Source organism: Hyphomicrobium nitrativorans NL23, from assembly GCF_000503895.1.
In the GTDB taxonomy this organism is placed as follows: domain Bacteria; phylum Pseudomonadota; class Alphaproteobacteria; order Rhizobiales; family Hyphomicrobiaceae; genus Hyphomicrobium_C; species Hyphomicrobium_C nitrativorans.
The window spans coordinates 1,674,171-1,730,231 of sequence record NC_022997.1 but is presented as its reverse complement, the minus strand read 5'-3'; the positions used below and the strand labels follow the sequence as shown (position 1 = coordinate 1,730,231).

Annotated in this window: 57 protein-coding genes and 1 tRNA gene (1 of these 58 cut by a window edge); 24 read left to right on the top strand and 34 right to left on the bottom strand. The window is 61.6% G+C overall.

Annotated elements, in window-relative coordinates:
• On the bottom strand, positions 1-680 hold the 5' portion of the coding sequence (locus tag W911_RS08000; protein ID WP_081717680.1) for a toll/interleukin-1 receptor domain-containing protein. 289 nt of this gene lie to the left of the window's left edge; 680 of the gene's 969 nt are visible here — the first part of the coding sequence; its start codon is at positions 678-680; its stop codon lies beyond the left edge, outside the window.
• Between the two features lie 241 nt (positions 681-921).
• Here W911_RS08000 and W911_RS07995 point away from each other — a divergent pair, with 241 nt between their 5' ends.
• Positions 922-1,422: a hypothetical protein gene (locus W911_RS07995; protein ID WP_023787036.1), complete on the top strand. Its 501-nt coding sequence runs from the start codon at positions 922-924 to the stop codon at positions 1,420-1,422.
• Here W911_RS07995 and W911_RS07990 read toward each other — a convergent pair.
• The 4 genes from W911_RS07990 to W911_RS07975 form a co-directional block, all read right to left on the bottom strand.
• On the bottom strand, positions 1,419-1,925 hold the full coding sequence (locus tag W911_RS07990; protein ID WP_023787035.1) for a DUF2165 family protein: 507 nt from the start codon (positions 1,923-1,925) through the stop codon (positions 1,419-1,421). The two genes, W911_RS07995 and W911_RS07990, sit on opposite strands and share 4 nt — an antisense overlap.
• Before the next feature lie 121 nt (positions 1,926-2,046).
• A complete protein-coding gene (locus W911_RS07985; protein WP_158412845.1) occupies positions 2,047-2,796 on the bottom strand; it encodes an SGNH/GDSL hydrolase family protein in 750 nt (249 codons plus the stop codon).
• 32 nt (positions 2,797-2,828) lie between these two features.
• Positions 2,829-3,971 (bottom strand): OpgC family protein, encoded by a 1,143-nt coding sequence (locus W911_RS07980; protein WP_023787033.1) that lies wholly within the window; start codon positions 3,969-3,971, stop codon positions 2,829-2,831.
• A 299-nt stretch (positions 3,972-4,270) separates the two neighbouring features.
• Positions 4,271-5,047 (bottom strand): hypothetical protein, encoded by a 777-nt coding sequence (locus W911_RS07975; RefSeq protein WP_041316420.1) that lies wholly within the window; start codon positions 5,045-5,047, stop codon positions 4,271-4,273.
• 320 nt (positions 5,048-5,367) lie between these two features.
• Here W911_RS07975 and W911_RS07970 point away from each other — a divergent pair, with 320 nt between their 5' ends.
• Entirely contained in the window at positions 5,368-5,583 is a 216-nt protein-coding gene (locus W911_RS07970; protein ID WP_023787031.1) for a cold-shock protein, read from the top strand.
• Between the two features lie 57 nt (positions 5,584-5,640).
• On the opposite strand, the gene W911_RS07965 is transcribed toward W911_RS07970, so the two are convergent.
• Entirely contained in the window at positions 5,641-6,234 is a 594-nt protein-coding gene (locus W911_RS07965) for a class I SAM-dependent DNA methyltransferase (protein ID WP_041316418.1), read from the bottom strand.
• A 458-nt stretch (positions 6,235-6,692) separates the two neighbouring features.
• Between W911_RS07965 and W911_RS07960 the strand changes: the two genes are divergently transcribed.
• Together W911_RS07960 and W911_RS07955 are read left to right on the top strand one after the other, a co-directional pair.
• Complete coding sequence (locus W911_RS07960) at positions 6,693-8,186, top strand: DEAD/DEAH box helicase (protein WP_023787030.1); 1,494 nt, start codon at positions 6,693-6,695, stop codon at positions 8,184-8,186.
• Between the two features lie 92 nt (positions 8,187-8,278).
• The gene (locus tag W911_RS07955) at positions 8,279-8,497 is read left to right on the top strand and encodes a hypothetical protein (protein ID WP_023787029.1); all 219 of its coding nucleotides are present in this window, start codon (positions 8,279-8,281) and stop codon (positions 8,495-8,497) included.
• Between the two features lie 91 nt (positions 8,498-8,588).
• On the opposite strand, the gene W911_RS07950 is transcribed toward W911_RS07955, so the two are convergent.
• The gene (locus tag W911_RS07950; RefSeq protein ID WP_023787028.1) at positions 8,589-9,623 is read right to left on the bottom strand and encodes a fatty acid desaturase; all 1,035 of its coding nucleotides are present in this window, start codon (positions 9,621-9,623) and stop codon (positions 8,589-8,591) included.
• A 111-nt stretch (positions 9,624-9,734) separates the two neighbouring features.
• Positions 9,735-10,382 carry a pyridoxamine 5'-phosphate oxidase gene (pdxH, locus tag W911_RS07945; protein WP_144083561.1) on the bottom strand — a complete coding sequence of 216 codons (648 nt, stop codon included), beginning with the start codon at positions 10,380-10,382 and terminating at the stop codon, positions 9,735-9,737.
• 146 nt (positions 10,383-10,528) lie between these two features.
• Between pdxH and W911_RS17310 the strand changes: the two genes are divergently transcribed.
• The 5 genes from W911_RS17310 (at position 10,529) to W911_RS07920 (ending at position 14,829) form a co-directional block, all read left to right on the top strand.
• Positions 10,529-10,975, top strand: coding sequence for a hypothetical protein (locus W911_RS17310; RefSeq protein ID WP_023787026.1), 447 nt, complete (start codon positions 10,529-10,531; stop codon positions 10,973-10,975).
• Positions 10,976-11,199: 224 nt separating this feature from the next.
• Entirely contained in the window at positions 11,200-12,048 is an 849-nt protein-coding gene (gene fabI / locus W911_RS07935; protein ID WP_023787025.1) for an enoyl-ACP reductase FabI, read from the top strand.
• A gap of 70 nt (positions 12,049-12,118) precedes the next feature.
• Positions 12,119-12,706 (top strand): histidine phosphatase family protein, encoded by a 588-nt coding sequence (locus tag W911_RS07930; RefSeq protein WP_023787024.1) that lies wholly within the window; start codon positions 12,119-12,121, stop codon positions 12,704-12,706.
• A 562-nt stretch (positions 12,707-13,268) separates the two neighbouring features.
• Positions 13,269-14,366: a chorismate synthase gene (gene aroC / locus W911_RS07925; RefSeq protein WP_023787023.1), complete on the top strand. Its 1,098-nt coding sequence runs from the start codon at positions 13,269-13,271 to the stop codon at positions 14,364-14,366.
• 202 nt (positions 14,367-14,568) lie between these two features.
• On the top strand, positions 14,569-14,829 hold the full coding sequence (locus tag W911_RS07920) for a DUF2188 domain-containing protein (protein WP_158412844.1): 261 nt from the start codon (positions 14,569-14,571) through the stop codon (positions 14,827-14,829).
• Positions 14,830-14,835: 6 nt separating this feature from the next.
• Here the strand turns inward: W911_RS07920 and W911_RS07915 are convergent, their stop codons facing one another.
• Both W911_RS07915 and W911_RS18340 read right to left on the bottom strand, forming a co-directional pair.
• Entirely contained in the window at positions 14,836-15,462 is a 627-nt protein-coding gene (locus tag W911_RS07915; protein ID WP_051388740.1) for a DUF938 domain-containing protein, read from the bottom strand.
• 157 nt (positions 15,463-15,619) lie between these two features.
• Positions 15,620-15,793 carry a hypothetical protein gene (locus tag W911_RS18340; RefSeq protein WP_023787020.1) on the bottom strand — a complete coding sequence of 58 codons (174 nt, stop codon included), beginning with the start codon at positions 15,791-15,793 and terminating at the stop codon, positions 15,620-15,622.
• Positions 15,794-16,001: 208 nt separating this feature from the next.
• Between W911_RS18340 and W911_RS07910 the strand changes: the two genes are divergently transcribed.
• Positions 16,002-17,783, top strand: a complete 1,782-nt coding sequence (locus W911_RS07910; protein WP_023787019.1) for an SLC13 family permease — start codon at positions 16,002-16,004, stop codon at positions 17,781-17,783.
• A 19-nt stretch (positions 17,784-17,802) separates the two neighbouring features.
• On the opposite strand, the gene W911_RS07905 is transcribed toward W911_RS07910, so the two are convergent.
• Positions 17,803-18,489, bottom strand: a complete 687-nt coding sequence (locus tag W911_RS07905) for an MOSC domain-containing protein (protein WP_041317974.1) — start codon at positions 18,487-18,489, stop codon at positions 17,803-17,805.
• A gap of 8 nt (positions 18,490-18,497) precedes the next feature.
• On the bottom strand, positions 18,498-19,433 hold the full coding sequence (locus W911_RS07900; RefSeq protein WP_023787017.1) for a ketopantoate reductase family protein: 936 nt from the start codon (positions 19,431-19,433) through the stop codon (positions 18,498-18,500).
• 159 nt (positions 19,434-19,592) lie between these two features.
• Here W911_RS07900 and metB point away from each other — a divergent pair, with 159 nt between their 5' ends.
• Positions 19,593-20,780: a cystathionine gamma-synthase gene (metB, locus tag W911_RS07895; protein ID WP_023787016.1), complete on the top strand. Its 1,188-nt coding sequence runs from the start codon at positions 19,593-19,595 to the stop codon at positions 20,778-20,780.
• 23 nt (positions 20,781-20,803) lie between these two features.
• On the opposite strand, the gene W911_RS07890 is transcribed toward metB, so the two are convergent.
• Genes W911_RS07890 through W911_RS07885 form a run of 3 tightly spaced genes read right to left on the bottom strand, consistent with a single transcriptional unit; the run spans position 20,804 to position 21,685 of the window.
• A complete protein-coding gene (locus tag W911_RS07890; protein WP_023787015.1) occupies positions 20,804-21,262 on the bottom strand; it encodes a group III truncated hemoglobin in 459 nt (152 codons plus the stop codon).
• A 53-nt stretch (positions 21,263-21,315) separates the two neighbouring features.
• On the bottom strand, positions 21,316-21,465 hold the full coding sequence (locus W911_RS18335; protein WP_023787014.1) for a hypothetical protein: 150 nt from the start codon (positions 21,463-21,465) through the stop codon (positions 21,316-21,318).
• A complete protein-coding gene (locus tag W911_RS07885; RefSeq protein ID WP_023787013.1) occupies positions 21,455-21,685 on the bottom strand; it encodes a hypothetical protein in 231 nt (76 codons plus the stop codon). Before W911_RS07885 ends, W911_RS18335 begins: the two co-directional genes overlap by 11 nt.
• 174 nt (positions 21,686-21,859) lie before the next feature.
• Here W911_RS07885 and W911_RS07880 point away from each other — a divergent pair, with 174 nt between their 5' ends.
• On the top strand, positions 21,860-22,318 hold the full coding sequence (locus tag W911_RS07880) for an RrF2 family transcriptional regulator (protein WP_023787012.1): 459 nt from the start codon (positions 21,860-21,862) through the stop codon (positions 22,316-22,318).
• A 41-nt stretch (positions 22,319-22,359) separates the two neighbouring features.
• Here the strand turns inward: W911_RS07880 and W911_RS07875 are convergent, their stop codons facing one another.
• The 11 genes from W911_RS07875 to W911_RS07825 all read right to left on the bottom strand — a co-directional run bounded on the left by W911_RS07875 (position 22,360) and on the right by W911_RS07825 (position 33,132).
• Positions 22,360-22,869: an HPP family protein gene (locus W911_RS07875; protein ID WP_023787011.1), complete on the bottom strand. Its 510-nt coding sequence runs from the start codon at positions 22,867-22,869 to the stop codon at positions 22,360-22,362.
• Between the two features lie 53 nt (positions 22,870-22,922).
• On the bottom strand, positions 22,923-24,122 hold the full coding sequence (locus W911_RS07870) for an NAD-dependent formate dehydrogenase (protein WP_023787010.1): 1,200 nt from the start codon (positions 24,120-24,122) through the stop codon (positions 22,923-22,925).
• Positions 24,123-24,374: 252 nt separating this feature from the next.
• On the bottom strand, positions 24,375-25,295 hold the full coding sequence (locus tag W911_RS07865; protein ID WP_023787009.1) for a LysR family transcriptional regulator: 921 nt from the start codon (positions 25,293-25,295) through the stop codon (positions 24,375-24,377).
• Between the two features lie 215 nt (positions 25,296-25,510).
• A complete protein-coding gene (locus W911_RS07860; RefSeq protein WP_023787008.1) occupies positions 25,511-28,396 on the bottom strand; it encodes an NHLP bacteriocin export ABC transporter permease/ATPase subunit in 2,886 nt (961 codons plus the stop codon).
• 6 nt (positions 28,397-28,402) lie between these two features.
• Positions 28,403-30,574 carry an NHLP family bacteriocin export ABC transporter peptidase/permease/ATPase subunit gene (locus W911_RS07855; RefSeq protein ID WP_023787007.1) on the bottom strand — a complete coding sequence of 724 codons (2,172 nt, stop codon included), beginning with the start codon at positions 30,572-30,574 and terminating at the stop codon, positions 28,403-28,405.
• Entirely contained in the window at positions 30,571-31,824 is a 1,254-nt protein-coding gene (locus W911_RS07850) for an NHLP bacteriocin system secretion protein (protein WP_081717678.1), read from the bottom strand. The genes W911_RS07855 and W911_RS07850 overlap by 4 nt, the downstream gene beginning before the upstream one ends.
• Positions 31,825-31,853: 29 nt before the next feature.
• Entirely contained in the window at positions 31,854-32,045 is a 192-nt protein-coding gene (locus W911_RS07845) for a hypothetical protein (protein ID WP_023787005.1), read from the bottom strand.
• Between the two features lie 98 nt (positions 32,046-32,143).
• Positions 32,144-32,326, bottom strand: coding sequence for a hypothetical protein (locus tag W911_RS07840; protein ID WP_023787004.1), 183 nt, complete (start codon positions 32,324-32,326; stop codon positions 32,144-32,146).
• 49 nt (positions 32,327-32,375) lie between these two features.
• The gene (locus W911_RS07835) at positions 32,376-32,564 is read right to left on the bottom strand and encodes a hypothetical protein (protein ID WP_023787003.1); all 189 of its coding nucleotides are present in this window, start codon (positions 32,562-32,564) and stop codon (positions 32,376-32,378) included.
• Between the two features lie 47 nt (positions 32,565-32,611).
• Entirely contained in the window at positions 32,612-32,926 is a 315-nt protein-coding gene (locus W911_RS07830; protein WP_144083560.1) for a hypothetical protein, read from the bottom strand.
• Between the two features lie 14 nt (positions 32,927-32,940).
• A complete protein-coding gene (locus W911_RS07825; protein ID WP_023787001.1) occupies positions 32,941-33,132 on the bottom strand; it encodes a hypothetical protein in 192 nt (63 codons plus the stop codon).
• 225 nt (positions 33,133-33,357) lie between these two features.
• Here W911_RS07825 and W911_RS07820 point away from each other — a divergent pair, with 225 nt between their 5' ends.
• On the top strand, positions 33,358-34,413 hold the full coding sequence (locus W911_RS07820) for a helix-turn-helix domain-containing protein (RefSeq protein ID WP_023787000.1): 1,056 nt from the start codon (positions 33,358-33,360) through the stop codon (positions 34,411-34,413).
• Between the two features lie 13 nt (positions 34,414-34,426).
• On the opposite strand, the gene W911_RS07815 is transcribed toward W911_RS07820, so the two are convergent.
• From W911_RS07815 to W911_RS07805, 3 genes are all read right to left on the bottom strand, one after another.
• Positions 34,427-35,539 carry an HPP family protein gene (locus W911_RS07815; protein WP_023786999.1) on the bottom strand — a complete coding sequence of 371 codons (1,113 nt, stop codon included), beginning with the start codon at positions 35,537-35,539 and terminating at the stop codon, positions 34,427-34,429.
• Between the two features lie 259 nt (positions 35,540-35,798).
• On the bottom strand, positions 35,799-36,263 hold the full coding sequence (locus W911_RS07810) for a cupin domain-containing protein (protein ID WP_023786998.1): 465 nt from the start codon (positions 36,261-36,263) through the stop codon (positions 35,799-35,801).
• A 29-nt stretch (positions 36,264-36,292) separates the two neighbouring features.
• The gene (locus tag W911_RS07805) at positions 36,293-36,604 is read right to left on the bottom strand and encodes a hypothetical protein (protein WP_023786997.1); all 312 of its coding nucleotides are present in this window, start codon (positions 36,602-36,604) and stop codon (positions 36,293-36,295) included.
• 175 nt (positions 36,605-36,779) lie between these two features.
• On the opposite strand from W911_RS07805, the gene W911_RS07800 reads away from it, so the two are divergent.
• Together W911_RS07800 and W911_RS07795 are read left to right on the top strand one after the other, a co-directional pair.
• Entirely contained in the window at positions 36,780-38,144 is a 1,365-nt protein-coding gene (locus tag W911_RS07800) for a sensor histidine kinase (protein WP_023786996.1), read from the top strand.
• 5 nt (positions 38,145-38,149) lie between these two features.
• Entirely contained in the window at positions 38,150-38,806 is a 657-nt protein-coding gene (locus W911_RS07795) for a response regulator (protein ID WP_023786995.1), read from the top strand.
• A gap of 610 nt (positions 38,807-39,416) precedes the next feature.
• Here the strand turns inward: W911_RS07795 and W911_RS07785 are convergent.
• Positions 39,417-40,295 (bottom strand): ferritin-like domain-containing protein, encoded by an 879-nt coding sequence (locus W911_RS07785; RefSeq protein WP_023786993.1) that lies wholly within the window; start codon positions 40,293-40,295, stop codon positions 39,417-39,419.
• A gap of 131 nt (positions 40,296-40,426) precedes the next feature.
• Between W911_RS07785 and W911_RS07780 the strand changes: the two genes are divergently transcribed.
• From W911_RS07780 to W911_RS07750, 7 genes are read left to right on the top strand one after another with little or no spacing between them, the layout of a single operon-like run.
• Positions 40,427-42,727 carry a NosR/NirI family protein gene (locus tag W911_RS07780; RefSeq protein ID WP_023786992.1) on the top strand — a complete coding sequence of 767 codons (2,301 nt, stop codon included), beginning with the start codon at positions 40,427-40,429 and terminating at the stop codon, positions 42,725-42,727.
• Positions 42,728-42,739: 12 nt separating this feature from the next.
• Positions 42,740-44,680 (top strand): TAT-dependent nitrous-oxide reductase, encoded by a 1,941-nt coding sequence (gene nosZ / locus W911_RS07775; protein ID WP_023786991.1) that lies wholly within the window; start codon positions 42,740-42,742, stop codon positions 44,678-44,680.
• Between the two features lie 47 nt (positions 44,681-44,727).
• Complete coding sequence (locus W911_RS07770) at positions 44,728-46,095, top strand: nitrous oxide reductase family maturation protein NosD (protein WP_023786990.1); 1,368 nt, start codon at positions 44,728-44,730, stop codon at positions 46,093-46,095.
• Positions 46,092-47,006, top strand: a complete 915-nt coding sequence (locus tag W911_RS07765) for an ABC transporter ATP-binding protein (protein WP_023786989.1) — start codon at positions 46,092-46,094, stop codon at positions 47,004-47,006. Before W911_RS07770 ends, W911_RS07765 begins: the two co-directional genes overlap by 4 nt.
• Positions 47,003-47,833: an ABC transporter permease gene (locus W911_RS07760; protein ID WP_023786988.1), complete on the top strand. Its 831-nt coding sequence runs from the start codon at positions 47,003-47,005 to the stop codon at positions 47,831-47,833. Before W911_RS07765 ends, W911_RS07760 begins: the two co-directional genes overlap by 4 nt.
• Entirely contained in the window at positions 47,830-48,393 is a 564-nt protein-coding gene (locus W911_RS07755; protein ID WP_023786987.1) for a nitrous oxide reductase accessory protein NosL, read from the top strand. Before W911_RS07760 ends, W911_RS07755 begins: the two co-directional genes overlap by 4 nt.
• Positions 48,394-48,401: 8 nt before the next feature.
• On the top strand, positions 48,402-49,373 hold the full coding sequence (locus tag W911_RS07750) for an FAD:protein FMN transferase (protein ID WP_023786986.1): 972 nt from the start codon (positions 48,402-48,404) through the stop codon (positions 49,371-49,373).
• 239 nt (positions 49,374-49,612) lie between these two features.
• On the opposite strand, the gene W911_RS07745 is transcribed toward W911_RS07750, so the two are convergent.
• Positions 49,613-51,016 carry a carbohydrate porin gene (locus W911_RS07745; protein ID WP_081717676.1) on the bottom strand — a complete coding sequence of 468 codons (1,404 nt, stop codon included), beginning with the start codon at positions 51,014-51,016 and terminating at the stop codon, positions 49,613-49,615.
• Positions 51,017-51,350: 334 nt separating this feature from the next.
• Between W911_RS07745 and W911_RS07740 the strand changes: the two genes are divergently transcribed.
• A complete protein-coding gene (locus W911_RS07740; RefSeq protein ID WP_081717675.1) occupies positions 51,351-51,842 on the top strand; it encodes a Fur family transcriptional regulator in 492 nt (163 codons plus the stop codon).
• A 53-nt stretch (positions 51,843-51,895) separates the two neighbouring features.
• On the opposite strand, the gene W911_RS07735 is transcribed toward W911_RS07740, so the two are convergent.
• Together W911_RS07735 and W911_RS07730 are read right to left on the bottom strand one after the other, a co-directional pair.
• Positions 51,896-51,969: transfer RNA gene (locus tag W911_RS07735), tRNA-Cys, on the bottom strand.
• 203 nt (positions 51,970-52,172) lie between these two features.
• The gene (locus W911_RS07730; protein WP_023786983.1) at positions 52,173-53,219 is read right to left on the bottom strand and encodes an acyltransferase family protein; all 1,047 of its coding nucleotides are present in this window, start codon (positions 53,217-53,219) and stop codon (positions 52,173-52,175) included.
• Between the two features lie 546 nt (positions 53,220-53,765).
• Here W911_RS07730 and W911_RS18150 point away from each other — a divergent pair.
• A complete protein-coding gene (locus tag W911_RS18150; RefSeq protein ID WP_144083559.1) occupies positions 53,766-54,521 on the top strand; it encodes a hypothetical protein in 756 nt (251 codons plus the stop codon).
• A gap of 27 nt (positions 54,522-54,548) precedes the next feature.
• Here the strand turns inward: W911_RS18150 and W911_RS18145 are convergent, their stop codons facing one another.
• Entirely contained in the window at positions 54,549-55,016 is a 468-nt protein-coding gene (locus tag W911_RS18145; RefSeq protein ID WP_144083558.1) for a hypothetical protein, read from the bottom strand.
• Positions 55,017-56,061: the final 1,045 nt, after the last annotated feature.

Sequence of the window (56,061 nt, the reverse complement as noted above, 5' to 3'; positions counted from 1 at the left end):
GCCTCATTGAATATCACCTCCAGAGCCTTGACAGATTGATCCCGTCCCAAATCAAACGCCGGAGGAACCGTGTGCTTGACGGAAAACACTCCGTCAAAAGTAGCGCGAGGGAATCGAACTCGGCTAAATTTCCTACTATTTATAATGATTTTCTTTCTTTCAGTAACGGTAGCTACATGGCCATAATCGTCATCAAATTGTATGGACGCCATGTCCTCCAAAACAATATACTCCTTGTCGTTCAGAATTGCATCAATCAGCCGTCTCCCCATTTCTTCAAACCCTTCCTGCTCCCAGCGAACGCCTGAGAAGTCGGCTATCACTCGATCCCTTACAGCCCCGACAATGGCAGCATTGGCGTGCTCCCAGTCGCTAAAAACGTAATCGTCTAATGTAATCGGCATTAGAATAGTAGAAGCCCCCTCTCGCGCCTCCCTGGCAAGAGAAAGATCTATCTCGTTAAGAACGCCGGGTCGCCCAAGCGAGGTTTTGGAGCAAACACATACAACCTTATCTGCCTCCTCAATTCCGTTGCGCATGACACGATACAATCGGTCCCCAGGCTGGGCCGATTTAGGAAAAAAGAAGGTATCAATATTATTTCCGCGCAGAAACTCATCAAGAGCCGCAGCAAATTTCTCATCCGGACCGCCATACGATATAAATACTGCGAAGCTCATGATCTAACCCCTAATTGCGTTCAGTATTTCCTGTAAAATCCAACACTCCGCGTATCCTTCGCAAGTATCCTATTTGGCACGCAGCACGGCTAACGCGCACGCCAACGTAGAGCACACCATCACTCCGCACACTCGCCAGAATGTAAACGCACGAGGTCTTGGAAATGGTCCGACCGCTCTGCGGCACAAGTGCGCGCGAAGTCGGTTACTCTCGGACCGTCAAAGCGTCGGAGGCAGTCCCATGAAGACCACGCCTGCACTCGCACTCATCGCCGCACTGCTTACGTGGGCCAGCCCCGCCGCAGCGGAGGAGCGCACGATGTGCCTCGCCGCGTGTGAGGAAACCACCCAGACCTGCCTCGATACCGTCTACGACGCCTACGACGCCTGCGGGCCCGCCGCGAACGAGAGCTGCGACCGCGCGGCCCCCGCCGAAAAAATGAAATGCCTCTCGACCGCGCTGCAGGCGTGCTCGCGAACCCGCGTGTCGGAGACGCAGTCCTGCCGCGCAACGCTGAAAAGCTGCGCCGCCTCCTGCGGCCCGCGCGACGCCGGCCAGTACGAGTTCTGGTGCGAACTCGAAGCGGACATGCCGACCGAAGACGTCCACATCCGTATGAATTCGTTTTGCGTCGGCCCGCCGGGCGTATCGCCCGGTGAGCAGCACGACCACTGCGTGAAACTGTTCACGCCGACGGATCCGGCCATGGGCTACGCGCTCGATTGCAGCCCGCTGCTTTAGGGACGAACTGACGCCGCATCGTCGTCCCGCATCGCGACGAAGATCAGCACGAGCGCGAAGCACGCGGCGAAGCGAAACGCGGCCGCCTGCGCATTCCAGGTCTGGGATTGCCACATCTTGAACCACTCGCCGCCGATGACGAGGAAACCGAGGAAATAAAGCAGAAACCCCAGCGTCAGCCCGGCGATCGCGAGCCCCTTCGCAGCGTCGAACACCTGCGCATCGCCTCCGCGCGCAGAGAACATCCGCCACGCGCCGACAACGCACAAAATGCCCGCGCCGATCTCAGCCGCGATAATCAGCCAATAGGCGAGATGATGCAGCCATGGCGCGGTGATCGCCCGCCAGCGCAACGTCGAATCCGGAAACGTTGTGTCCATCGACAGCACATGCTGCACGAACACGAGGTTCGCCTGGTAGTCGATGATGTTGTCGATGCCGACCAGCAGCGCGAATACGCCAGCGGAAAACGTCAGCAGAGCCTTGGAAAGGCGAAGCGTCATGAGAGGACAAGCTCATCCATCGCGCACGAGAGGGGCGAAGCCCCGCCCCTGTTGCACGCGATTCGGCCCATCCGTGCAAGACGCCAAGGGCGAGGGCCCACAAAGAGCCCGCCCCCGCCGCTCACATCTGCGCTTCGTCCTTGGTGTTCACGGCGTCCTGAAGCTTCGGCGCCGGGACCGCCACCGCCTGAGCTGCCGACCTCAGCGAGCGCGCCAGCAAATGCCCGAGGCATCCGTAGGAGGTATCGTTGAGATGGAACTGATCCGGCGCGAGCAGCGTCGCCGCCGTGAACTGCGCGCTCTCGATCAGGTGCTGCATGATCCGGTAGCGCTGCACGACGGGCACATTCGCTTCTTTCGCAACCTCACGCACGGCCGCGAGATAAGCCGGGCCGTTCTCGATGCGCTGGAAGCGGGGGTAATACTGCTGGTCGATCAAAGCCACATCCGCACCCGCCCCGCGCATCTTCGCGATGCCTTCGCGCAGCTCTGTCTTGAAGCGGTCGAGCGGCACGCCGCGCACGGCGTCGTTCACGCCCGTCTGCCACATCACGAGCTGCGGCCGATGCTTCAGCACGTCATGATCGATGCGCGCCAGCATATGCCGCGCGAGCTGTCCGCCAACGCCCGCGTTGATCACGTGGACATCGTTCTCGGGCCAGACCGCGCGCAGCTCTCTTTCGAGTCGCGCGGGGTACGTCCGGTCGCGGCTGCTCGCGCCCGTGCCCGACGTGCTGGACGATCCCAGCGCGACGATGCGAACCGGCTGCTCGGCGAGAACGGCGCGGGAAAGCTTGGGCAGCGGCGCCTGAAGCTTCAACAGATCGGCGGGAACCGTGCACCCATCCTGCGCAACCACAGGACCGGACAAGCCGAGCCCCGCGGTCGCGGCGACAACGAGCGCTACGAAGCGAGCGCTTGTACGGGAGTGGCCTGCGCGAGTGCGCGGCGGTCTTCCTTGCGTCGTGACAACTGCCATGCGGTCATACTCATGATCGCGATGCCAGCGACATTGATTGCCGCCACCATCAATTGACTGGACCCTAGCTCGGCAAGGGCTATCCAGCCTAAAAATGACAGAAGTGTGCCTAACGAGAATATTTCGAGCGAGTGCTTTCCACAGAGACTCACGGCGTTGGCCCACGATTGTTTCAGCCATGTTGCATTCTTAGGCACAATCGCCGCAACGACGTAAGCGAGCGCGAGAACGTGCAGGAGCCGCCACAGCGACAAATCGCTTTTGCTCATCGCACCCATAAGATCGCGCGGCAGCAAGCGCTCGCTCGGCAGCCAAGATATTGCCACCCATGGCGCTGCCACCAGAAATGCGAAGACGACGAAGGCACCGGCGGGAATGAGGATTTCGGGGCGCGGAGCGGACGGCGCGCGTCGCGCGACCATGGCCGCCGCCGCGCCGACAGTGAACAAGAGCTGCCAGGCAAACGGATTGAAGAACCATCCGGTCGCCATCTGAAAACTCGGCAGGTTGAGGCCCGTCACATTCGTGGCGAGCCAGATGGAGAACGCGACCGTCAGCGCCAACGGAATGCTCCGGCGCAGCATCGCGATGATCGCGGGCAGCCACAGCATAAGCAGGACGTACATCGGCAGGATGTTCATCATGTTGGGCTGGTAATAGAGCCCGAAAGCCGAAAGCAGCGTGGTAACGGGATCCGTCGCAAGATGTCCCACCACGATGTTGTTGACGTAGGATGGCTTGCCGAACGCCCGCGCAGCGAGAAACAGGAGCAACGACGCGATGAGAAACACGCCGATGTGCCAGACATAAATCTCCCGCGCCCGACGCGTCGCACGCTCGGCCACCGCACGGAATCCGCCACGCTCCTCCAGAGAAAGATAGGCGAGCCCCGCAGAGAATCCGGCGAGCAGCACGAACACCTCGCTCGCATCCGCAAAGCCGAAATTCTTCAGCGTCCCCTTTGCCCAGCTGTTATCGGGAACGTGATCGATGAAAATGAAGATGAGCGCGAGCCCACGGAAAAAATCGATCCGCAGATCACGCTCTTTCGGATGGCTTGGACGCATGGCGGAGGACCGTGTTGTTTCCAGGAACTCGGCACAAAAATTCTGATGGCGTACAGGACGGCAGCCCTGCACACCTCATAAACACCTAAGCGGTTGATTGGTTTCAGATCGACGCGGGCATTTACGATACGACGCACGCTCCCTCACCCCTGAGAGTTCGCACGGCGATGGTCCCAAATCCCTCCCGAAACGGCCCCCACGGCACGTGGACATCCATCGCAACGCCGACGCCAAGATAGTAAGAGGTCGCGTCGAAATTGCGGCAGATTCTTTGCTCTATGAAGCCTCAACCTGACGCGTCACTTCCGGGCCGCAATAAACGTGGTGCGGTCGACGCCGGTGTTCCCGGTCGCGGGATCGTAGGCATAGACGAGCACGTCGTAGAAGCCGGGCGCCGCCACGGGTACGGAGCCGGCGAACTGGCTCGTCTCGCCCGCGAACGCAAGCGGGACGCGCGCAACAGTCTTGCCGTCGAGGCTCACGATGGCCTCGACCTCGTACGTGTCCGCATCCCAGATCCCCTTTGGCTCCACCGGACAGCCGCACATCGTGACCACGTTGGCGCGCACATCGACGCTTGTAACATCGCCGACCCGCACATGAGCCGGCGGCGCAAGCACATCGACTGCAAAGCCAGGCAGTTCGAGCACCCAGCCGTCGCCCTTATTGATGTGCCGCCCCGGGATGACCCATTGGCTGGACACGATCCGCTGCGCCGCCTGCCGTTGCGCCAGTGGACCGAACGCCTCCACTTCGATCAGCCGAGGCACATCGAGATCGAGCGTCGCTTGGTACTTGGCAGCGGTTGCATCCGAAAGCTGCGCACGACGCCCGCCCCGCGTGTGCATGAGAAGAGAGGTATCGCCGGTCGTCCCCTCGGTGAGGCCCGTCGCCAGCATCTCGCCCGTTTCCGCATCCCTGAGCGTGATGCGCATCCCGCCCATGCTGGTGCCGATGAACTTGGCGTCCTTGCTGAGCACCCGCACGACGATCTCGGTCGGCTCGGCCGATGCGGAGGAAACCCCGAACGAAAACAGGGCGGCTGCCAATAGGGTAAAGGATTTACAAACGCACATGTCACGTCTCCGGCTGTAAGGGGGAGGTCCAAGTTATACCCGCCGCCGTCAATAGAAACGCCCCTAAGGGCGAGCCCTTGAGGGAGCACGATGTGGTGAACAAAGCACCCGCCAAATGATCCTTGCTTTCGCCACACCTTGCCCGCATATAGCCGAGGCCGGTGCGCTCCGAGGTGGAACGTACCCTCACGGAATTGAAATGAGAGAGCGTGCCACCGGCCGTTTGCCCTTATTCGAGATGAACTGAGACCCCGGGCGTACGGCGTGCCGTCCGGGTTGGCTGTCTATTGTCTTTTTGCACGCAAGAAGGAACTATCGATATGGATCGCATCACGGGCACCGTGAAGTTCTTCAACACCGCCAAAGGCTTCGGCTTCATCCAGCCTGAGGACGGCTCGAAGGACGTCTTCATCCACATCTCCGCGCTTGAGCGCGCTGGCATCAACAGCGTGTACGAAGGCGACAAGCTCTCGTTCGTGCTTGAGGACGACCGCAAAGGTCGCGGCAAGCAGGCCGGCCAAGTGCAGATGGCCTAATTAGGCGACCGCGCCCTACGGAATTCGAAAAGCCGCCGGTCTTGCCGGCGGCTTTTCTCATGAGCGGCTATCCTGTGAGAGCTTGGCAAGCCACACGGTATGCCCGCCGCACGTCTCGTCTTCCGGCACATACTGCATCACCTCGAACCCATTTTCTGCAAGCAGCGCGCGATAGGCGTCGGCGGCCAGGCTCGCATGATAGAGCGGCTCGCCCTCGAACATACCGATCGCTTCACCGTCGGACGGGCCGCTCGTGAAAAGGAGCGCGGCTTCCGGAGCGGCATGCGCTCGAAATATCGCAAACATGGCGCGCTGATCGTCGCGCGGGAGATGGAAGAAGCTGTCCCACGCGATGATCCCCGCGAACCGGACACCGAGCGCCAGGCTTCGCATGTCGTGCTCGATCCACGTCTGATCGGGAAAACGCTCGGCCGCCATCCGCAGAAGCGACGGCGACGCATCCACCCCGGTGACGCGGTGCCCGCATCGGATGAGTGTGCCGGCCAGCGGCTCGCCGGAGCCGCAGCCAAGATCCAGGATCTCGCCGCGAGGGGCCATCGCAGACCGAAAGCGGTCGAGCCACGAACTTTCGACCGGCACGCCCGACCGGGCCGCATCCCAAGCGAGCGCATGACGCTCGTAAAGGGCCATCACATCCTACGAAGAGGGATGCATAAGTTGAGGTTCCAATCCAAACGGCGGGCGGCGGGCGAGCGGGCTGCGACACCGCAAACGGCGGTCCGTCCTTGACTTCGCACTCGCAGCATGAGAAAAGCCGCGCAACGCTTGAACCAGTCAAGCGTCTTTCCGGCGCTCCAGCCGCGTGAAGGGACAAGTCCCGGGCCCCATCGGCTCCATTCGTCCCCCTGTTGAGCGCCCCGAAAAACTCCCCATCCGACTGCCCAGGCCACGCGGGGCGTCATCTGAACACCGAGCGGTGTGTCGCCTTGAAGGCGCCGCTGCTCGTCCGCGCACGCGCGGCTGGAAGAGAAAGATACTCCTTTGACAACGTTTCCGAACTTCGCTCGGCGAGCCGATTCTGAAGGCTCTCAAACGACGAAGGCTACACGGCCCCCACGCCCATTCAGGCCAAGGCCATTCCCCCCGTTATGGAGGGACGCGACCTGCTCGGCATCGCCCAGACGGGCACAGGCAAGACGGCAGCCTTCGCGCTCCCCATCCTGCACCGCTTGGCAGCGAACCCCAAGCCGGCGCCCCGCAAGGGCTGCCGCGTCCTCGTGCTGTCGCCGACGCGTGAACTCGCCTCGCAGATCGCCGAGAGTTTCCGCGCCTACGGCCGCCACCTCGGCATTTCGGTCGCCGTCGTATTCGGCGGCGTGGGACATCGCCCGCAGATCCAGGCACTTTCCCGCGGCGTCGACGTCCTCGTCGCCGCCCCCGGCCGCCTGCTCGATCTCATGGACCAGCGCGCTTGCGACATCTCCGGCACGGAAGTCTTCGTGCTGGACGAGGCCGACCAGATGCTCGACCTCGGCTTCGTGAAACCGATCCGGCGCGTCGTCTCGCACCTGTCTCATCGCCGGCAGAACCTCTTCTTCTCGGCTACCATGCCGAACGAGATCTCAGGTCTCGCGAACGAACTCTTGAACGAGCCGGTCAAGGTTGCTGTCACACCTGTCGCGACCACGGCCGAGCGCGTGAGCCAGCGCGTCATTCTGATCGAAACGACCAAGAAGCGCGCGCTTCTGGCGGAACTTCTGGCCGCGCCCGACATGGGACGCACGCTTGTCTTCACGCGCACCAAGCGCGGCGCAGATCGCGTGGCCCGCCATCTTGAGGGCGGCGGCACGAAAGTCGCAGCGATCCATGGCAACAAAAGCCAGCGCCAGCGCGAGATGGCGCTTGAGGATTTCAAGCACGGACGCATCAACGTTCTGGTGGCGACCGACATCGCGGCACGCGGCATCGACGTCGATCTCGTCACGCACGTCGTCAACTACGAGCTGCCGGAAGTTCCGGAAGCTTACGTGCATCGCATCGGCCGCACGGCGCGCGCCGGCGCATCCGGCACGGCCATTTCGCTCTGTGACGCAGCCGAACGTGAGCTTCTGCGCGGCATCGAGCGCGTGACGCGCCAGACGATCCCGCACGAAGACCGCCGCAACGATCCGAACATCGTCGCCGACAAGACACCCGCGCATCGCAACGACGGCCAGCCCATGAACGGTGCCCGTCGCGGCGGTCCGCAGCGCCAGAACGGCAGCGCCCGGAACGGAAGCGGAAGCAACCGCAACGGCAGCACGCGGAATGGTGGAGACCGGAGACGGAACGAGCGTCCCGCAGAACATGCCGAACGTGCAGGCGAACGGACGGAGGCACAGCGCAACGCACGTCCTCCCCGCGCACGCACCGACGACACGCGCGGCCAGCGCACGGCGCCGAACGGCCATCGTCCGCATAAGCCGCGGGAAGATCGCGGCCGCGGAGACGGCGAAACGGGCGCACGCAACACGAATGGAAGCGGCCTGCAACATGTCGGCTTCCTCGCACGCAGCACGCGCGGCGGAGACGCACGGCCGCGCAAGCAGGGCTTCGGTTCGCGGCCGAACCGCGACACACGCCCGAGCCGCGACGCCGGTTGATCTTGCTTCGATTTATGTAGACCCCCAGGCGCTGCCCAGCTCCCATCAGGAAGCCGGACAGCGCCTGGCAACGCCTGCGAAAGGAAGTGCCCATGGCCCGAAAAAAGCCAAACCCGAAAGCCGCCTTCGTGCTGTTCAACGTCCTCTACGAGGACGGATCGCAGAGTTCGAACCGCAAGGTTCCGAGCGAGATCCTGGGCGGACTGGACGGCGACGATCCTGCGCGCACGATCATCGAAGAGCAGGATCGCGAAATTGCCGAGCGCTCGGGGCGGTCGCGCGGCCCCATCAAGTCCATCGCACGCGCCTGATCTCCATCGCGCCAGCCAAAACGAAAAACGGCCCCGAATGATCGGGGCCGTTTTGCATTGAAACCGCCTGCGAAGCGAGATCATCGGTGCTCTAAGCGATTGCCCGAGCCTCGGCGAACGACACCAGGCGACGCTGGCTCTCGTCCCAAAGCCTCAGCCTCACGCACTTGAAGCTCTCCCACAGCGTGATGCGATGCACGTTCGCCAGCTCCGGAAAATCGCGGAGCACCTGCGGCAGCCGGTAGTAGGGAATGCGGCTGTAGAGATGATGCACGTGATGCACGCCGATGTTCGCCGTAAGCCACGGCAAAACGCCGGGCAGGTCGTAGTGCGAGCTGCCGTGCAGCGCCGCCTCGTGCACGTTCCAATCCGGGTTCTCCTCCCAGAAGGTATCCTCGAACTGGTGCTGGATATAGAACAGCCAGACCCCGATCGACGAGCCGATGATCACGATCGGGAGATGCACGGAGAGGAAAGCCTGCCATCCGACGAGCCAGACCACGACACCGACGAGGGCGACGAGCGCGAGGTTGGTGCCGATCACGCTGGCCCAGCTGCGCCAATCCGCATTGCGGAGCATGGAGATCGGAAGCCGGTGCTGCACCACGAACAACAACGTCGGGCCGATGCCGAACAGGACGACGGGGTTGCGATAGATGCGGTAGAGCGCGCGCCGCCATGGCGAAAGCGCGCGATACTCCCGCACCGTCAACGTGTCGATGTCTCCCACGCCGCGCTGATCGAGATTTCCGTGGGAGGCGTGATGGATCGCATGGCTGCGCTTCCATGCGTCGTACGGCGTCAGCGTCAAGACGCCGAGAACCCGGCCGACCCAATCGTTGGTCGCGCGCTTCTTGAACATCGCCCCATGACCGCAATCGTGCTGAATGAGGAACAATCGCACGAGAAAGAAAGCGGCAGGCACCGTCAGCGCAAGCGTCAGCCAGAAACTGACGTCGAGAGCGAGCCACGCGGCGACCCAGAGTGCGACGAACGGAACGAACGTGATGAAAACCTCAAACACGCTGCGTGCCGGGTCGGGATGGCGATAACGCTGCAAGATTGCGATCCAGTCGCGCGCAGCCTGCGGCGCGGTCGGCGTTCCGACCCCTGATGACTCTGTCAAGATTCCCCCGTTGCGCTGGCTGAGAGTCCGCCCGCCGCGGCGACTCCCCCTCTTGTTGTGGCAGCACACTACAGGCCGCCCGCCTTTCCGCAAGTGGCATGGAGAGCCGCGCTACGGATAAAGCCGCGTCCCGATCCACGGCGCAGAAGGGTCGGCCCGCCGGAAAACCACGCGGTCGTGGAGGCGGAACGGCCGGCTGTGCCACAATTCCACTTCAACCGGCGTCAACCGGAACCCCGACCAGTGCGGAGGCCGCGGAATATCCCCGATCCCGAACTTGGCGGTAAACTGCCCGACCTTCTTTTCGAGCGCGAACCGGCTTTCGAGAGGCCGCGACTGATCAGACGCCCACGCGCCGACCCGCGACAGTCTGGGACGGGATGCGAAATACTGATCGGCCTCCTCGGCCGTCACGGGCGTCACGACGCCCCGCGCCCGCACCTGCCGTTCGAGGCTCTTCCAGTGAAGCAGGAGCGCCGCTTTCGGCGTTGCAGCAAGCTCCTTCCCCTTTGCGCTTTCGAGATTGGTGTAGAAAACAAAACCGCGCTCTGGATGCTCTGCGCCATCGAGCCCCTTGAGCAGCACCATGCGAACGTTGGGGAGGCCGTGCGGATCGACGGTCGCAAGCGCCATCGCGTTCGGATCGTTGATCTCGGAGCGCGTCGCATCGTCGATCCATTGACCGATCACGGAAAACGGATCCTCCGTGGACGCGAACGCTTCCCCATCAGCTCCTTCAGTGTCGTCGGTCACGTCCACCCTCGCAGTGACTTCAGGTCCGGGACGGAGCTTTAGCACCTTTTAACCACGACCAGCCACACTGGAGAGACCTGCCGAGCCGCCCGTTGGTCGCACGGCAGGCGCGTCCTCGTCGTCGTGTTCAGTTGTATAAGAGTTCATATGTCATGCGTCATGTGCCACTTGCAAAAGCCTCGGTGCTATCCGGCCTGACCGGCGCGTTGCTGGCAACCTTCGTACTCCTCTCGGGCGGACCGGCGTTTTCCGCCGAAGTCGTCGCGAACGGCGCAAAATGCGCCTGTCCCACGAAGGATAAGGCGAACCGGCCCCAGGTCACCGGCCTGCAAGACCCGCGCCTCGACGAAGCCGACGAAGCAGCAGCCCTCGAAAGCATTCAGATGGGACTTTCCGAGATGGACGACGGCGAGCCGTTCGTTTGGCGCCGCGTCAACGGCCGCCTGTCGGGTATCGTGCGGCCGACCACGTCTTTCCGCAACGCGGACGGTCGCATCTGCCGCCATGTGGTGGTTCTGCTCACCACGGGCTATAAGACCAGCACGGCCGAAGGCATTGCCTGCCGCCTCCCCGATCGCCGTTGGGTCCTGGAAGGCTGACATCCTCGGTATGGATCCGCGTGTCTCCGAGCGCACACGTCGGATTTGTTAACTCATTGTATAAACAGAAAAATACAACACTCACGCGCGCGCAGCCCGGCGCACCCATCGACGCGGCCGAAGGCAGACCGGATCGTGCCGGAATGAGGCGCACGCGCGTCTCTGGACCGGAAAGTCCTTTTGTGTAGGATGCGCGCAAATTCAAGATAAGGGATTGCGAGCACATGACCGAAACGGCGCCGGGCGCGGAACAGCTTGCGGGCACGTTGATGGCCGGCAAGCGCGGGCTCATTATGGGAGTCGCGAACAACCGCTCGATTGCCTGGGGTATCGCCAAGGCCGTCGTGGCCCAGGGGGCCGAAGTGGCGCTGACCTACCAGGGCGACGCGCTGAAAAAGCGGGTCCAGCCGCTGGCGGCCGAGCTTGGCACGAACGTCGTGCTTCCCTGCGACGTCACCGACAAAGCCTCCGTCGATGCCCTGTTCGCCGAGTTGGAGCGCACATGGGGGCGGCTCGACTTCCTGGTTCACGCCATCGCGTTCTCGGACAAGAACGAGTTGGATGGCCGGTATGTGGATACCAGCGAAGAAAACTTCACCCAGACGATGCTCGTCTCCTGCTACTCGCTGACGGCGCTTGCGCGCCGCGCCGAGAAGCTGATGACGGATGGCGGCTCCATCATCACCCTCACCTATTACGGCGCCGAAAAGGTGATGCCGCACTACAACGTCATGGGCGTCGCCAAGGCCGCGCTCGAAGCCTCCGTTCGCTATCTCGCAGCCGACCTCGGCAAGAACAACATCCGCGTCAACGCGATCTCCGCAGGCCCCATCAAGACGCTCGCGGCTTCGGGCATAGCCGACTTCCGCTACATCCTGCGCTGGAACGAATATAACTCCCCGCTGCGGCGCACGGTGACGCTCGACGACGTTGGCGGTTCCGGCGTCTATCTCTTGTCGGACCTGTCCAAGGGCGTGACGGGCGAAGTCCACCACGTGGACGCGGGCTATCACGTGCAGGGCATGAAGAACGAGGATGCACCCGACATCTCGGTCGTGAAAAGCGACGCCTGAACCCGGCACACACCGGAGCGCGGCATTTTCATGCCTCGCGCGCTGCGCCGACGGATGCCATGATCGCGCCATGCGGGACAGCCCCACGATCTATTTCATCCGCCACGGCGAGACGGACTGGAACCGCGACCGGCGTTACCAGGGTCAGCGCGACATCCCGTTGAACGACACGGGCCACGCCCAGGCGCGGCGGAACGGCCGCGCGCTGCGGGCTTTCCTGCCCGACATCGCAAATGCGCGCTTCATCGCCAGCCCGCTTCGGCGGACGCGCGAAACGATGGAAATCATCCGCGCCGAGTTGGACCTGCCCACGGACGGGTACCGGACCGACACCGACCTCATGGAGCTGTCGTACGGCCAGTGGGAAGGAACGCTGCAGGACGATCTTGCAGCGTACGATCCGGAAGGCCTCGCCGCCCGCCAGGCCGATCCGTTCCGCTGGCGTCCGGAAGGCGGGGAGAGTTACGCCGACCTTTCAGCGCGCGTCGAACGCTGGGCCGGCACGGTCACCGAAGATGTCGTCGTCGTCTCCCACGGCGGCGTGTCGCGCTGCCTGCGCGGCCACCTGCTCGCGCTCGATCCGCTCGGTATCCCCGATCTCGAAAGCCCTCAGGATCGCGTCCTGATCCTCTCAAATGCAACGATGCACTGGCTCTGACCGGCCCGCCCCTCAAAAGGTGCGATAGCGCCAGGGAGCGTCTTGGCGAAGCCAAGCTCCAGCTTGCGTACGTAACGCAAAACAGCGCGTCAGCGCTCGGGAGCAAGGCGACCCGCGGCAAGTGCCGCGGACATCCACAAAGTACAACGCCGCTTTTCCGAAGCCTCCCGCAGCTTGCGTCCGAAACAAAAAAGAGAGCCGGAGCAGCGGCCGCTCCGACTCCCTCCTAAGCATCAACTGAGTGGCAGATCCCTCGTCCACGGTTGCTCAGACCGAGGGGAACGATCCGCTGAAAAAACGCGCCCCGGAATTGAGCCGGCCGTTAGGCGGCTCTTCTTCCCGCCGAAACGCCTCATGCAGGAGGCGCACGGCGACGCGGGCACATGACTGCTTACCTGCGTCGCGGGAACATGCAAAATGAATCCCGCGTGCCAACCTCCCTTGCTGCGGGCCCGTCCGGCACTTATGAGAAGACGGCATATCCGCACGCAACAAGGTTGCGGATGCTATCGTTTTGAATCTCCGGGGCTCGGTCGCGCCACGGTCTTCATGAGCGGCTTTCATGTCACACAACACCTTCGGCCATTTGTTCCGCATGACGACCTGGGGCGAAAGCCACGGGCCTGCCATCGGCTGCGTCGTGGACGGATGCCCACCAGGCCTCCCGCTCACGGCCGAAGACATCCAGACCGACCTCGACCGGCGTAAGCCTGGACAATCCCGGTTCACCACCCAGCGCCGCGAGGCCGATGAGGTGGAGATTTTGTCAGGCGTCGTCACGGACGCACAGGGCCAGCAGGTGACGACGGGCACGCCGATCTCGCTCCTGATCCGCAACACAGATCAGCGCAGCAAGGACTACGGCGAGATCAAGGACGCCTTCCGCCCGGGCCATGCCGATTTCACCTACTGGAGCAAATACGGCGTCCGCGATCATCGCGGCGGCGGACGCTCCTCCGCGCGCGAGACCGCAAGCCGCGTTGCCGCGGGTGCCATCGCGCGCAAAGTGCTCGGGCCCGGCATCGTGATCCGAGGCGCACTTGTGCGCATCGGTCGGCTTGCAATCGATCGCTCCCGCTGGGACTGGAACGTGGTGGCTTCCAACCCGTTCTTTTCGCCCGATCCCGGCATCGTGCCCGAGTGGGAGCGCTACCTGGACGACGTGCGCAAATCCGGCTCCTCCATCGGCGCCGTCGTCGAGGTCGTGGCGGAGGGCGTTCCGGCGGGCCTCGGCGCACCGCTGTACGGCAAGCTCGATCAGGATCTTGCGTCTGCCATGATGAGCATCAATGCCGTCAAAGGCGTCGAGATCGGCGCGGGCATGTCGGCGGCCGAACTCACAGGCGAGGCCAACGCCGACGAAATCCGTAGGGGCGCCGACGGCAAACCCCATTTCCTCTCGAACCATGCCGGCGGCGTGCTCGGTGGAATTTCATCGGGGCAACCCGTCGTTTGCAGATTCGCGGTCAAGCCGACGTCCTCGATCCTCACACCGCGCCAGACCATCGATTCGGAAGGCAACGAGACGGAGATCGTGACTAAGGGCCGCCATGATCCCTGCGTGGGCATTCGTGCCGTGCCGGTCGGCGAGGCGATGATGGCGCTCGTCTTGGCGGACCACCTGCTCCGCCACCGCGCGCAGAACGGCAATCGCGGCTGAGCTCGAATTTAGAAAGAATTTTCTAAGCTCTCGTCACAAGGTGGACACTTCGCGAAAATAAGTAACCGTTATGGATCGGGATGCCTTATGCTCGGCGGCGACACACGAGCACGCGTCCCAGCCCTTCGGGCTCGAAGCCGGCAGTTTACGCATTCGCCGCACCCTGCGCGCCCGAACGGAAAAACGCCGAGAGGACCGCGAAATGACCACGGATCGTTCGGATCGGGGCACGTTCCCGCGTGCTGAGATCCATGTCGGATGGTTGAGCGAGAGAAACGCTTGGCTCGTCACTCATGGCGGCAGAACGCTGACGCCCGGCAGCTTCCGGCGCAGAGCCTATGCCATCGCTTTTGCGCGCGCGATCGCGGCAAGCCGCGACGCTGAAATGGTCGTTCGTGACGCAAACGGCGACGTCACTCGCCATCAGCCCGAGACGTTGAGCTATCCGACGGAGCTCGACTGACGCGCTTTAAACCTTACGAAACACGACCGAGAGATTGTTTGCGGGCATCTCATAGATCGTGGGCGCGCCAAAGCCGTGCACCGACGCAGTGCGCGCAACCTCCTCCAGATCGCGGACACCCCACGCAGGATTGCGCGACCGTAGCGAACGGTCGAAGGCTTCGTTGCTGTCAGCCGTATGTCGTCCGTCGCGTCGAAACGGGCCGTAGAGGAAAAGAAGACCATCGGGGATCAGAACATCCCGCGCTCCGCGAATGAGCGCTTCGGCGGCCAACCACGGCGCAATATGGATCATGTTGAGCGAGACGACGGCCGCGGCCGATGACACCGGCCAGGGCTGTTCCATGACATCGAGACGCAAAGGCGGATTTACGTTCGAAAGATCCGCTGTCGCCATCCAATGCGCGATGGACGCGAGCGAAGGTTCATCGCGCTCGCTCGGCTGCCAGGCGAGGCTCGGCATCTCTCGCGCGAAATGCACGATATGCTGCCCCGTACCGCTGCCGATTTCGAGCACGAACCCTTCGCGAGGCAGAACGTCTTTAAGAATGCCGGAAATGGGTGCCTTGTTGCGCTCCGCCGAAGGACTGACGAGGCGGTCTCCAGCCAACCGAACCGTCGTTTCGCGAGGCATCGTCTTCATCCAGCACGCGGTTGCATCGGCCAACGCGCACCATCGCGATGCTCATGAAAGAATATGAGCACCTCGAAGCCGTACGCTCGCAAGCAACGCGCATGCGCAAGCGATTGAGGGCCAGCCGTCTGCATTGCGTATCGCAGGTCCGGAACCGTCAGTTTGGCATTTGCCGCGACGCCCTCCACTCTGCGAGGTTGATCACCTGCGCGGTGTGATCTCGTGGAAGCGACAACATCAGCACCTTGCGGCGCTGTCGCTCGCGGTATCGGTCGACGAGATACCAAACCGGATACCCAATCACGAGGAAGCTATGCTTGCCCTTCGACATCGCTGAGCTCCTTACGGCCAACGAGACAATGACACCCGCTCGGCTGAGTCGGCGCTAGTGCCAAAGCGCAACAATACGAAATGCAACGCGGACCCCGGACGGCAGCGTTGGGAGACAAATGCCAGGCAACTCCGGACGGTGAGGCGCCCTGTTGTCGCTCGCGGAGCGCCATGCCATAGATCGCCGCTCCGCAGCACCTCGGAAGAACATGATCGAAAGCATCATTGCGGGCTATGCGCCCATCATCGCGCTGGCCATTGTCCTCCTGACATTTGCCGCGTTCCTGTTCGAGCGTTTCCCGCCCGAGGTGACCGCGTCGGTCGGGGCCGCCGCCTTCGTCGTGTTGGGGCTCGTTCAGCCCGCCGAAGCCCTCGCGGTCTTCTCGAACCCGGCGCCTCTGACCATCGCGGCGATGTTCGTCTTGACCGGCGCCCTCGTTCGCACCGGCGTGCTCGAACGCGTAGCCGGCGCAATTCTGGACTACTCAGGAGACAGTCCAACCGTCGCCATCGTCACTCTGATGGTCGGCATCGTCGCCATCGGCGGCTTCATCAACAACACACCGCTTGTCCTGATCCTCATTCCCATCGCGATCCGCATCGCGAACAAGTTCGATATCGCATCGACGCGTCTGCTCATCCCGGTGTCGTACGTCACCATCCTTGCCGGGACATGCACGCTGATCGGCACCTCCACCAATCTTCTCGTCGATGGCGTCGCGCGGGAACATGGGCTCGAAGCGTTCTCGATTTTCGAAATCACCCCTGTCGGTATCGTCACCGCGATATCGGGCTTGCTGCTCCTGGGTCTGTTCGGCCGCTTCCTGCTTCCCGACCGGCGCGACGAGAGCGCCGGTCTCGAAAATGGCGAGGTCGAGTTCCTGTCGGAGATCACAGTGCTGAACGAAGGCACGTTCACGGAGGAGCCGATCGGAGAAATCGGCGCGCTCAAACTTCCCGGTCTGCGGCTCCTCGGCGTGAACCGCGGCGGCGAAGTTCTGCGCGAGAACCTTGAGGAGATGATCCTCAAAAAGGGCGACCGGCTCATCGTCGCCTCAACGACGTCAGAGCTCCTCACACTCGCCGAAAGGAAGTCCCTCCGGGTCGGCCTCGCCCGCTCCGTCCCGATGCCTTCCGATCCGATCGTTGTCGAAGCCGTCGTCGCACCGCAGAAAGCCTCCATCGGCCGGCGCATTGCCGATTTGGCGCTCGGCAGCCGTTTCGGCGTGCGCGTGCTGGGCGTCCATCGCCATCAGCACATCCCGGGCAGGAACCTGGAAAGCACCCTCCTTCGTCCGGCCGACAGGCTGCTTCTGGAAGGGCCGGCCTCGGGCCTCGACGCGATGTCTCAGCAGGGCTTCCTCGTCTCCGTCACCCGTACGGCAGGCCGCGCCTTTCGGCGCGCCAAGGCTCCCATCGCCCTCGCGGCGCTCGCCGGCGTCGTCATCCTCGCCGCATTGAATGTCATGGACATCGCCATGCTTGCGATGCTTGCGGTGGTCGCGATCCTCGTTCTGCGCTGCATCGACAGCGACGAGGCTTGGGGCGCAATCGACGGCGGCATTCTCGTTCTGATCTTCTCGATGCTCATCATCGGCGTCGGCCTTCAACGCACCGGCGCCATCGACCTGATCGTCTCGGCCATCAGCCCCATCCTCTCCGGCCTGTCGCCACTGGCGCTGTTGATTGTGGTCTATCTCCTGACGTCGACACTGACCGAGCTGATCACCAACAATGCCGTTGCCGTGGTGATGACGCCGATCGTGCTCGGGATTGCGTCTCAGATGGGCATCGATCCGCGCCCGCTCGTCGTGGCGGTGATGTTCGGCGCGAGCGCGAGTTTTGCAACCCCCATTGGCTACCAGACGAATACGCTGGTGTATGGCGCGGGCAACTACCGCTTTTCGGATTTTCTGAAAGTCGGCATTCCGATGAATATCATCGTCGGTATCGCGACGTGCTTTGCGATCTACTTCTATTACGACATGTGACGCGGATGACGGCAGGTCCCTAAACGTCAGGCACCGTCAGCCGCGGCGCCCAGTCCTCAGTCTTGCGCGCTGCGATGCGCCGCTCCGCCAGGAGACGCCATCCCTCCGCAAGCTCGGGCAACGCAGCCATCTGCGCAAGATCGTCGTAGCGATCCTTGTCGCGATAGAGCAGCGTCAGCACGCGCGCAATCGGCCAGGCGGGCTGTAGCCGCCGCACATGGACGAGGCGATCCCCCGGCATCACTTCGCCTTCTTCAAGCACACGATAATACCACCCCGTACGGCCGGACGCCTGGGTCTTGTAAGCCACGTCGTCCCGCCCGAAACGAACGTTGAGTTTCCAGCACGGCTGGCGGCCCTGACTCACCTGCAACAGCGCACCGCCGAACCGGATCACATCGCCGAGGCAAACCGCCTCCTCCGTCCAGGCCGTCGTTGAGATATTTTCGCCAAACGCGCCCGGCTGCGCGAGCAATGGGTGCTCTCCGATCTCGCGGCGCCAAGCCTCGTAATGCTCGAACGCGTAGTGGTGGAGCGCCTTCTCCGGGCCGCCGTGATGCTTCTTATCCGCTTGAGCGTCGCCCGCGAGCCCCTCTCGCGTGATACGCCACGGTCCCGGCGTTCTTTCCTTTGCGATGCCGCTCGTGTGCCCGTTTGTTCCGAGCGGCCTGATGTCGCCGCACAGCACATCCGCAGAGGTGGGCATAAGCATCGTTACAGCGTCCGCTCGTTGTGTCTGACCGTAGCCTCGAAGCATTGCAGATGTGCCAGCGCGATCTTCAACATCGGTGTATCGATGCGGTGCCGTCTCGCGCGCCTCAGCATGTCGCCAACAATATGATCGGCTTCCGTGCGGTGTCCACTGAGGATGTCGCGCAGCATCGAAGACGTGAACGTCGACCCCGGCTCCGTGAGCACGCGCCTGTAAGACGACATGGATGCCTCATCGGGCGCAAAGCCTTCCGCGCGAGAAACGGCGAGGCATTCGTCCAGGAGTTGAAGAGTTATGTCCTCCCCGCCGTCCGCACACATGATCGTGCCGATGCTCGCGCGCATGAGGCAGGTAATTCCTGCAAACGTCGCCAGGAACACGAACTTGTTCCACATGTCCTGACGAATATCCGGACTGAGGCGGACATCGACATGAGCGGCGCTCAAACGCCTGACGAACTCCTCGGCAACCGCATCCGGCGCGCCCGTTTCAGTGCCCACGATCGCCGAAAAGAACGGCGTCAAATGCGCAACGACACCGTCCTCGCGCAGCGTCAGCGCGCCATGAACAAGCCCGCCGAGCACCGGCACATCGGGAAATCTCCGACGCAACACGTCGAGGTGCGCGACCCCGTTGAGAAGGGGAAGAATGCGCGTATGAGGGCCACGCCCGGCATCGACGACATCGAGCGCGCGATCCAGCGCATGAGCTTTGCAGGCGACGATGGCGACATCGGGCGAAAAGCCGGAAGACGGCGAACCCACGGCCGCAACAGCACCGGAGAAATTTCCGAGCGGACTCTCCACGACGAGGCCGTGGGCAGCGAGCTGCGCCCGCCGCGCCTCCCGCACGACGAACATCACATCCATGCCGGCCGCAACGAGCCGCGCGCCGATGTAGCCGCCTACCCCTCCGGCACCGACAATTAACACTCTCATCCCAACGAAGCCTCATCCCAGCGTGAAGGCCCGCGGCCTTGCGGCTCCGTTGTCAGCCGCCAGATCACAGCGCCTCTTGTTTATATCGCATTACGATATAGCATCGAACCGACCGCTCGGCACCAATCCCGGACGCCGCACCGAACTGGAACCAAGTTTATGACAAAACCGAGGAACCCGCGAACGATCGCGGCGCGCAAGGGGATCGCCGTGGATACGAGTTTTGGCGCAGTCGCTCCTCCCATTCACCTGTCCACGACATATGTCTTCCCGGAATTCGAACGAGCGGGCACTCACGACTACTCCCGTACATCGAACCCCACACGGTCGCTCCTGGCCGAAACGCTGGCGGAATTGGAGGGCGGCGAAGGCGCTGTCGTCACGTCGTCGGGCATGGCGGCCGTAGACCTCGCGACAAGCCAACTCCGCGCCTTCGACCTTCTGGTCGCCCCTCACGACTGCTACGGCGGAACGCACCGCCTTCTCTCGGCGCGGCGCGACATGAAGCATTTCGACGTGATGTTCGTCGATCAGGGAAACCCTGAACACATGGAAGAAGCTTTTTCCGCTTCGCCGACGATGATCTTCATCGAAACGCCAAGCAATCCTCTGATGCGCGTTGTCGACATTCGCGCAATCGCCGAACGCGCACGCAGAGCGGGAGCAAAAATTGCGGTCGACAATACATTTCTCTCTCCGGCGCTTCAAAGGCCTCTGGCCCTCGGTGTCGACTACGTCATTCATTCCACGACGAAGTATCTCAACGGCCACTCCGACGTTGTCGGCGGCGCCGTCGTGTGCGCCAAGAAATCCGAGGCCGACATTTTCGCGGCGTGGGCCAACATCGTCGGCACGACCGGGTCGGCCTTCGATGCGTACCTGACGCTGCGCGGCATCCGGACGCTTTTTCCCCGCATCGCACAACAACAGCAATCGGCGCTCGCCATCGCACGGCATCTCGCAAAAAGCGCCTCGGTGGAGCGCGTGCATTATCCCGGTCTACCCTCCCACCCAGGTCACACCATCGCCAAAGCGCAACAGTCGGGCTTTGGCGCGATGTTGAGCTTCGAACTCGCGGGGGGCGGAGAAGCCGCCCGCCGTTTTGTCGAAACCGTGCGGATCTTCACGCTCGCGGAATCTCTCGGCGGTGTGGAGAGCCTTGTCGCGCATCCCGCAACGATGACGCATGCCGGAATGGATGCCGACGCGCGGCAAGCCGCAGGTATCACCGACGGATTGCTGCGCCTTTCGGTCGGCCTCGAAGCGGAGGAAGACTTGATCGAAGATTTGGAGGCCGCGCTCGCCGCATCCCGTCCGGCACGGCCGCTCCGAAAAAAAAGGGCATAACCCCGCCCCAGCGCCGTGGGTCTTCAATCTCCAGGCTGCGCCGCCCGCCCGACGAGCCGTTCGCCGTGCCCCACGAACTGCCCCCTGTGAACGGCGATACCCATTTCCAGGGATTGCGCGATCCGCTCCGCGCGATCGATGAACAGCGCCGCAGCATCGGGCGGACAGAGTTCGCGCGCCGTCTGCCGGAAAAGCCCGAGCCACAGATCGAAATGCGCGCTGGAAATCCCAGAGAGGTCCGCATGAACCTTCATGGGCGAACCTTTGTAGCGCCCCGTCATCAAAGTAACCGATGACCAGAACGCGCACAGCTTGTCGAGATGATGATCCCAATCGTCGATCGCGCCGTTGAAGATCGGCCCGAGCACATCGTCGGCGCGCACGCGCGCATAGAACCCGTCAACGAGATCGCGAATCATATGTTCTGTGACCCCGGCGGCAACCCCCGGCGCTTTGGGATGGATGTCACGGACCGCCGTCATGTCAAATGGTCTCCATGGCAAGTGAGTGCATACGCCGACGAGCGCGCGCTCCGTCATATGACGAGCATGAGCCCCAGCATAATCCACAACGGCGCGGGGGCGGCAACCCAGACAAGGGCGACCGCAAGGGTGCGAAGAAGCTTCGTCTGCCGCGGCGCCATGGGCATGGCCGCCGGCAGAGCCTGGTTCAAATCATTGGCCATAAAATCCTCCCGATCCGATCCAATACGCGCTAAGCGCAAAGAACGTTGCGTAGCCGACGATCATGCCCCAGCGCACAGTCGAGATGAAGACATCGCCCACCGGGTCGGGGTGCGCAGGGCCGGAGCCTTCGTCGTCTTGATGAAACTGCCGCACAAGACTGGCAAACAGGATGAAAAGCCCAAGCGTTGCGATTTCGGCCAAGAGCACGACCGTCGTCATGAATTCCCTCCTCCACAACTGCAGCCCCGCCGGCCTCGCGGCGGACGATGCGGGAGCCGCGCTGACGCGAACATGCTCCGAATAGATATATATATGATATATCTTAAAGGGACCTTGTCCGAGGGGATAAGGCATGTCAAGAATGAATCTAATGCAGATTGACGCAGGATCGAGATGCAACTGACCACCTTCTCGGATTACGCGCTCCGTATGCTCATGTACGCACACGCTGCCGGAAACCGGCTTGTGACGATTGAGGAGATTGCAGGCTCCTACGGCATTTCGCGCGCGCACCTCATGAAGGTCGCCAACACTTTGACGCGCGCGGGCTACCTGACGGCGGTTCGCGGCCGCGCGGGAGGATTGAAACTCGGCAAGCCCGCCGAGGACATCCGCCTCGGCGATGTCGTTCGCGCAACGGAGCCGGACTTCGCACTCGTCGAGTGCTTCGCGACGGATAGCCAATGCGTCATCGGCAATTGCTGTCGCCTGCCGGCAGTCCTGCGGCGAGCGCTCGGCGCATTTCTAACCGAACTCGACAAGCACACAGTGGCAAGCATTGCCCTCCGCCCGAAAGATTTCCGGCAGGTCTTCGACACGAGCGGCGACATCCGCCGGCCAGCGGCGCGATAGCGACGGAGAAGCCGGATCGGCAGCCCGGCGCGGACGAGAGATCAAACACTGGCCCCCGTGCGCATGCGATTGTAAATCCATCCGCATACGACGATTGTCGCCGCACCGATCAAAACGGGAGCGATCAGAAACGGCCAACCGGCACCCGACAGGGCGACAACGATAGGATTGGCGCCGGCCGGAGGATGGACCGTATCACTCAAGATCATAGCGGCGATCGCGAGTCCGACACCTGCCGCAACGCCGAGCACACCGCCCCCGAAAGCGGACACAGCGACAAGCCCCACCGCCGCCGAGATGACATGCCCCCCGATGACATTCCGCGGCCGCGCGAAGGGACTGGCGGACACGCCGAAGACGAGAACACAACTCGCACCGAATGGCGGAATCAGAAGCGGAAGAGTCTCCGTCGCGTTCATCACGGCCAGCAACCCAATGGCCAGCGCACCACCGATACCCGCCAAGGCGGCTTGACGCCAGGGCAGCGCGGCGACCCATTGGCGCGCACGCGCATCGACAGGAATTTCAATCGCCTCTTCGCGGCTTGTCATGGCGTCCCTCGGAAAGAATGTCCGGCGGGTAACGTGCACCCGCCGGATATGAGTTATCGCTTGAACTTGGCCGCTTCTTCCGAACCGCCGGTCGCATTGCCTGCGCTGTAGGAATGCGCACCTACACCTGCGAGCTTTCCGCCCTGAACGATGAGATACTCGTCACGGATCGGCTTGCTCGCGAAGTAGCACTCCAGAATTTCGCGCACACCCGCCGCGTAGCGCGTTTGGGCCGAAAGCGACGTACCGGAGATATGCGGCGTCATGCCGTGATAGGGCATTGTCCGCCACGGATGATCCTGCGGTGCAGGCTGCGGGAACCATACATCGCCTGCGTAGCCCGCAAGCTGGCCGCTTTCGAGCGCCCGAACGATAGCATCCCGGTCGCAGAGCTTGCCGCGCGCGGTGTTCACCAGATACGCGCCCCGCTTGAAACTCTTGAGCGTCGTCTCGTTGATCATGTGCTCCGTTTCGGGGTGAAGCGGGCAGTTCAACGTCACGACATCGCAGACCTTGGTAAGGCTTTCGAGGCTCGTGTGATGGGTGAGGTTCAGTTCCTTTTCGACGGCTTCCGGCAGGCGATGGCGGTCGAGGTAGTGCAACTGAACGTCGAACGGCTTGAGGAGGCGCAGCACGCGCAGACCGATGCGCCCCGCAGCCACGGTTCCGACGTGCATCCCTTCGATATCGTACGAGCGCGCCACGCAGTCGGCGATGTTCCAGCCGCCCTTGACCACCCAGTTGTAAGACGGGATGTAATTGCGCACGAGCGCAAGCATCTGCATGACAACGTGCTCGGCGACGCTGTTCGAGTTGCAGTACGTCACCTCCGCGACCGTGACGCCGCGATCGATAGCCGCCTGAAGATCCGTATGATCCGACCCGATGCCTGCCGTCACGATCATTTTCAGCTTGGGCGCCTTTGCGATGCGCTCAGCCGTCATGTAAGCAGGCCAGAACGGCTGCGAGATCACGATTTCCGCGTCGTGAAGCTCCTGATCGAGCTTCGAGTTCGCGCCGTCCTTGTCGGATGTGACGACAAGTTCATGGCCCGCGGCTTCGAGATACTTGCGTAAACCCAGCTCGCCCGAAACGCTTCCGAGAAGCGAGCCGGGTTGAAAGTCGATCGCAGACGGCGTCGGCGCGGTTTGCCCGTCCGGATACTTCGTGATCTTCGGAATATCGTCGCGGGCATACGATTTCGGATAGCCGTCGACAGGATCGTCGTAAAGCACACAAACGATCTTAGCCATAGTCTCTCTCCTGCATGGGATTTGGCCATGAGGAAGCGTTTCGTCCGCCAGCTTGACGGACGATGAGCGATATGGATCGAGAGCGAAAACCTTCCGACGACCTAGCGCCGTCTCAGTTGGCTGCTCCTCAGCGCTTCCTCGTCTCGACGGCCTTGTTCTTCTTCAAGGTCGGCCGTCGCGATGGGCGATTAGTGAGTTTGGAAGCAGCCTGCGTCAAATTGATCTGCTTGACCGCGCAATTGACGACATCAATCACACAGAAACGAGAGACGCACTCGCAAGATTCAGCTCCAGGTTTTGTCGGGTCGCGCTCGTCATGAACGCACGCGCGAGCGGCGGCAGCGGATCCCGATCCGTCACCACCATGCCGATGGTCTGTACGTGTACGGGATCGACGAGATCGAGCATCGCAAGCTCTTCGCAGCCCGCAAAAATATAGGCGAACGTGTGCGGAATGATGCTGGACCATTTTCCGCTGCACACATGCGAGCAAACCGAGAGAAAGGAATTGGTCGTCACCATAGGCGCAAGTTCGAGGCCTATCGAGCCAGCAAGATTGTTCAAAACCCGCCTGTTTTGCATGCTTTCGTTGAGGAGGCAAAGCTGGCTCGCTACCGCCTCGCGCCAGGAAATCCTGGCCTCGTTCGCCCACCGCGACGAGCGCTGCGTGACGTAGAGGTAACGCTCCCGATAGAGCGCAGCTTTGCGCACATTGAGCAGAGGCTCGTTTTCGAGATACGTGATGCCCGCATCCAGCTCGAATTTATCGAGCGCCCGCTGTATTTCGACTGACGTCATCGAATGCACCGCAATTGCGACCTGCGGATGCTTCTCGGCAAATGGCCCGGTCAACTGAGCGACCGCCGGCGTCGCGGCGGGAATGACGCCAATCTGCAGCGTGCCTTTCAGGCATCCCCGAAATCCCTCCACGTCACGTTTGAGGCTTTCGTAGTCGGACAGGATCTGACCTGCCCAAGCAACAACACGCTCGCCCTCCGGCGTCAGCCCGATGAACCGCGGGCCGCGATGCACGAGCCGCATATCGAGCTCCCGCTCCAGAGCCTTGAGCCCGGACGAAAGGGTAGGCTGCGTCACGTTGCACGCCTCTGCCGCCCGCCCGAAATGCTCCTCCTTCGCAAGCGCCACGAGATATGTCATCTGCCGAATAAACATGCCTGGACCATCGAAGGATTTAACCATACTTTTATAGTATAGTTATTGCGAAAAGGGCGTGGGAAAGCAAGCTATGAGCGAACGGCTCACAGCACAGCCCCAGCAGCTACTCTCATATCGCTATATATGATGATATATAGAGCGTCGACTCCCAAGGGAGCAATCCCACGCCGCTTAAGGGAAAAGCGTCGCTCCGCTCTCCAACGGTCGTCACGCTACTGCATCTGTGGCAAAGCGATCTCGCGGAACGGGCCGGCCTCGCTCATGAGCCGGTCGAAGTTTCCCTGCTGAACGACACGCCCCTTATCGATCACATAAATTCGGTCGGCATGGGTCACGGTGCTCAGACGGTGCGCAATCACGATCCGGGTTGCACTGAGTTCCTGGAGGCTTTTCGCCACGATGGCCTGCGTCTGGTTGTCGAGCGCACTGGTCGCCTCGTCCATCAGCAGAATTCCAGGACGCCGCACGATCGCGCGCGCAATCATCAAGCGCTGACGCTGACCGCCCGACAACGTACCGCCATTGTCGCTGAGAACGGTGTGCATCCCCATCGGCATCGCCCGGATATCCTCGTCGAGGCCGGCCATCCGCGCGGCCTCCCACGCATCGTCGGGAGAGAGCGGAGCAGATCCGACGATGTTCTGAAAGATGCTGCCCGGAAGAATTGCACCCCGCTGCAGAACGACACCGATCTGCCGTCGAACGCCCTTGAGGTCGAGATGCGCGAGATCCTGCCCATCGTAGGCTACGGTCCCGCACTCCGGCGTCTCGAAACCCAAAAGGAGACGGAACAACGTCGATTTTCCGGATCCAGACGCGCCGACGAATGCAACGAATTCGCCCGGAGAAACCGTAATGTCCACTCCGTCGAGAATGAGCGGACCATCGTCTGCATAGCGGAAGGAAATGTTTCTGAGATCGATACGCCCACCGAGACGCCCCGGCTTTTTCCGCTTGCCGTCGATTTCCGGCAATTCGTCGAGCAGCGGCTTCATGTTCTCGTACATCGGCACGACCGCAAGCGACGTCGACACCGCCTGCACGAAACCGAGCAAGGCACCGTTGAACACGCCGAAAGCGGCCGTGAAGGCCACAAAGCTCGCCGGCGCAATCTGCGTCTCGCTGAGCCCGATGACGGAGATGAAGACGAGCGTCGCCAGCAACGGAAGAACGCGATTGATTGTGGCGATGATATTTCCGATGTGAGACGCCCTCACCGTCTGCTGACGCTGAACCCCGAACGCCGCAAGCCATCGCGCAAACGAGCGATGCTCCGCTCCCATCAGCCGGATTTTCTTGATACCGGAAAGGATCTGGAGCGTCAGGCTGTTGACGGACGCCTCCGCCTTAAGTCGCGTCCTCTCGAAGCGAAGCTGGCGGTAGCTGAGGCCGAAGAGCACAACGCACGTCACCACCGTCAACCCGCCTGCCGCGAGCGCCAGCCGCACGTCGTACATCATCATCAAAACAAAATTGACGGGCGAAAAGAGCGCGGCCAAAGTCGAGCTGAGCGCCACATCCGAAAGGATTTTTCGAAGTTGCGTCGGCGCCATCGCCTTGATCATCAGATCGCCGGTCTCGAAGCGCCGGAAAAAGGCGAGCGGCAAACGCAGCAGCCGGTCCCATATTGCGGCCTGAAGCGTCCCATCGGCAAAAGATTCCAGACGCGTCAGAGCAATGGAACGCGCAAGCTGGAAGAGCGTCGAGCCGACCGCGATCATAACCAGGCCGACACCGAACATGAGAAGCGCGGACGTTTCGGAGAACGGCACCGCCTCGCTCAAAACCAAGCCGGTAATAATGGGCGGCAACAGCCCAAGCGCCGCAGTCAGAATGGCAAAGAAGACAGCCAGCCGAAGGTCGACGCGCGCGGGCGAGGCCATCACGTGGCGTACGAGATCCCAGCCCGTCAACGCGCGATCGGGCAACGGCCGGTAAGGGTAGACCGCCTGGGTATCGAGCGCGTTTGCGACACGCGCGTCAACCCACACTGGCGATCCGGCTTCCAGAAATTGCGCCCTGTAACGCCCCGCCCCTTGACGCACGACCGCAATCGGACGTCCGCTTTCCTTGTGAAACCCCACAAAACTTCCGACATCGTGCCGCCACCAATCATGGTCGAGCGTGACCCGCCGCGAGCGAAGGCCGGCCTCGCGAAGAATATCCCGCACAAGAGCGATCGGGTCGAGATCGGCGCCGTCCTCGTCACGCGGCGCGCCGTCGAAAGGGATCTTTTCTTCCGCGCAAACATAAGCGACGACGGTCCTGGCGTCGGCATCCTCAGCCCCGTACGGAGCGGCAGGCGTATCGCCATCCACAAGCGCCACGAGACCGCGCAACGCCTCATCGACCTCGTCCCCCTCACTCTGACGGCTAAACCCACGCCGTTCCAACGCCACACGGCACTCGCCCTGGACAATCGAAATCGCGTCTCGAACGAGATCGGCCTGGCAGGCTTCGACGGCACCCCACCCGAACAGTTTTACAACGTCGGCGGTCGGAAGCGCACGCACCGTCACACCTGCATCCGGCGCAATTGCGCGATACGGAGTTGCCAATCCGAAGAGATGCTTATCCGAGAGCGACGGCACCTCGCCGACGACCGGAAGAGACGCCAACTCCTCGGAGACAAGCCACGACGGCTCACGTGCAGCGACAGTGTCGCCCGCGCGGACGCCAAGCGTCTCGCCGCGCTGAACGACCCTTGACGACAACGGCGCAACGTCGCGCGCGCAATAGGACGTGAGCGCATTGAGCCAAGCGTCGAAACCGGAAGCGGCATCGAGCGAAAGAGCCTCACGCCCTGCCGCCTCGCAAAGCTCGACAAAAGCTTCCCCCACACCGGCGACGATAAGCCGGGCGCCGAATCCATGCGTCTCCGGCACGGAAAACGCGTCTCCGGCTTCAAGCGTCGCCAAATGCTGCCGCGCGCCGCTCGGCCTTTCGTCTCCCTCCCACAGTTCGATAAAGAGGTTCACCGTCCCTTCGCGCACAAGGCCGAGCCGTGTCGGCGCCAGCAACACAATCGGTTCGCGGCCGCTGGTGCGGTGAAGGAACGGCGCATCGGAGAGCGCCCGTACAGCTTGAACGTTCTCCATATCCGCCTATTCCTGCGCCACGAGCCGCGCATACGTGCCGTTCGCGCGCATCAGATCGTCATGCGTCCCCCGCTCGACGACTTCGCCCCGGTCGAGCACGACGATCTCGTCCGCATCGCGAACGGTCGAGAGCCGGTGCGCGATGATCAGGCACGTGCAGCCGCGCCGCCGGATAGCGGCGTCGATGGCCTTCTCCGTTACGGGATCGAGCGCGCTCGTCGCCTCGTCGAGAACGAGGATGGACGGCCGCGATGTCAGAGCCCGCGCAATCTCGATCCGTTGCGCCTCGCCGCCGCTCAGGTTGGCGCCGCCTTCTTCGATTGCCGCGTCGAGCGCCCCTCCGCGCGCGGCAACGATATCGAAGATCTGTGCATCTCGGAGGGCCGCGATCATATCGGCGTCGGGAACAGTTGTGTCCCACGCGCTCAGATTGTCGCGCACCTTTCCGCTGAACAGAAACACCTGCTGGCTGACCACGGCGATGGAGCCCGTCATTGTCGAAACCGGAATCTCAGAAAGCGCCACCCCGTCGAACAGGACGTCGCCACTCCAGGGCCGGTACAATCCCCCGACGAGATTGGCGATCGTGGACTTTCCGCTTCCCGATCCTCCGACCAGCGCCACGCGCTGGCCCGCACGAACGGTGAGATTGAAATCTTTGATGAGAGGGGCTTCCAACGGGTTGTAGCCGAACGTCAGGTCCTTGAGCACGATGTCGCCGCTCAAGCGCTCGAGCTTGCCGCCACGCTCGGCCTCGCGGGCATACCGGCTGTCGCGTCCATAATTGAAGACGTCGTCCGAGCGTGACAGATCGGCGCTCAACTCCTGAAAAGCGCCGCCCGCCGAGACAAGCGCATTGATCGGCCCCGTAAAGCTCATCGCAAGCGCCTGGAAAGCGACCAGCGTGCCAACGGTCATGTCGCCGTGGATAATGCGATAGCCTCCGATGCCGATCACGGCTGCGATCGCAAGGCCATCGAGCAACGGCGCGAGGCCGTCGGCGAGTACGCCATGAAGCGCAAGCCGGCGATTGTTGTTGAGCGTCTTCGCCTGGAAGCCGGCCCAACGCTCGAAATAATCGTCGTCCGTGCCGGATGCCTTGAGCGTCTCGATCGCGCGAATGCCCGTCACGGACGCCGCCTGGAACTGACCGAAATCCTGCTGAAGGCGTGCGCTCGCATCCATGCGATACCGCGACAACACGCGGAAAACGCCAATGTTGAACAAAGACAGCGCGATCGTGATCGCAGCGAGCAGCGCATCGAGAAAGATCATGACGGCCGCGTAGAACACCACCGTCACGGCATTGACCAGGCTCTCGCCAAGCCGCCCCGCTACGGCACCGGCAATCCGGTCGTTAGCGGCGATCCGGTCGACGATGTCGCCAGGATGGCGCTGGCTGAAAAACGTGAGCGGGAGCCGCAAGAGGTGCCAGACGAAACGCGCCGAATCGACCAGCGCGAGTTTCGTTTCCATGCGGAGAAGCACCGCATGACTGAGCCACGTCAGACCCGCAAGGAGCAAGGTCGTCGCTGCCATCCCGGCGAGCAGCGGTCGCAGCCAATCGTGATTGCCCTGGATCAGATAGTCATCGATGAAGATCTTGGAAAACCCGGGGATGACCAGGCCGGGCACGATGGTCGTCAGACTGATCAGCACGGAAAGCGCAATGGCGTTCCGGATGCCTCGCGTCCGCGGCGTGAGCCGTGCGAAAAGACCCGGCTTTCCACCCTCCGGCACAAAATCGTCCGTCGTCTCGAAAACGAGCATCACGCCGGTGAAGGCATCGTCGAACTCGGACAGCGTGACAGTGCGGGGACCCGTTGCCGGATCGTTGAGATAGACGGTTCCGTTGCGGTGACCTTCAACCACCAGGAAGTGGTTGAAATTCCAGAACGCAATATAGGGAAATGGCCCGGAAAGCGCGCTCGCGAGAGACGCCTTCCGCCCTTTTGCCGCCAAGCCGTAGCGCCGGGCCCCGTGAAGAATATTGCGCGCCGTGCATCCATCGCGCGAGACACCGCACTCCGCGCGCAGCTCTTCGAGGGGCCGCCACTTGCCGAAATGCGCAAGCACGATCCCGAGCGCAGCCGCGCCGCACTCGACGGTTTCCATTTGCAGAAACGTCGGCGTCTTGACACGGATATTGGGGAGCTTCGGCAGCGGCTCGGAGATCATCGGTCGACCCCGAGCACGGACTTCAGAAACGGCAGGATCAACGTCACCGGAGCCTGCCGCTTCGTGGTGACGGTAGCCGAAACCAACGTGCCGTTCTCAATTCCGAAATCAGGCCCTTTGCCGCTTGTCCACGCGAGGCCGGATGCCGTGCCCTCGTCCTCCATGAGGTCCGCACGGACCATGACCGGCGCACCCGCAGCGGTGAAGGTCTCGACGAGCTTGTCGTTGTGAAGCAGCGAATGAATGGCGCTCGTCGAAAGCGGCAGCTCGGACACGCTGCGCACGACGCCGCGTACGGTTCCGAACTCTTCCTTCTTGGTGACGCTCGGCTCGACATTGACCGAAAGTCCGGTGCGGATGCGCTTCCCAAGCTCAGGCGGCACGAACAGAAGCGCGTCGAGCTCATCGCTATCCGTCATGACACGCACCACCGGCATACCCGTCGTGATGCGGTCGCCAAGAGAGGCTGCTATCTCCGTCACATGTCCGTCGACCGGAGATCGCAAGTGGCGCGACGCCGCGATCTTCTCCGCGAGATCCTCCATCGCTTTGCGATGCACGAAAATCTCGGTATCGACCTGGCGAATACGATCGCCCCAATATTCCCAGCGCGTTTGCACTTCGACATCGAGGTTTACGATCTCGCTCCGCAGCACGGACGCCGTTTCCTGCGCTTGCAGCCATTCGTTCTCGGCTGCCAGGATCACCTGCCGGTTGACATGCCCCTTCTGATGCAGCTCCTTGAGGTCGGCGAGGCGCGCGCTCAGAACGTTTCCGCGATGCTCGCTGTTGTCGATGCGCTGGCGCAGGCTCTCCGCGCGCAGCTCCTTGAGAGCCTCCCGCCGCCCGATATCCTTCTCGCGCTGGAGAATGTACGCCGTGCGGCGTTCTTCGAGCTTAACGAGTTTATCCTTCTCGCGCGCGAGCCGGGACTCGTCGAGCTTCAAATCGAGCACAGCAAGCGGATCTCCCTTGCTGACCCGCTGCCCATTCACGACCAGGATGCCGGCGAGTTGTCCATCCCCCTCCGACGTTGCCGAGAAAATCTCACCGCCGTAATTCAGAAGGATGCCCTGCGCGTTGAGGCGCGTTGGCACAGAGCCCAGAAAGCCCCATGCCACCGCGCCTGCAACGATGATGAACGCGCCGAGAAACGCGATCCAGTAGCGCGGCGAGGCGGCTGTCATCGCCTCGTCGAGCCGTTCTGGTGACGACATTTTCTCAAGCGCCGATCGGCGAAACAGAGACATCCCCCGGACTCCCAAAAAAGATATGGCCTCTAAAGCTTCCGCTCGACCGTGTAGAAAATCGCCGTATCGGGCTCACGGCCGGGATCGAGCCACGGCTTCACGCCGCCGGTCACGCTGTCCAAATCCGCGTCCGAAAGGTCACGGCTGTTGCGGATCCTGTCGTTGTCTTTTTGAGCGATAGCGGCCTTGGCCGAAACGTCAGATTTGGTATCTTCACTCATAAGCTCACTCCTTCTCGTGAATGCGTGAGCGCCGTGGCTCACTTGAAACTCGCCACCTTCGAGCGGTGCGTTGGCGTTCGCCGTGCTCGCGCACGCTGCTAGAACAGCTCGGCGGATGTCGAAAGGGAATCGTACGAGCGCCGGCGGGTGATGTTGCCGCGCATGTGACCGCCAGACACATCTTCGAGCTTCGCATCGGGAATATCGACGTTCTGCACGGTCGACGCGGCATTGCCATCGCGGCCTGCATCGGCGGCGGCGGCCTTCGGTTCGTTTGACATCGCTTGCTCCTTTGTCGATCAGCTAAGAATGGACAGACATCCGCGCGGACTATTTCGGGCGGAACTTGGCGAGAGCCCGATCGTAATTGGAAGGAGGCTGCATGAACTTTGGCAGCCAACCTCCAGACACGGCCTCCAGATCCGCATCCGCAATATTTTCGGTCCTGAAGTCGTCGCACTCCGCGCGCTGCACTGCGCTGCTCTCGTCGCGGGTTGCGTGGTCCGTTTTAATTTTCATAGGGATCCCTGCATCAAATCGCTCCGGCTCATTGCGGACACGCGCCGTTACCGTTGGAGCCCGAAGAATTTGCCCATTCCGTGCCGTCGAGAAGGAGTAGCTCGCCACCCCAGCGGATCGTGGATATTCCCGCCCGCGACGGCATCCAGTTCTGCATCGGCAAGCTCACCCTCCTGGGCACGAACACCTTGAAAGCGTTCCCGCACGGTCTCTGCATCCTCGCCCGTCACGTCGAAACCGTTCAGCACTGCGAACGCCACCAGCGCATCGAGCGCGGCGGCGCCGTCCTTCGCGCCGACGGCGACAGCCAGTCGGGCGGCAAGATCGCGATCATGCCGAATGCGGTTGAGGAAGTCGGTCATCGCATTGGCGCTCATCACCGCTGCCCCGTGACCATGCGGAACAATTCGGCGAGCGGATAGAAGCGCTGCGGCGCTCCGCCGGCGACGGCGTCAAGAGACTCGTCGGAAAGCTCTGCCTGGTGGCCGGCTCGCGCCAGCAGCTCCGAAGCGCCCTCATCCCCCTGAAATCGGTCTCCGTAAGTTTCATCAGCCACACGTTCCGCCATAACCAACTCGTCCCTTCTATTTTCCGCACTCGTTTCGAAGTCGGGATAGCGGGACTATGACGGAAGCCGGAAGGTGTGTTTTGCCCTCTCGTCCAGAAGAATATTCGCGAAATCCAAAAAGCCTCTCAGGGTCTAAAAACTGCATGATAATTAGGGATTTATTATATGTTCCCAACAAAGATTATTAAGGCACCAGGGGAGGCACGCGAAAGACGGGGATCGCGTATGAGCAGGCAATGTCAAACCGGCACGAACGACCGCCAGGGCGTTCCGCGATCGATCTTCTCGGTGGCCCATCTTCCGCAGATCGAAAGGTTCGATGCGTGGAAAGATAGCATCGCCTCCATTTTCGATGTCGAAGCGGAAAAGGAAATCGCGGCCAACTTCCAAGCCACGCTGGAAGCGACGCTGATCGGCCCGCTTTTATTTGCTCGTACCGAGACATGCCGCCAGGCGTGGTCGCGCACTCCACGCCGCATCGCGCTCGACGGGATGGACCACTACCTGATCCAGTATTTCGAACGCGGCGGCCACCTCGACATCGAAGGCGTCACACACGGGCCGGAAGGCTACATCGTCGTGTTCGACCTCTCTCGACCGCTCGCGAACACGACAACGGATTTCTGCAATTTTTCCGTTCTGATACCGAGACCGCTTCTTGCCGCTCAGTTGGAGCGTCCCGACGAGATGCACAACCTCGTCGTTACGGGCGTGGTCGGCAGCCTACTGCGCAATCACATCCTGACCCTGCAGGCCCTTTCGAGCAGCCTCGACATCGCCTCGTCGGATCGGGTCTCAGAAGCGACGATCGGGCTCGTTGCCGCCTGCCTCAACGGCGTAGACGTCGACAGCGCGCTCCGGGACGGTTCGACATCGTATGCTGGAATCGTCCAGATCAAGCACTTCATCGATGGTCATCTTCACAGCGAAAACCTGACAGCCGACTGGATCGCGCGTCAAAACGGCGTCTCTCGCTCCAAGCTCTACACGATGTTCGAGCGCCACGGCGGCGTTGCCGCCTACATCCGCAGCAGACGCCTGCAGCACGCCTTCCACACGCTGCGCGATCCAACCCGCCGACATCGCTCGCTCTACGACGTCGCACTCGAAGCCGGCTACAACAACGACGCAGCGTTCTGTCGCGCGTTCAAGAACCACTTCGAACTCACGCCCGGGGAGGTTCGCCGCCTACGGCGTCCACGCCCCAGTGCGGAGAACGCCATCGCCAACGCAAGCCGTCGCTACGAGCATTGGCTCCACCATTTGGGCGCGACGGCGTAGCCCGGCGGAACGGTCAGCGCGGCCCGCCGATCTGCTGCGCAAGGACGGCGAGCAAATCCGTCTGCGTGATAAGGCCTCTGAGACGCCGCTCGCCGTCGACGATCACGGCCGCATGGGCCCGTCCGTCCGTGAGAGCCGGAACCAGACTGACGGCAGGATCTGTTTCGAGCGCCGTCACAACGGGCGACATCAGGGTTCCGACGGTGCCCGGTTTCTCCGTCAATTCGCGGAGCCCGACGCTGCCCTCGACACGTCCTTGAGCCCCGACCACCGGAAGGCTTCGAAGGTTGTGCTTCAGGAGCAGAGCGCGCGCGAAATCTGCTGTGTCGCTCTCGTGTACGGAAATGACGTCCCGCGACATCACCTCTCCGCATATGAGATCGTGATGCGTACGAACCAGCGCCTCCAACTCCACCTGTCGGAGCAGACGATCGAGATCGTCGGGATCGATATCGAAGGTTTCGTCGAGCAGAGCCAGCGCAGCATCCACATCCGCCCGTTGGAAGCCCACACGCGCCTGCGACGGAGGATCCTGCGTACCATGAATATTGATCGGCCCCGGCACCGCAACATGCGGATAGGATCGCCGGGAGATGCCGTGAAATGCAATCCCGAGCAATACGAGGATGAGCGAATTCAACCCAACAGGAATGAAGGGAAATAAAAACCCTGACGACCCAATCGCAGGACCGCCAACGACGGCTGTCAGCGCCGCAGCGCCCCCCGGCGGATGCAGACATCTCGCAAACGACATCGCCAGGATCGCCAGCGACACGGAAACCCCGGCTCCCAGGATCGGGTCCGAGATGAACTGCACCACTCCGACGCCGACGAGAGCCGAAATCGTATTTCCACCGATAATCGACCACGGCTGCGCAAGTGGGCTGCTCGGCACGGCAAAGAGCAGAACGGCCGAAGCCCCAATCGGCGCAACGATCAAGGGAAGGTGCGCGCCCTGCCCGTAGAGCACGCCGCAGATCAGCGCCGTCAGGAGAATCCCTGCGAGAGCGCCAAGACAGGCGAGAAGCCTCTCTCGCAACGTCGCGCCGGCAAGGATCGGAACGAACAAAGCGAAGCGCTGGCGAGCGTTCAACTCGTATTTTGTTGGTTGATTTTTTTTGAGCATGAACGGGTTCGTGCGCACCTGCGGGCGAGAGCGACAAAGCGGAAAACGCACCTTCTTAGGAGATGGCCGCACAAACGGCGAGTGCCACATCACGTTAAGATGTCACGATCGCCATGCGGCCTAAGATCGCAATATTGAAACCGAGAAGCCCGCCGGACCCAAGACACCGCCGCCGCGACTATGGCGCGTTGTGTTGCGACGAAAACGAAAACCCGCCACGCGAAGGTGGCGGGTTCGAGAACGCAGCGCAGATCTATGGCTATTTCCGTCGAGGATCGTCATCCGGATTGATGTAGATAAGATCGAACGGACCGTTGGCTGCCACCTGAATGATGGTCTCCTCATCCTCCGTCCACACGTAATGCGCATGGTTTGGCGGCAGCAGGAGCAGGCCGCCCGCGCCAAGCTTCTTTCCGCCTGTCTTGTCGACTGTCTCGCCCATCCCGCTCCACATCGCACCGCTCATGACCGTGACGGATTCGAAAACCGGATGAGTGTGCGGAGGAACGACGTAGTTCGGGGGAAACTTGACGCGCAAAATGAACAGCCCTTCCTTTTCCGGATCGCCGTGCAGAAGAACGTACGTTGCGCCCTTCGGAAACGCCGGATGATCCTGATACGTCATGTCCGCGTTGGTGAGTTCCTTCGCGTCATCCTTCGCATCATGCGCAAACGCAGATGATGCGAACGCAAGCAATACAGCGGCAATCAGACCTACCTTCATGAGTTTCCTCCTGTTCTGGTTCGAAAACGTCAACGCTTGCCGTCGGAGTTGGGGGGCAGAACGGGCGCGCTGAGGCTGGGCTCGCGGACATCGCTCGCGAGCCTCGACCCTCGGCTCGAACAAATCTCGCCCGTGAGATCGGAACCTTGCCCGCCCTGCATCAGGTTAGCCGAAACCTTCGCCTGCGCGGCGCTCTGCCACGCACCCGCCCGATCTAGACCGAACCCAATCGCCACCACGCAGCTCGCAGCCGAAATGGAAACCGCGACGACCGTCAGCACGTCCCGCACGCACGAGTGCCCGCACCCACGCACCGAACTGATCGCTCTGACCCGCCGCATGGCAGAACCCTCCCAATGCCTCAGCACCGGAGAAAGCGTAGAAAGCCCGCGCCAATCCCGGAAGAGCGGTTAACCTCCAGATGGCCGGGAAATTTCCCGAGCATGAAGGCTGGAGCTTCACACGAAGCTCCCTGCCTTTTAGCTTGCCAGGTAAAAGCGGCGGCGAGGTATCGGCATGGATCTGAAGTGGCTGCTCGTGAGGCGCATCGCGTTGGTAGCCTTGGTGTGTTTCCTCGCCGGCTCGGCGCTTGCACTCTATGAAACCTCTCGCGAAGCGAAGCGTCTGAACGTCGAACTCGCCACGCTCGTGAGCCGGCAACTCGATTTGCAACTCTCGCGCATCGACCGATCGACCGACATCCCTGCGCGCTTCCCGGATTGGGATGTCGTCGCCACCTATACCCTCCTGCCCGGCCAGTGCGTCGAGTTTCACGGCACCGATGCAAGACGGCAGCGCGTGAGCTGTGCCGGAACGGATTCAAACGCACCGCCCCATTGGTTCTTCGCAGCCCACCGCACGTTCATCAATCGGACGTTGACCGCGACCATACCCATTGCGTACCGCGACGAAGACCGCGGCAGCGTCGTCGCATCCTATCATCCGGCAGCGACGGCCAGCGCCGCGTGGTCGACCATCTCGCCTCTTCTCGGATTTTCTGCCGCCCTCGTCGCTGCGCTCTGCGTCATGGTCTACTTTGTCGTCGACCGCGCTTTGCGTCCCGCAAAAGACATCCTCGACGGCCTTAACCGAATGGCGCGCGGCGATTTGAGCTACAGACTACCCAAGCTCCGCCTGACCGAACTCAATCGCATCAGCGAAGTCTTCAACGCACTATCCGAAGATCTCCGAAAATCGACGTCGGAGCGCGCCGAACTCGCCCATCGCCTCGTCGACGCGCAGGAGCAGGAGAGGCGGCACATCGCGCGCGAACTTCACGACGAAATCGCCCAGAAGCTCGCCGCGCTCAACGCGCTTGCCGCATCCATCCGCACAAGCGCGCAACGCGAAAGATTGCCCCTCGCCGAAGAAGCGAGAAGCCTGGAGGCGATGGCGTCCAATCTGATGATTTCCCTCCGCCGAACGCTGACGCACCTGCGGCCACAGGAGATCGACGACTTCGGGCTCGTCCAAAGCCTGCGAGCGCTCATCGAAGAGCACAACAAGAAAGCGCACGGCAACACACGCTATGTCATCGAAACCGCGGGCGACGTCGGGACACTCCGCATGGAAACGAGCGCACACGTCTACCGCATCATTCAAGAAGCGCTGAACAATGCCTCACAACATGCGAATGCCAAAACCGTCACGGTGCACCTCAGCGAGGCCGACGACGCAGGACTGAAAAAGATCAAGCTCTCCGTAATCGATGACGGAACGGGTCCCCAACCGAAAGGCGAACGCTCGGAATTGCCTCGATCCGGCATCATCGGCATGCGCGAGCGGGTCACGGCGCTCAGTGGACAATTCACCTCCGGCGCACTCCCCAACGGCGGCTTCGGACTTCATGTCGAATTCCCAATCATGCCGCGAGGAGCCTGAGGGCCATGACGATACGCGTTCTTCTGGTCGACGATCATGCCATCGTTCGGGAGGGATATCGCCGGTTAATCGAGAAACATCGGGGCATCGAGGTCATCGCGGAGGCCGGAGACGCGCCCTCCGGCTACGAGGCGTTCAAGAAATTGCAGCCGGACGTCGTCGTCATCGACATTTCGATGCCGGGGCGCGGCGGCATAGATCTCGTTCGACAGATACGGCAACGGGAGCCGGCCGCCCGCATTCTCGTGTTTTCCATGCACGCAAGCCCCACCTATGCTCAGCAGGCCTTCCGCGCCGGCGCACGGGGCTATGTCACCAAAAGCAGTTCCCCCGACCTTCTGGTGAGCGCGATACGCGATGTCTTTCAGGGCCGCCCGGCCCTCTGCCCTGAAATCAATCAAGCCATCGCCACGAGCACGCTCAGTGACGATGTCTCGTCTCTGGACACGCTCTCTCCCCGCGAATTCGAAATTCTGCGCATGATCCTCAACGCGAAATCCACCGAGGAAATAGCGTCCGCCCTCAACCTCAGCCCGAAGACCGTCGCCAACTATCATTGCGAAATACGCTCCAAGCTCGGCGTGCGCTCGGATATCGAACTCGTCTATTTCTGCATCGGGAAAGGCCTGATCGCGCCTGTGACGGCGCCGGGCTCGGCATGAGACGAAACGGCCTTCCCCAGGGCACATGAAGCCTGTCTGTGCCCTAGGGAAGTGTTTCGCGAGCGAGTTACAGAAGCGCGATCACACGCGAGCGGATCGGCTCTCCTCAAGAACTTCTCTCAGTTTACGGGACGCACCCGCGGCTTGCTCGTCGCTAAGAACGGCCAAGTCGAACCAATGCTGCTTGATTTGCTCCGCCCTCGCGCGATGGAAAAGACGGATATACCTGTCCGATTTCCTCTGCGCTTCCCCGATTGTTCGGTTCAATGTCTTGATCGTTGTCTTCACGGTACGGTCCGCACCAGCCTTGTCCGACTGCATTGTCTGTCCCCATAGCTCGCGCCCGCCGGCTGCGACGACGCGATACGGATGGCCCATGCTCCGCGAGAGGCGCGCAAAAACGCGCCCGCACAGCGGAGTGCACAATTCTGAATGGATTTGGATAGCGAGGGAGTTTCCCGGACGCGGCCGCTTTGCGCGCGTCCGGGCTACCGGCCGGCTTTACGACGCCGAGCCTCCGAATGATATGTCAGAAACAATCCGTTCATGGCGGACGGAGGCTAGCTCGCCGGGTTTGGAAGTCAAGGCACGCGTTCTCAGGCAGCACCGATCAGGCAAGATCGGCGGGATCTTCCGCCCTGAGGATGCCCAGCCGAAAAATGGCAACCTTCGCCAAGTCCTGGATGACGCCCAGCACACGCGGATTCTGCGTTCTCTCGGCAAGGCGCAAGTACGCCTCCGCCAAGTACTCCGCGCAAGCGCTGATGTCGCTCGTCCGCTCGTCCGGAAGGGCAGGCACCGAAAACTCCGCCGGCTCCACAGCGTGCAACTCGTCGAGCTTTGCGGAGGCGTCCCTCGCTGCCGCGCCAAGAGCGGACCGCATCTCGATATCCGGCACGGACGGGGCGTCGCTTTCGATCAACTCGGCGACACGTCGCTCGATGGCGGCGAGCCCTGCGAGCGTCACGGCCTCCTCACCAGCCGGTTGCCCCGCAAGCCGGCCAGCGTGGAACGCCTTACGCCGCTCGCTCCGCAGCAAACTCACATGCTCCAGCTCTTCGAGAGCCATGCGCTCTGCGGCGTCTTTCACGTCGGCCGCCTCTGCGTGCGCCGCGACGTAAGTCCAGAACGCAAACGCGCGTTGCTCGTGGCGCACCGCGGAAGCAAGCGCTTGATAGGGCGTCAAAAGTTTGGTGCCGGCCATTTCCTCCGGCGAGGCGTCGAAAGTATCGGGAATGGACCACGGCAGACGTGCGCTCGCACCGTCCCCCTCATGATCCTGCCATTGATCGACTTGCCGGATATGGCCGAGCTCCGTCTCCGCCAGGCCGTCGAAGACCGCGGCCAGCGCCGTTTCGCCTTGAGCGCGAAGCTGTCGTGACGTTTCCTTGTAGCGCGTTGCAGCATCCAATTCCATCGCACGCGCAAGCGCGAAAAACTCGCCGATGGAACGGATACGGCCAGCAGGCTCGTCATTCAAAGAGGTCATGCCGCCATACCTTGAAGATAAGGGTAGAGCCTACGCGGCGGGATGCAATCCGACTTGAGCAAGGTCAACCCTAACGGATGTAGCCCTGGTACCCCTTCACACCAGATGGAGCGGAACCTGCGAGGCTTTCCTTGGCCGCAAAACTGGTGCGTTTGATCGTTGTGGTCATAGCCTCCGCCTCGGCTTTGCTGGGCGTGACCGTGCCGGCGTCTGCGCAATCGAGCCTCGCGGCCTTTCTGGAGAAGGTCACCCCGCAGGAGTTCTTTCCCCGAGCCACGCGGGTGGGAGAACCTCAGGGCGATCCCCCCTTGCTCCCGGTTTTTGCAGAAGATGAGCAAATCGGGTTCGTCTATCTGAACTCCGATGTGACAGGCTCCGTCGGCTATTCCGGAAAACCCATTCATATCCTGGTCGGCATCGACATGCAGGGTGTGATCGCCGGCTTCAAATTGGTCGACCACAAGGAACCCATCGTTCTGGTCGGCGTCCCGGAGCGCCGCGTCGTCGAAGCGATCAACAAGCTGATCGGCACGAAAGTCGGGCCCATCGCCTCGGGAACGGAACGTCCACCGCAGCCGGATATTGTCAGCGGGGCAACCGTAACGGTGCTCGTCATGGCCGACAGCATCGTCCGCTCTGCGGTGCGCCTCATCCGAAGCGGCCGAATTTCGCTTTCCGGAGCCGAGCCGCAAGCGCAGACAGGCGTCGCGGTGGAAACACGAACCGTCGACATGTCCGCACCGGGAGGGCGCGACTGGCAGAGCCTGCTTGGAGACGGATCGGTCCGCAGGCTCAGGCTCTCGGTCGGAGACGTCAACGCCGCTTTCGAACGATCGGGAAATGCGGAGGCCGCGGCCCATCCTGAAAAGGGCGATCCCGACGAGACCTTCATCGATCTTTACGCTGCGCTCGTGAGTGTACCAGCCATTGGCAAGAGCCTGCTCGGAGACATCGGCTACGAACGCCTCAGCAGCCGGCTCAAACCCGGACAACAGGCGGTTCTGGTCGCCGGGCAAGGGCGGTATTCCTTCAAAGGCTCCGGCTACGTCCGCGGCGGTATCTTCGATCGAATCGAGATCGAACAGGATGGATCCGGCGCCCGTTTCCGTGACAAAAACCATGAACGCATCGGTTCCATTCAGGCGCCCGGCGCGCCATCGCTTCCCGAGATCGCCCTCTTTTCTGTCCCCGAGGATCTCGCGCTCGATCCCACCCAGCCCTGGACCGTCGATCTTATGGTCCAGCGTTCCATAGGGCCGCGTGACAAGACGTTTCTCAATTTCGAACTGACCTATGCGTTGCCTTCGCACCTCCTCATCAGCAAGCCTGCACCGGCCACCGCGCAAGCGCCCGCATCGCCGCCCGAAGCTGTCCCAGACACGTCATCGCGAGCGCAGACGGCCCCCGGCGCATCCGCCTATGAAGACGACGATCCGCTGTGGAAAGAGATGTGGCGGCGCGATGCCGCCCCTGTCGCGATCACAGCGCTTGCCATCGTCGTTCTGACCGGAATTTTTTTCTTCCAGAACGCCCTCGTTCGCAGACCTCACGTCTACACGTGGGTCCGTCGCGCGTTTCTCGTCTTTACGCTCGTCTGGCTAGGCTGGTACGCGAACGCGCAGCTCTCGGTCGTCAACGTTCTGACCTTCACCAACGCGCTGTTGACCGGCTTCAGCTGGGAGTATTTTCTCACCGCTCCGCTGATCTTCATTCTCTGGTCGTCCGTGGCAGTCTCGCTCCTCTTTTGGGGACGCGGGCCGTTCTGCGGCTGGCTCTGCCCGTTCGGCGCTTTGCAGGAGCTGACCAACAACATCGCCAAAGCGCTCGGCGTACCGCAGCTTCGCGTTGCATGGGACCTGCACGAGCGCCTCTGGCCGATCAAGTACGTGATCTTCCTCGGCCTGTTCGGGTTGTCGCTCTACTCGTTCACCGCAGCCGAGCATTTCGCCGAGGTCGAGCCTTTCAAGACGGCGATCGTTCTGAAGTTCATCCGCGATTGGCCCTTCGTCGTGTTTGCCGTGGTCATTCTCGTCGCCGGGCTTTTCGTCGAGCGGTTCTATTGCCGATACCTATGTCCCCTTGGGGCTGCACTCGCGATCCCAGGCCGCATGCGCATGTTCGAATGGCTCCGCCGCTGGCCCGAATGCGGCTCGCCATGCCAGCGCTGCTCCAACGAATGTCCGGTTCAGTCGATCCATCCCAACGGCCGGATCAACGTGAACGAGTGCATCTACTGCATGCACTGCCAGGAACTCTATTGGGATGATCAGCGATGCCCGCACATGATCCAGGGGCGGTTGAAGCGCGAGAAGCGCGACGCGATTCTGTCAGGAGCGCCAAGCGCCCGCCCGGAACCGCGCCGTCCACTCATCACCTATGTCGGAAAGATCATCCACCAGCCTGCGAAACTTCGCGCGGGAAAAAAGTCATGACAGGAGAGCCTCATGCAGAATGACGACAGGAAAAGCACAAACCTCACACGCCGCGACATTCTGAATCGAACCACCGTGGCTGCGGCCGCTGTCGGCGTCGTCGGAACGGCTGGCGGCTTAACTCTCTCGGGTCTGGGCGGCAGCGCCGTTCCCCAGGCACAGGCCGCCCCGCACGGCAGCGCAGCCGCGCACGCGACCGTCGCCCCCGGTGAGCTCGATGAGTACTACGTATTCTCGTCGAGCGGGCAGTGTGGTGAAGTACGCGTCATCGGCCTTCCCTCCATGCGCGAGCTGATGCGCATTCCGGTATTCAACCGCTGTAGCGCCACGGGCTGGGGCCAGACCAACGAAAGCCTGAAAATTCTGACCGACGGCCTGACGCCCCAATCGCGTGAATTTTTGAAAACGCGCGGCGGCACTTTCATGAACGGCGACCTGCACCATCCGCATCCGTCGTTCACCGACGGCACGTATGACGGCCGCTACCTCTACGCCAACGACAAGGCCAACACCCGCGTCTGCCGTATTCGCCTCGATATCATGAAATGCGACAAGATCGTCCAGCTTCCCAACCAATCGACAGTGCACGGCCTGCGCGTACAGAAGTATCCGAGGACCGGCTACGTGTTCTGCAACGGCGAAGATCGCGTCCCCGTCCCCAACGACGGCACGGTGCTCGATGATCCGACCCAGTACATGTCGATCTTCAGCGCCGTCGACGGCGAGACCATGGAAGTCGCCTGGCAGGTCCGGGTCGACGGAAACCTCGACAACGTGGATGCGGACTACCAGGGCAAGTACGCATGGTCCACGTGCTACAATTCGGAAGAGGGCGTGACCCTTGCCGAGATGATGGCGAAGGAGCAGGACTGGGTCGTCATCTTCGACATCGAGAGGATCGAGGAAGCCGTCAAGAAGGGCGACTATCAGACCCTCGGTGGCGTGCCCGTGCTCGATGGCCGCAAAGGTTCGCCCTACACGCGATACGTGCCCGTCGCCAATAGCCCGCACGGCATCAATACGGCCCCGGACGGCATCCATTTCGTGGCGAACGGCAAGCTGTCTCCGACGTGCACCGTATTCGACGCCCGCAAGCTCCCGGACCTCTTCAACGACAAGATCCAGCCGCGTGACGTCGTGGTGGCCGAACCGGAGTTGGGTCTCGGACCTCTCCACACCGCGTTCGACGGCAAGGGCAACTGCTACACCACGCTCTTCCTGGACAGCCAGATCGTGAAGTGGGATCTCGATCTCGCGATCCGCGCCTACAAGGGCGAGCAGGTCAACCCGATCCTGCAGAAGCTCGACGTCCACTATCAGCCCGGCCACAACCACTCCTCCATGGGGCAAACCAAGGAGGCGGACGGAAAATGGCTGATCTCGCTCAACAAGTTCTCGAAGGACCGTTTCCTCAACGTCGGTCCACTGAAGCCTGAGAACGACCAGCTCATCGACATTTCCGGCGACGAGATGGTGATCGTGCACGACGGCCCGACATTCGCGGAACCGCACGATGCCACCATCGTGCACCACTCGAAGATCAACCCGCTGCATGTATGGAAGCGTGACGACCCGTTCTTCGCCGATGCCGTGAAACAGGCCGCGGCCGACGGCGTAACCCTCGAACGCGACGAAAAGGTCATCCGCGACGGCAACAAGGTGCGCGTCTACATGACGTCGACGGCACCCGCGTTCGGACTGGACAAGTTCACGGTCAAACAGGGCGACGAGGTCACCGTCTACGTGACCAATCTCGACGACGTGGAAGACTTGACGCACGGCTTCTGCATCGTCAACTACGGCATCAACATGGAAGTCGGCCCTCTTCAGACCTCGTCCGTGACATTCACGGCCGATAAGGCCGGCGTCTATTGGTACTACTGCAGTTGGTTCTGCCACGCCATGCACATGGAAATGCAAGGTCGAATGCTGGTCGAGCCGAGCAACACCTGAGAGAAGCGGTGACGCGTTTGAACGTACACGACATCTGGAGGGCGGCCTTGGCTGCCCTCCTCCTCGGATCCGCATTGAGCGGACCCGCACTCGCCGCACGAGTAACGATCGCACCGGGCGGTGACGTACAGAAAGCGCTGGATCGCGCAGCCGTTGACGACGTCGTATTGCTCGCCGAAGGCGTGCATCGCGGGCCGGTCCGGATCGAACGGAAAGTCGTTCTCGAAGGCCAGTCTGGGGCCGTGATCGAGGGATCGGGCAGCGGCAGCGTCATCACCCTCTCCGCCCCGGGAGCGGTCGTACGCGGTCTCACCGTACGCGGCTCCGGTCGCGATCTTGAGGCGATGGACGCCGGTGTCTTCGTCAAGCAAAGCGCGACAGGCGCTGTCGTCGAAGACAACCGCCTGGAAGGCAACCTCTACGGCGTCTATATTCACGGCGCCGAGGATGCCGCCGCGCGCCGCAACATTATCGTGGGTCTCAGGGAAGGCCGGATCAACGAGGCCGGCAACGGCGTCTCGGTATGGAATGCACCGGGTGCGCGCGTCGAGGACAACGATATTCGTTTCGGTCGAGACGGCATCTTCGCCGTTGCCAGCAAGCGCAACGTGTTTCGCGGGAACCGTTTCCGTGACCTCCGCTTTGCGGTCCACTACATGTACACTAACGATTCCGAGGTCGTGGGCAACGTCTCGGTTGGCAATACCGTGGGCTTCGCCATCATGTATTCCCACCGCCTGATTGTGCGCGACAACGTCTCGGATGGAGATCTCAATCACGGCTTTCTTTTCAATTTCGCCAATAGCTCGGAGATCTCCGGCAACACGGTCCAGGGCCGCATATTGCCGGCCAGCCGCTGGGCCACCCCCGGCCTGCGCGGAAAGGAAGCCCGCGAGCATGGGCTCCCCGCTGCGGACGAGGCCGTCTCGTCTCTTCCAGGCAACGTGCGGAACGGCCCTGAGAAATGCGTTTTCATTTACAATGCCAACAAGAACACGTTTCAGAATAACTGGTTCGAAGGATGCGAGATCGGCGTGCACTTCACCGCCGGTTCCGAAGGCAATGCCATCGCGGGCAATGCCTTCATCCGCAACCGAAACCAGGTGAAGTATGTCGGCACCCGTTATCTCGACTGGTCGAAAGACGGGCGCGGAAACTACTGGAGCGACAACCCGGCATTCGATCTTAACGGCGACGGTGTCGGAGATTCCGCCTACAGGCCCAACGACATCATCGACAAGGTCCTCTGGACCGCGCCTCACGCAAAAGTTCTGGTCAACAGTCCTGCCGTCCAGATCATCCGTTGGGCGCAAGCTCAGTTTCCGGCTTTGTTGCCGGGTGGCGTCGTCGACAGCCGCCCCCTCATGGCGCCGACAGCCATTCCGCTGTCCGGCAGAAAAGGAGCGGCCCCATGACGCCTCTGGTCGACATTTCACACGTCACCAAACGCTACGGCGCCATTGAAGCTGTGCGCGACATCTCCTTCACGCTGGAGCCGGGCCAGACGGTCGCCCTTGTGGGACACAACGGAGCGGGCAAAACGACCCTCATCAAGCTCATGCTTGGCCTGATCCGGCCAACAGAAGGCAGCGTCCACGTTCTCGGCGAAAACCCCGCCGCAGGCGGCATAGAAGCGCGCCGGCGCCTTGGGTATCTTCCCGAAAGCGTCACCTTCAACACCGCCTTGACCGGACGCGAGGTGCTCGCCTTCTATGCGCGCCTGAAGTCGGAATCGGTGGACGGCATCCGCGCCCTTCTCGACCGCGTCGGCCTCGCAAAAGCAGCGGAGCGGCGGATCGGCACCTATTCGAAGGGCATGCGCCAGCGGCTCGGGCTCGCCCAGGCCCTCATCGGCAGACCTCGCCTCTTGCTCCTCGACGAACCGACCACAGGTCTCGATCCTGGCCTGCGCATGGAGTTCTACGACATCGTAGGCGAACTACGCGAGCGCGGGGCAACGGTGGTACTCTCCTCCCACGTTCTGACCGAGCTGGAGGAGCGCACAGAGCGCGTGATCATCGTCAATCGCGGTCGCCTCGTGGCCGACGGAACGCTCGACGAACTGCGGCGCATCGCCGAGTTGCCGGCCACGGTGCGCATCTCCGTGGCGCAAGGCGCAATGGATAAAATTACGAACATGATCGGAGCCTCCACCTCCATCCGATTGCTCAACGGCCATCGTGTCGAACTCGACGCCACACGGGAGCAGAAAATAGAGCTTCTGCGGCGCGCCGCTTCCACCGGCGACCTCATCGAAGACATGGACATCATCCCGCCGTCCCTCGACGAATTGTACGCTCACTTCCTCAGGAAGGAGGCTCCGTGAGAAACATCCTCCTGATCGCCACGAAAGAGATCCAGGAAAGCCTGCGCAACCGCTGGGTTCTTGCGATGACGGCGCTGCTTGCCGCGCTGGCCTTGTCGCTGACCTTCCTCGGCAGCGCACCGACAGGAAGCGTCGGTGCGCGCGCGCTCGACATCGTAATCGTGAGCCTGTCGAGCCTCACCATCTTTCTCGTCCCTCTCGTCGCGCTTCTCATATCCCACGATGCCATCGTCGGCGAGACGGAGCGGGGAACCATGCTCCTCCTGCTCAGCTATCCTGTCAGCCGCGGACAAGTCCTGATCGGCAAGTTCATCGGGCATCTTGCCATTCTCGCGTTCGCGACCGTGCTCGGATATGGCACCGCAGCCGTGACGCTGGCGGCAACAGGTGCCGTCATCGACTCGCAGAGCTGGGCGGCGTTCGCGGCCATGATCGGGTCATCGATCCTGCTCGGCGCCGTCTTCATCGCCATTGGCTACCTCATCAGCGTGCTGGTACGCGAGCGAGCGACGGCAGCCGGCATCGCCATCGGCGTCTGGCTTTTGTTCGTCGTCGTGTTCGATATGGTCCTTCTTGGCGTACTGGTCGCAGATCAGGGCCGCATGATTTCGTCCGGAACGTTGACGGCCCTGCTCCTCCTCAATCCGACCGACGTCTACCGCCTGTTGAACCTTGCCGGCGCCACGAACGCCAGTGCGTTCTCCGGCATGTCCGGTCTTGCGGGCACGATTGCCCTCGGCCCAGCCAAACTCCTATGCGCGCTCGCGGTCTGGACACTCGTTCCGCTCGCCACTTCGGCAATGATTTTCTCCAGGAGAGAGCTATGAAAACGACGCCGGCCTTCGCGATCCTCGTCTTCGCGACGCTCTTCGTCGCCGGATGTAGCGAGCAAAAGAGCGTAGAGTTGCCCGCTCCCCATACGCTCACGACCGAGGCTATGGGGCACTATTGCGGCATGGGCCTGATGGAGCACACGGGTCCCAAAGGACAGATCATTCTCGCCAGCCAAAGCACGCCGGTTTGGTTTTCCTCGGCGCGCGACGCCTTCTCCTACACGATGCTCGACGAGGAGGCGAAGGACGTGCGCGCCGTCTATGTGTCCGATATGGGCCAAGCCGCCACGTGGGAGAATCCAGGCGCCGATAACTGGATCGAAGCCCGCAACGCGCTCTTCGTCATCGAGAGCCGCATGCAGGGCGGCATGGGCGCGCCCGAAACCATTCCGTTCTCCGATCGCACCGCCGCCGAGGCGTTCGTGACTAAGAACGGCGGCCGCATCGTCGCGTTCGCCGATGTACCCCAAGATTATGTGCTCAGTTCGCAGACGGCATCCGACGATATCGACGGCAGCGCAGCACACGATCATGGCACTGGCGGCCATCGATAGGAGGGATCATGCCGAACGCTCTGAGCCGAAGAAAGGTGATCGCGCTGTGCGCAGCGGCAGGCGGCGCGGCGCTCGTGCCGATCGGCTCGCATCCGCGTGCCGGAAGCGAGCCGCTTGTGGAATGGACGGGTGTGTCGCTCGGCTCGGTCTCGACTATTCGCCTGGCCCATCCAGACCGCCGCGCCGGTAAGGCGCTGCTGCGTCGCGCCGTTGCGGAAGCCCGCCGCCTGGAAGCGATCTTCAGCCTCTACCGCGAAGATACCGCCCTGAGCGAACTCAACCGCACCGGAGTGCTCATCGGGCCTCCCTCGGAACTCGTACGTCTTCTGCACCTGTGCGATGAGATGTGGCGCACGACCGGCGGCGCATTCGATGCTTCGGTCCAGCCGATTTGGCGATGCTATGCCGATCATTTCTCGGTCTCGAATGCGAACGCCGAAGGACCGCCACCGCATAAGCTCGCAGAAGCAATCGAATTAACCGGGTGGCCCGACGTCCGTTTCAGTCACGACCGCATCGCATTCGCGCGCCGTGGCATGGCTCTCACGCTCAACGGCATCGCTCAGGGCTACATCACCGACCGGGTTATCGAGATCCTCCGCGCGGAAGGGATCACCAGTTCGCTCGTCGACATGGGCGAGATTAGAACCATGGGCAATCATCCGGACGGCAGAGCATGGAAAACTGCGATCGATACGGACGCATCCCACAATATTACGCTCGATCTCGTGGACAAGGCCGTCGCCACCACGAGCGCGGACGGGTTCCGGTTCGACACGAATGGACGCTGCAATCACCTCTTCAACCCGGCAACCGGCCGCTGTGCGCGGCCGACCACCAGCCGGACCGTCGTCGCGCACGCGGCAGCCGTAGCCGATGCCCTCTCGACGGCTTTGACGTTTATGGACGATGACGCAGCCCGCCGCGCGTTGGCGCGTGTCCCTGGCAGTCGCCTCGTTCTCGATTCTTCCAGGGGGTGAGCCAAATCCGAGGCCGACGGAGACACGAAACAATACATCCCAGGCGCGCAATGACGGAGTGAGGGGCCTCCGGCGATCGCCTGTAGAAAGGCGTCGGCGACGTCCGCGAGGTTCTGTCTCCTCCGTGCTCGACGTCGCGCAAACGCCCGTACATACGCTTCACAAGCGGGACGTATCTCGCTTGTGAAGCTTCCGACGCCGAGCAGCCGCATTCCAGCAGCCGCTGCACCCTGCTTCGATCAGAAATTCATCTCCGATCTCACGCCGAGGACAAAGGCGTTCTCCATTCTTCGCATGCCGTCGTCGGGATGGGGATCACCGCCGCCCGGCCGGATGATGTACTGGATGTCCGGCTGAACCACCCACCACGGCGCGACTTGCATTGCATAGCTCAGTTCGAGAACGGTCTCCCCAGTCCGCACCGGATACGGCGCCCCGGAAAAGAACGCGACATCACGATCCAGATGAGCGAGATCGCCGCTCACGTGCGTGTGCGCGATACCGAACGTCAACGCATCCTCGTCCCGTCCCGGAAAGACGCCTTTGAGGCCGATGCCGCCATCGACATACCACGAGACGAGGTTTCTGTTCGAAGGCGAGACGCCACCTCTCAGAAAGAGACTGAGGCTCGATCCATCGCCGCGCCATATCATTTGATCGGCCACGCCGTAGATACCCCAGTTTCCGTCATGCATGTCGTCGTCTTCGACAGTCGGATCGGCCATCGACACGCGCCCGCCCGCCGCATCCAACCCGAAGCGCCGATCGGCAAATCGCCCGGTATGATACCAGCCGCCAACTTTGTAGGCCGCCGCAAGCCCCGTGGCATCGTCCCCTTGGTTGACGAGGTACTGTGCCTCGCCAAACCACAGCGCCCCGCCGCTGAAACTGAATGTCGTGCCGCGGTCGTTGCACGCTTGCGGATCCGCCTCCGGGTCATCGCGATAACAACGGCGTCCTGCGGGATCGCCGCTAAAAACCGCACCCAGAACGGAAACGTTTTCAGAAACGCTGATCTTGCCGCGCACGCCTGGCGTCGCCAGAGGATAGCCGGGTCCACCGCTCGGCAGGTTGGCCGCAAAATTGTTTCCCCAACCGAACGTCCCATTGATCAAGCCACCGGCTGTATCGCTGATGAAAAACTCGTCGTCGGCCGCAAGCTGGCCAACACGGATCGAGCCGGCATCTCCGACTTCCTGCTGGAGCCATACAGTGAACAGTCTCGTCGTCGCGAGTGCATCGATATTGCTCGGGTCGGATATCGCACCCGCATAGTCCGCGGCGTTCTCGCCGTTCGCGTTGTGAATCTGGAACGCACGGATATGCGTCGTGGCGCCCCGCCAGCCTACGAGCTTTTCGAGGTCCGTATCGACCGCGATATCGACCAGACCCTCGAAAGCGGTTCCCTGCTGGGAGCCCCCGGAAAGCGTCCTCAGCGCTTCGCCCGTGTAGGTCGCACCGATAGAAATCCCTCTGTCGTCGAGCGCCGACCTCACCCCGCCCCAGTCACCCGTCAGCGTATCGGAAAAGGCCGCATCGTCCGCCAGCGCACTGCCCATCGACAGAACCACCAGAATTGGCAACGCGAACGCAAACCTCGCGAATTCCCCACACGCCGCGCTCCCGCACCGCCGTTCAAGCATTTTCAGCACCTCATTATTGCAATTTATTCGCAATAACGTTTTGCACGGCCAACAGCGAGATGCAACTGATTTGCAATTGCGACTTTGTTGCAAAATGGCTGCGTAACGACACGAGAGAGCGTGAACGAGCAGCGCAGCCGCCAGCAGGATGTCCTGCCAAGCCGCAAAGATTCGCCCGGGCGCGTCAGCGCTAAGTCCCTAAGGCAGATCGCGTTCCAGGACGCCCCGGAAGAGTGCCAATATGTTGATTCTACGTCTCATAACGGTGGCCGGACATTGCCGCTTGGGGTATGAGACCAAACACGGAACGACGCGCGAAAGCCGCATAGCGGCAATGGCAAGATCGGGAGGCCTCGCTTTGAGCAGGAAGCCGACATTGAGCGACAGCGTTGAAGAGATCTGTCGCGCGCTCAACTTGCGCGTGACCGGGCCACGGCGCGTCATCATGCAGGTTCTCGCCGAAGCGACCGACCATCCCGATACGGTCGAGCTCCACCGTCGCGTGACGCAGATCGACCCAAGCGTCGCCCTGGCCACCGTCTATCGCACCGTGAAACTGCTTGAAGATAAGAAGATCATCGAGCGTCACACTTTCGGCGATGGGCGCGCACGCTACGAATCGGCCGATCACGCACATCACGATCATCTCATCGATGTCGAAACCGGAGACATCATCGAATTCCACTCGGATGAGATCGAGCGGCTGCAGGAAGAAATAGCACGCAAGCACGGATACAAGATCGTAAGCCACAAGCTCGAAATATTCGTCGCGCCGTTGGACAAGCAGCCGAAATCCACCTCACGAAAGGCACGAAAGACGTCCTGATCGGTGCTGTCGTCGGCGTGCGCTAAGAATGAGCGGCAGCGCACGCGGCATTGTGGAGGCTGGACCTGGAATCGAACCAGGATGAACGGATTTGCAATCCGACGCGTAACCACTCCGCCATCCAGCCAAGAGAAGGACGCCGATCTTCCCGTTGATCGAATTGGAATGTGAACTCGCGCCCACGCGTTCGGCCGTCCCCTCGCGTCCCGCAGGTATCATCCAACTGTTTGACGCGGCGTTAAGATGTGTCGGAACAAAGCGCGTTCAAATACCGTAAGTATGGAGTGCATCACGCACCGGCAGAGATCGAGCGGCCTCGCGCGGCGCAACTCAGGCAGACGCAGGCACACACGATCCAGATGCCCCGCGTGGAGACGCAAGACGAAAGCGCTGCGGACGGGCAAACAAAAATCCGGCCCACGTCCCCTTGACCAACCAAGCGAGCAACAGCGCACCGGCGATCCCCGCAAAGGTGGACGCAAGCGCGATCGCCGTCGCGTGCTCTCCGCCCGTAAGCTTCAAGAGCACGATACGCGCAGGCCCCATGAACACGGTGAACGCCAGATAGACGGCAATGGAATGCTCTCCGCAGTATGCGAGTGCGCGTCCGAACCAAGACGTCGTCACAAGAACGCTGAACGCAATGACGGCCGCAATTCCGACGTACGAAAACAACAGATCCGCGCCGGCGACGAAGGCGATACCGGAGACGACGCCAACCGTATTGAAGGCGGCCCATGCGGCGAGCCCGGTCAAGAGCAGCGCGCTCCGCGTAACCCGCATACGATCGGCAAACGCAAAGACCATGGGCGCCAGGGCATAACCCGAATAGAAGAACACGAAACGGCTCGTGAATTCATCGACGATGAATACGCCACTATGGGGCGATGCCGCATGCAAGAGCGCCGCGCCACCGAGCACGAGCCAGTGAGGCGCCGGGCGCAACAGTTTCGACACGACGAAAAACGCGGCAAGAAGGTAGATGAACCACAACGTGCTGAACGGCACGAAAAAGCTCATCACGTAATGCTCAAGGGTAGCGACGGCACCGTGTTCCGCCACCATACCGGGCGCTTTCAGCGCGAACTGAATGGTCAGCCACAGCACATAGAAATAGGCAAAGTGGACCACCTTCGTATCGAGATAGCTCCGCCACGGACGATCGATCCGCGCGGCGAGGAACAAGCCGGAGATCAGAAAGAAATCGGGCATGCGGAACGGCCGAGCCCATTCGACGAAGTGAGTGAGGCTTAAGCTCTCGCCGGTTGCCTTTTCGACCCCGAGCGTCGCATGCATCAACACCACAAGGATGATGCAGACACCCTTGGCGACATCGACCCAATCGAGGCGGGCAACAGCAGGTTGTTCAAGCCGCATGGCATTTCTCTCTTCGTTTCTGCGCTCGTGCCAGGACGGTACAGGCAGACTGACGAAGAGAGCCCGAGCAAGAACCACACCATTATGAGCAACCCTGATCGCCGTGGCCCTAGCGTTCAGGCTGGCGGCGGATGAATTTGTCGGAGAGAGTAAAGTAAGCGTTAAAAGACCGGCCCTGGGCCATCGCGCCCCATTCTGTCGGCAAAACGGATAATACCTATAGATCGGAAACTCGCCCAGACCCGTGTGGAAAACTGAATGGAGCCCGCCAACTCGTTGTGTCAAAGCCTGGGAACAGGTAAGAACGCTTAACAATACGGGCGTCGGGCAGCAGGTAGGCGAATTGTGTTCGGTGGCCAGAGGCGTGGAACAAGCTTACTGCTCTTAATTGGGGCGGGGATCCAGGCGGGATGTAGCGCAGGCGCTTCTCTCTCCCCTCTTCAACCACATTCCGTTTCGGGAAGCGTTACCGTTTATCAGGCCGGCCGTCAGGTACAATGGCCCGCCAAACACGTGTATTGGAACCACCCGACTAACGCAAAAGCCATGCCCTTCAGCAAAGTCCTCTGGAATGCCGGGCACAATATTCCGGACACACACTGTCATTTGATTGACCATCAGGGCGTCCCCGACAAGGTCACTCTGATTGGGATTCACGAAGCCGCCGTAAACGGGATTTCCATCGGCCGAATTGGAGAGCTGATTCCCCGAACCACACTCCGCACCGCTGCGGGCGATATTGCTAAAGTAAGCCGCCTGTATACGGATGTTGTCTGGAAGCAGTCCGGCGGTTCTCGCGACCTAATTGCCCGTCTCCTAAGCGACGCGGTCGAACATGATGCCGAGTGTCTGCGCAGAAGCAGAATTTGGTACGAAGCGTTAGCAGCTCTTTTCGATGAGGGGCGCCAGCCCGTGAGAAGTGTCGATGGCCGCCCTGGCGTGGCGGACATCGATGTGAATGATCCGGTAGCAAGGAGGGCTAGAACTCAGCTCATAGGCCTTATGCAAGGTCATGACGAACTGGTTCGCAATGTCATTCAAATGTACGGCTTTGTGGCTGATGATCTTTCTCAACGCTTGGTTCTGGCCGAGAACCGTGCGCCGGTAGGGAGCACGACCAAGCGTCCTCGAACGCCTGCTATGAAAGGCAGTCGTCCAGTGGAGAACGCCCGGACTGTTGCCGTCGATAATAGAGTGAAGGTCGATACGACATCGTTGCAAAAGGAGGCACGCGAAACCGCCACTGCGCTCGCCAAGGCGCGCGAATACTGCCTCAATCGCGCAACTCCCCAGTGTGGATGAACTGCGCCGACCGGCCAGCGGCCCGCATCATAGATCGCATAATTTTCTGACATCCGAGGCGCGACCGGCCTTTTCACGATACTTCCCTTCAACTTCAAGTACCAATTGCCGCGCTCTGTGGTTGTTCTTTGGTGTTCCAAGCCCAAGGCAATTCGCCACCGCTAGTCGCAGCCCTGCATCGGGAAATCCGCAGTCATACGCCTTTTGATAGGACGCATTAGCTTCGCTCAGGAATTCACTCGCGCGCACTTCTTCTCGTTCAGCAAGTGCGGTCAGACGGTCACCCTCTGCCATTGCTGCACGGCCGCCACATAGCCAATCATCGCGCAGTCCATCTGCTCGCATTTCCGCCCAAGACAGTAAGGGTTTTCCTGCTCCGCTGATTAAGGCGCCTAGGATGGCGGTGGCGAGTACACCGAGAATGGCAAGCGTGATCCTCCTCAAGGCCAGCCGGGAACGAACTTGTTTCAGGAACGGCTCTTGCTCTAAAGACATCCTGTTATTCCCCCTTTTGGCCGACGAATGTGACTGCCGAAGCTTTCGATCGAACAGTCTAGCAGGCACCTTGATATTGCCCCCGCCAGCCGCACCCTCTGGACACAATATCAGCTCCGCGTAACTGCTGCGCCAGCCCCACTTCCTCGTAGTACCGCGGCATCATCGAGGAGTTTGCCCACAACGGCAACGTGGGCCATCCTCCTGCCCCCTGAGTGACGCAGGGCCGCGCAGGCGGCAGCTCGACGAGCGGCCGGAGGCAGGCTGCTCTGAAAGAGATCGGGCAACACGAAAGCCGCTGAGCAGAAGAAGCTGCGTGCTCGGAAATTTACCGGCTCTCAACAGCCAGAAACCATCGAATCCCCAAACCTCTCCCAAGGTTTGGGAAACGGCGGCGGAATTCCGGGCAATTTCAATTTTAACATGGGAAAGTGGCGACCCCGGTATGATACGAACCAACTTCACGAGGGACGTTCGCAACGATCCGGGGTTCCGTGCAGGTCTCAAGGAGCGGAACATCACGGATGACGGCAAGTGCTTTCACAAGCATTCGTTCTAGGAAAAAATCGTCTCTGTCGGGAGACCTGCGGTGCAAGTGAAGAGGAGACACAAAAGCACAAAGAAAGGAGAGACAAAGAGAAGGGAGAGATAAAAGGATAAAGAGAAGTCGCCCCCTAAAGGGGGCAGTGCGAGCGAAGCGAGTACGGGGTAGGGCACCTAGTATTTTGCCATATAAGATAGAGAGGAAGTTACCGGCTCCTCCTAGCTAATCATTTGCTATATAATATAGAGAGGAAATGATTGTCCTCTGCGGAGACGATTTCTCCCCTCTCCTCCTTCCCTACAATTCTACGTGCGCTCCTAACTGCTCCTTAACCTCTCCTTAATGGTTCGATGCTGAGCATCAAATCAGTGTCGAGAGGGACTATCTCATGGAACCTGGATACGTCTTAGCTGTCTGCATGGGATGCTTCTCGATTGGGGCAGACGCCACACCTACCAAGGCTTCATTACCCGGCAGAATACACCCTGGCTGCTTTGCCGT

What these genes read in the sequence shown, in the direction of transcription:
- W911_RS07795 (WP_023786995.1), top strand. Translation starts at nt 38,150, where the DNA reads ATGACGATACGCGTTCTTCTGGTCGACGATCATGCCATCGTTCGGGAG.
- W911_RS07730 (WP_023786983.1), bottom strand. Translation starts at nt 53,219, where the DNA reads ATGCGGCTTGAACAACCTGCTGTTGCCCGCCTCGATTGGGTCGATGTC.
- W911_RS07870 (WP_023787010.1), bottom strand. Translation starts at nt 24,122, where the DNA reads ATGGCTAAGATCGTTTGTGTGCTTTACGACGATCCTGTCGACGGCTAT.
- W911_RS18145 (WP_144083558.1), bottom strand. Translation starts at nt 55,016, where the DNA reads ATGTCTTTAGAGCAAGAGCCGTTCCTGAAACAAGTTCGTTCCCGGCTG.
- fabI (WP_023787025.1), top strand. Translation starts at nt 11,200, where the DNA reads ATGACCGAAACGGCGCCGGGCGCGGAACAGCTTGCGGGCACGTTGATG.
- W911_RS07820 (WP_023787000.1), top strand. Translation starts at nt 33,358, where the DNA reads ATGAGCAGGCAATGTCAAACCGGCACGAACGACCGCCAGGGCGTTCCG.
- W911_RS07880 (WP_023787012.1), top strand. Translation starts at nt 21,860, where the DNA reads ATGCAACTGACCACCTTCTCGGATTACGCGCTCCGTATGCTCATGTAC.
- W911_RS07850 (WP_081717678.1), bottom strand. Translation starts at nt 31,824, where the DNA reads ATGTCTCTGTTTCGCCGATCGGCGCTTGAGAAAATGTCGTCACCAGAA.
- W911_RS07905 (WP_041317974.1), bottom strand. Translation starts at nt 18,489, where the DNA reads ATGCCCACCTCTGCGGATGTGCTGTGCGGCGACATCAGGCCGCTCGGA.
- W911_RS07955 (WP_023787029.1), top strand. Translation starts at nt 8,279, where the DNA reads ATGGCCCGAAAAAAGCCAAACCCGAAAGCCGCCTTCGTGCTGTTCAAC.
- W911_RS07740 (WP_081717675.1), top strand. Translation starts at nt 51,351, where the DNA reads ATGGCAAGATCGGGAGGCCTCGCTTTGAGCAGGAAGCCGACATTGAGC.
- W911_RS07920 (WP_158412844.1), top strand. Translation starts at nt 14,569, where the DNA reads ATGACCACGGATCGTTCGGATCGGGGCACGTTCCCGCGTGCTGAGATC.
- W911_RS07885 (WP_023787013.1), bottom strand. Translation starts at nt 21,685, where the DNA reads ATGACGACGGTCGTGCTCTTGGCCGAAATCGCAACGCTTGGGCTTTTC.
- W911_RS07750 (WP_023786986.1), top strand. Translation starts at nt 48,402, where the DNA reads ATGCCGAACGCTCTGAGCCGAAGAAAGGTGATCGCGCTGTGCGCAGCG.
- W911_RS18150 (WP_144083559.1), top strand. Translation starts at nt 53,766, where the DNA reads ATGCCCTTCAGCAAAGTCCTCTGGAATGCCGGGCACAATATTCCGGAC.
- W911_RS07805 (WP_023786997.1), bottom strand. Translation starts at nt 36,604, where the DNA reads ATGCGGCGGGTCAGAGCGATCAGTTCGGTGCGTGGGTGCGGGCACTCG.
- W911_RS07975 (WP_041316420.1), bottom strand. Translation starts at nt 5,047, where the DNA reads ATGTGCGTTTGTAAATCCTTTACCCTATTGGCAGCCGCCCTGTTTTCG.
- nosZ (WP_023786991.1), top strand. Translation starts at nt 42,740, where the DNA reads ATGCAGAATGACGACAGGAAAAGCACAAACCTCACACGCCGCGACATT.
- W911_RS17310 (WP_023787026.1), top strand. Translation starts at nt 10,529, where the DNA reads ATGCGTCATGTGCCACTTGCAAAAGCCTCGGTGCTATCCGGCCTGACC.
- W911_RS07990 (WP_023787035.1), bottom strand. Translation starts at nt 1,925, where the DNA reads ATGACGCTTCGCCTTTCCAAGGCTCTGCTGACGTTTTCCGCTGGCGTA.
- W911_RS07875 (WP_023787011.1), bottom strand. Translation starts at nt 22,869, where the DNA reads ATGACAAGCCGCGAAGAGGCGATTGAAATTCCTGTCGATGCGCGTGCG.
- W911_RS07900 (WP_023787017.1), bottom strand. Translation starts at nt 19,433, where the DNA reads ATGAGAGTGTTAATTGTCGGTGCCGGAGGGGTAGGCGGCTACATCGGC.
- W911_RS07830 (WP_144083560.1), bottom strand. Translation starts at nt 32,926, where the DNA reads ATGACCGACTTCCTCAACCGCATTCGGCATGATCGCGATCTTGCCGCC.
- W911_RS07835 (WP_023787003.1), bottom strand. Translation starts at nt 32,564, where the DNA reads ATGAAAATTAAAACGGACCACGCAACCCGCGACGAGAGCAGCGCAGTG.
- W911_RS07745 (WP_081717676.1), bottom strand. Translation starts at nt 51,016, where the DNA reads ATGCTTGAACGGCGGTGCGGGAGCGCGGCGTGTGGGGAATTCGCGAGG.
- W911_RS07855 (WP_023787007.1), bottom strand. Translation starts at nt 30,574, where the DNA reads ATGATCTCCGAGCCGCTGCCGAAGCTCCCCAATATCCGTGTCAAGACG.
- W911_RS07890 (WP_023787015.1), bottom strand. Translation starts at nt 21,262, where the DNA reads ATGACGGCGGTCCGTGACATCCATCCCAAAGCGCCGGGGGTTGCCGCC.
- W911_RS07810 (WP_023786998.1), bottom strand. Translation starts at nt 36,263, where the DNA reads ATGAAGGTAGGTCTGATTGCCGCTGTATTGCTTGCGTTCGCATCATCT.
- W911_RS07815 (WP_023786999.1), bottom strand. Translation starts at nt 35,539, where the DNA reads ATGCTCAAAAAAAATCAACCAACAAAATACGAGTTGAACGCTCGCCAG.
- W911_RS07970 (WP_023787031.1), top strand. Translation starts at nt 5,368, where the DNA reads ATGGATCGCATCACGGGCACCGTGAAGTTCTTCAACACCGCCAAAGGC.
- W911_RS07860 (WP_023787008.1), bottom strand. Translation starts at nt 28,396, where the DNA reads ATGGAGAACGTTCAAGCTGTACGGGCGCTCTCCGATGCGCCGTTCCTT.
- aroC (WP_023787023.1), top strand. Translation starts at nt 13,269, where the DNA reads ATGTCACACAACACCTTCGGCCATTTGTTCCGCATGACGACCTGGGGC.
- W911_RS07755 (WP_023786987.1), top strand. Translation starts at nt 47,830, where the DNA reads ATGAAAACGACGCCGGCCTTCGCGATCCTCGTCTTCGCGACGCTCTTC.
- W911_RS07845 (WP_023787005.1), bottom strand. Translation starts at nt 32,045, where the DNA reads ATGAGTGAAGATACCAAATCTGACGTTTCGGCCAAGGCCGCTATCGCT.
- W911_RS07965 (WP_041316418.1), bottom strand. Translation starts at nt 6,234, where the DNA reads ATGGCCCTTTACGAGCGTCATGCGCTCGCTTGGGATGCGGCCCGGTCG.
- W911_RS07800 (WP_023786996.1), top strand. Translation starts at nt 36,780, where the DNA reads ATGGATCTGAAGTGGCTGCTCGTGAGGCGCATCGCGTTGGTAGCCTTG.
- W911_RS07910 (WP_023787019.1), top strand. Translation starts at nt 16,002, where the DNA reads ATGATCGAAAGCATCATTGCGGGCTATGCGCCCATCATCGCGCTGGCC.
- W911_RS07980 (WP_023787033.1), bottom strand. Translation starts at nt 3,971, where the DNA reads ATGCGTCCAAGCCATCCGAAAGAGCGTGATCTGCGGATCGATTTTTTC.
- W911_RS07960 (WP_023787030.1), top strand. Translation starts at nt 6,693, where the DNA reads ATGGAGGGACGCGACCTGCTCGGCATCGCCCAGACGGGCACAGGCAAG.
- W911_RS07840 (WP_023787004.1), bottom strand. Translation starts at nt 32,326, where the DNA reads ATGTCAAACGAACCGAAGGCCGCCGCCGCCGATGCAGGCCGCGATGGC.
- W911_RS07765 (WP_023786989.1), top strand. Translation starts at nt 46,092, where the DNA reads ATGACGCCTCTGGTCGACATTTCACACGTCACCAAACGCTACGGCGCC.
- W911_RS07825 (WP_023787001.1), bottom strand. Translation starts at nt 33,132, where the DNA reads ATGGCGGAACGTGTGGCTGATGAAACTTACGGAGACCGATTTCAGGGG.
- W911_RS07785 (WP_023786993.1), bottom strand. Translation starts at nt 40,295, where the DNA reads ATGACCTCTTTGAATGACGAGCCTGCTGGCCGTATCCGTTCCATCGGC.
- metB (WP_023787016.1), top strand. Translation starts at nt 19,593, where the DNA reads ATGACAAAACCGAGGAACCCGCGAACGATCGCGGCGCGCAAGGGGATC.
- W911_RS18340 (WP_023787020.1), bottom strand. Translation starts at nt 15,793, where the DNA reads ATGTCGAAGGGCAAGCATAGCTTCCTCGTGATTGGGTATCCGGTTTGG.
- W911_RS07915 (WP_051388740.1), bottom strand. Translation starts at nt 15,462, where the DNA reads ATGCCTCGCGAAACGACGGTTCGGTTGGCTGGAGACCGCCTCGTCAGT.
- W911_RS18335 (WP_023787014.1), bottom strand. Translation starts at nt 21,465, where the DNA reads ATGGCCAATGATTTGAACCAGGCTCTGCCGGCGGCCATGCCCATGGCG.
- W911_RS07995 (WP_023787036.1), top strand. Translation starts at nt 922, where the DNA reads ATGAAGACCACGCCTGCACTCGCACTCATCGCCGCACTGCTTACGTGG.
- W911_RS07865 (WP_023787009.1), bottom strand. Translation starts at nt 25,295, where the DNA reads ATGTTTATTCGGCAGATGACATATCTCGTGGCGCTTGCGAAGGAGGAG.
- W911_RS07930 (WP_023787024.1), top strand. Translation starts at nt 12,119, where the DNA reads ATGCGGGACAGCCCCACGATCTATTTCATCCGCCACGGCGAGACGGAC.